Raw genomic sequence first — 42,222 nt, 5'->3', positions numbered from 1 at the left:
GGGATGCGCCAGGGTTCGGAGCCGTTGGCGAGGTAGCCGTCGGAGAGGAGGAAGACCGGTGTGCGGTAGACCAGCGCGATGCGTGCGGCTTCCAGCGCCGCGTCGAAGCAGTCGGCGGGGGTGCGGGGCGCCACGACAGGGACCGGGGCCTCGCCGTTGCGCCCGTACATCGCCTGCAGCAGGTCCGCCTGCTCCGTCTTGGTCGGCAGCCCCGTGGAGGGGCCGCCGCGCTGGATGGCCACGACCAGCAGCGGCAGCTCCAGCGACACCGCCAGCCCGATCGTCTCCGACTTCAGCGCCACACCCGGACCCGACGTGGTGGTCACCGCCAGCGACCCGCCGAAGGCCGCACCGAGCGCCGCGCCGATGGCCGCGATCTCGTCCTCGGCCTGGAAGGTGCGGACACCGAAGTTCTTGTGCTTCGACAGCTCGTGCAGGATGTCGGAGGCCGGGGTGATGGGGTACGAGCCGAGGTAGAGCGGCAGCTCCGCCTGGTGACCGGCCGCCACCAAACCGTACGACAGGGCGAGGTTGCCGGAGATGTTGCGGTAGGTGCCGGGGGGGAAGGCGGAGCCGGCGGGGGCGACTTCGTAGCTGACGGCGAAGTCCTCGGTGGTCTCGCCGAAGTTCCAGCCGGCCCGGAACGCGGCCACGTTGGCCTCGGCGATCTGGGGCTTTTTCGCGAACTTGGCGCGAAGGAACCGTTCGGTTCCCTCGGTCGGCCGGTGGTACATCCAGGACAGGAGGCCGAGCGCGAACATGTTCTTCGAACGCTCCGCCTCCTTGCGGGAGAGCCCGAACTCCTTGAGCGCCTCGATCGTGAGGGTGGTCAGCGGGACGGGGTGGACCTGGTAGCCGTCGAGGGAGCCGTCCTCCAGGGGGGAGGTCAGATAGCCGACCTTGGCCATGGGGCGTTTGGTGAATTCGTCGGTGTTGACGATGATTTCCGCGCCGCGTGGTACGTCGCCGATGTTGGCCTTCAGCGCTGCCGGGTTCATGGCGACGAGGACGTTGGGGGCGTCGCCGGGGGTGAGGATGTCGTGGTCGGCGAAGTGGAGCTGGAAGGAGGAGACGCCGGGGAGGGTTCCGGCGGGTGCTCTGATCTCGGCGGGGAAGTTCGGCAGGGTCGACAGGTCGTTGCCGAAGGACGCGGTCTCGGAGGTGAACCGGTCACCCGTGAGCTGCATCCCGTCACCGGAGTCACCCGCGAAACGAATGATCACCCGCTCCAGACGACGGATCGCCTTCTCCGGACCACGGATCACCCGCTCCGGACCACGGATCACATGAGCCCGAGCCGGACGGGCCGTTCCGTCCGGGTGGTCCCCGGAGGGGCTCGGGTCACTCGTCTGAGTCGTGTCAACGGCCACAGGCCGCTCCTTCCCGTCGACGCGGCGGACTGTCTGCCGGCGCACGGTAGTGAGCGACCCTTGTGACCGGCCAAAGCCGCGTGACCGCGACCGGCGGACGCCGTCACGGCAGCCAGTCCGCGTCCCGGGCGATGCGGATCGCGTCGATCCGGTTACGTGCGTTGAGCTTGCTGACGATGGTGGTCAGATAGTTGCGTACGGTCCCCACCGACAGCCGCAGCACGGAGGCGATCTCCCGTGCCTCCTCGCCCTCCGCCGTGAGCCGCAGTATCTGGGCCTCCCGGTCGGTGAGGGGATTCTCGAACTCCCCCCAGGCCGCCAGCGCCAGTTCCAGGTCGAAGGCCCGGTGCCCCGCGGCCACCCGTCGTACCGCGGTGGCGAGTTCGGAGGAAGGAGCATCCTTGAGGAGATAGCCGGAGACCCGGGCCTCAAGCGCCCGGCGCAGGGTGCCGGGCCGGCCGAGGCTGGTGAGGATGAGGGCGCCGCACTCCGGGAGTCGTTCGCGCAGCTGCGTCGCGGCCGCCAGACCGTCGACCCCGGGCAGATCGATGTCGATGACGGCGACCTCGGGCCGGTGCTTGAGCGCCATGTCGACGATCTCGTCGCCGCGTTCGACCTCGCAGACCACTTCGAGATCGTCCTGGAGATTCAGCAGGGCGACCAGGGCGCCGCGGACCATGTTCATGTCCTCGGCGATCAGTATGCGTATCACTGAACTCCCGTCTGTGGTCCGTGAGGGCCCGGATCGTGGCGAGGCGGCGCGGTCCGGGCCGTTGCCGCGGGGGCGCGTGGTCATGCGGCTGATCCGTTCGGCGGGAAGGTGATCTCCTTCAGTTCCGCGCAAGCGTCCGCTGTTCTCATGGCGGGTGCTTCGGCGAGGAGACGGAAGGTGCCGTCCTCCCCGGGGCCCGATTCGAGGCGGCCGCCCAGTGCGGTCATGCGTGTGTGGAGGTTGCCGAGTCCGTTGCCGCTGTGGGGTCCGGTGTTGTGGTGGGCGGGGTCGGCGCCGTCGTTCTCGACCACGAGGCGGACCAGGCCGTCCTGTTGGACGGCTTCGATGGCGCAGCGTCGGGCTTTGCTGTGCCGCAGGAGGTTGGTGACGGCCTCGCGCAGTGTGGTGGCGAGTTCGGTCTCGACGTGGGGGGAGAGTGCGGCGAGTTCGACCCGCACCCGTACGTCGATGCCGGCGGCGCCGAGCATCGTCTGTGCGGTTCTGATCTCCTGACGGAGTGACAGGGTGCGGTAGCCGACGGCGGCCCTGCGGACATCGGCGAGGGACTGGCCGGCGATGGTCAGGACCTCGCCGGCCTCCTCCATGGCGCGCTGCGGGTGGGTGGGGATGAGGTGGTGGATGAGTTCGCTCTTGAGGGCGATGGAGGAGAGGCTGAAGCCGAGAAGATCGTGAAGGTCGCGGGCGAAGCGGAGCCGTTCGCCGGTGACGGCTCGGCGGGCGAGTTCGGCGCGGGTGGTGTGGAGGTGTGTGGCCAGCTCCGTCAGCCGGGCGAGTCCGTAGAGGACGAGCCCCGGCAGGAGCGTGGTGTGGGAGAAGGCGGCGCTCTCGACGACGGTGCGGGCGTCGAGGAGCGGCGGGACGAGCATGCTGAGGCCCACGGCGGCGTAGAGCGGCCAGGCCGCCCGGGGTGGCAGCAGGAGCAGGAGTGAGCCGGCCAGGTAGCCCGCCATGGTTTCCCAGTAGGTCCCGAAGACGACGACGGGGAGGTACGTCAGGAGTGCCTGGAGGGCGAGGGTCAGACATCTCCGGGGCAGGGGGGCCCGGCTCCCGCCCGGTGCGGAGTGGAGGAGCTGCAGGGCGAGGACCGGCAGCAGGAGGAGCAGGCTGATCGCCTCGGCCGTCGGCGGCATTCCGGCGCTCAGGATGCCCGTGGTGGTGAGGAGCGCGTAGCCGAGCAGCGCGGCGACGAGGAGGGCGCGGGCCGGCCGGGAAACGGGAAGGCCGATGCTGGGACTGGGCGGGGCCACCGCCTCGGGTCTGCTCCCCCTCGACTCGTCGGCACCGCCGGAACGATCGTGACTGTCCATCATCTGCACTGTCCCCCGCAACATGTGCGTCATCCTGCGGGGAGGATAAGTCAACTCAGTAAAGACTGTGCGGCGATCAGGGTCTCGTGGGCACAAGTTTGTGGGACCAATCGATCGTCGTGCTTCCGCGGTGTTTCGCTGTTCCTGCTGGTCAGGCGCCCGGAATGGGGCGTGGCGGGTGGGTGTTCCGGCGGGTGCGTGACGGATGGATCATTAAAAGGGTGATGGGTGCGGGTATGTCCCCGGTGTGGGGCGGCTCCGGTCGTGGCCGGGGAGCCCGGAACCGGGCGGTGAGCGACCGGCCCCGGCGCCCGTCGTCCCGCGCCGCGGCATCCGAACGCCCGCGCGGGGCCTGAGGCCTGGCCACCGCCCCGGTCACCTCGCCGACCGCCGCCCCGGCGACCGCGCCCGCCGCCGCACCGGTCACCGCGCCGACCGCCGCCGGGGGCCGCGCCCACCGCCGCCCCGGCCACCGCCCCGGTCACCGCGCCCGCCGCCGCAGGGAGGCCGCTCCCTGTCCGCTCTGCACAAGCGGCTCTTTAGAGCGCCCTCGCAGGATTCGAGCGAACAGCACGCCGTCGGCGTCGGGCCGGCAGTCTCGGAGAGGTCAGCGATGCGCGTTCTTTTCACCATCTTTCCGACATCGGCACATCTCTACCCAGCCATCCCGCTGGCATGGGCGCTGCAGAGTGCCGGTCACGAGGTCGTGGTGGCGAGCCCCGAGGGGGTGGTCGACCCGAAGGTGATCGAGAACATCACCTCGGCCGGCCTCACCGCGGTGTCGCTGGGCGGCAAGGAGGAACTCACCGCCTCGCTGGCGCCCCTCATGGCCGGCGCGGGCCCCGACAGGCCCACCCTGGCGCTCGACCCCGCCGACGAGAACGCCTGGCGTCAGGCCAGGGCCGTACTGGCGGGCATGTTCCACGCGTACTACCCGCCGGAGCCGGCGGGCGGCGGGCGTCGGCCGGTCCTCGACACGCTGGTGGAGTTCGCCCGCGACTGGCGCCCCGACCTGGTCCTGTGGGATCCGCTGGCGCCGACCGGGGCCGTGGCCGCGCGGGCCTGCGGCGCCGCCCACGCGCGGCTCCTGTTCGGCATGGACAACATCGGTCTGATCCGTTCCAGGACGCGGCAGGAGCTGGCCGATCCGTCCTCGGGCCTGACCGAGGACCCGTGGATGACCTGGCTGGGCCCGGTGCTGGAGCGCTACGGCCTCGACTTCGCCGAGGAGACCCTGGTCGGCCAGTGGACCCTTGACCTGACCCAGTCCCGGATGCGCGATCCGCTGGACCTGACGTACGTCCCGGTCCGCCGGGTCCCGTACAACGGGGCCGCCACGCTTCCGCCGTGGCTGCACTCCCGGCCCGAGCGGCCCCGCGCGGTGCTCACGCTGGGGGTGAGCCGCCGGCTGCTCGCCGGCCGGCACAGCGGCTTCCCGATGCGGGAGTTCTTCGACTCCGTCTCCGGCCTGGACCTGGAGCTGGTGGCCACGCTCAACGGCGAGCAGCTCACCGCCGTGGGCACCCTCCCGGACAACGTCCGCGCGATCGAGTACGTACCGCTCAACCAGGTGCTGCCCACCAGCTCGGCGATCATCCACCACGGTGGCGGCGGGACGTTCGCCGCGGCCGTCGCGTTCACGGTGCCGCAGCTCGTCGTGCCGCTCCCGATGTGGGACGAGATGGTCACGGCGCGGTACGTCGCCCGCCGGGGCGCGGGACTGGCCGCCGACCCGGCGGCGATCGACGCCGACACCGTACGGAAGGACCTCGTCCGGCTGATCGAGGAGCCGTCCTTCCAGCTCGGGGCCCGTGGACTGTACGAGGACATGCTGGCCGCCCCGGCGCCGAAGGACGTGGTCCCGGTCCTGGAGCGGCTTACCGCGGAGCACCGCGGCTGAACGCCGCCGGGCCCGCGCCCGCACCACACGACACGAGTCGAGTCCAGGACGAAAGGGTGAGTGAACCGTGCGCATCGAGGAAACCACCATCCCCGGCACGTTTCTGATCGAGCCGGACCAACTCTCCGACGACCGGGGTGTGTTCTACGAGTCGATGCGGACCGACGAACTGGAGCGGTCCGCGGGGATCACCTTCCGGCCCCGTCAGATCAACTACTCGGTCTCCAGGCGCCACACCCTGCGCGGCATCCACAGCGTGAGCATCCCCCCGGGGCAGGCCAAGTTCGTCACCTGCGTCCGGGGCGTGCTGCGCGACATCGTCGTCGACCTCAGGGTCGGCTCGCCCACCTTCGGCAGGCACCAGGTCAACGAACTGGACGCCGCCTCGGGCCGCTCCGTGTACGTCCCGGAAGGCGTCGGCCACGGATTCCTGGCACTCACCGACGACAGCTGCATCTGTTACGTCGTCTCCAGCACCTACGTCCCCGGCACACAGATCGACATCAACCCGCTCGACCCCGACCTGGACCTGCCCTGGAACTGCGCCGGGACCCCACTGATCTCGGACAAGGACGCCCAGGCGCCCTCCCTGGCCGAGGCACTGGCAGCGGGCACACTGCCCGACTTCCACGCCGCCTGACGCGGCGGCACCACTGACCCGCCGCCCGCCGGCCCGCCGGAACGGCACGTCCGAGCGGCCGCGCACACCGCGCACCGGACCGAAGAGGCACCACCACATGATTCGAGAGGACCTGCCATGAAGGCTCTGGTGTTGGCCGGCGGATCGGGAACCCGTCTACGGCCCTTCAGCTACTCCATGCCCAAACAGCTCATCCCCATCGCGAACACACCGGTCCTGGAATACGTCCTGAAGAACATCCTGGACCTGGGCGTCACCGAGATCGGGGTCATCGTCGGCGACCGCGCCCCCGAGATCCGCCAGGCCCTCGGGGACGGATCGCGGTTCGGGGCGCGGCTGACCTACATCCGCCAGGAGGCCCCGCTCGGCCTCGCCCACACCGTCTCCATCGCCCGGGACTTCCTCGGTGACGACGACTTCGTGATGTACCTCGGCGACAACATGCTGCCCGAGGGGATCGCCGGTATCGCCGAGGAGTTCGCCGCACACCGCCCGGCCGCCCATGTCGTCGTCCACAAGGTCCCGGACCCGCGGGCCTTCGGCGTGGCCGAACTGGGCCCCGACGGCACCGTGCTGCGCCTGGTGGAGAAGCCGCGGCAGCCGCGCAGCGACCTGGCCCTGATCGGCGTGTACTTCTTCACCCCCGCCATCCACGAGGCGGTCCGGGCCATCGAGCCCAGCGCCCGCGGCGAACTGGAGATCACCGACGCGATCCAGTGGCTGGTGTCGGCGGGCGCGGAGGTACGGGCCGGCCAGTACGAGGGCTACTGGAAGGACACCGGGAACGTCGAGGACGTCCTGGAGTGCAACCAGCGCATCCTGGAGGGCCTGCGGCCCTCCGTGGCCGGCGTGGTCGACGGCGCCAGTGTGCTGGCGGGACCGGTCGTCGTGGAAGAGGGGGCGCGCGTCGTGCGCTCCCGCGTCGAGGGGCCGGCGATCATCGGCGCCGGCACGGTCGTGGAGGACAGCCACATCGGCCCGCACACGTCCATCGGACGCGGCTGCGCGGTCACCGGAAGCCGGCTGGAGTACTCCATCGCGCTGGACGGGGCGTCCGTCACCGGCGTCCAGGGCCTGCGCAGCTCCCTCATCGGCCGCTCCGCCTCCGTCGGCACCACGCTGGAGAGCACGGACCGTTACCGCCTGGTCGTCGGAGACCACACCCGAGTGGAAGTCGCGGCATGAGGATCCTCGTCACCGGAGCGGCCGGTTTCATCGGCTCCCACTTCGTCCGCAACCTCCTCGCGAACACCTACGCGGGGTGGGAGGACGCCGGGGTCACCGCCCTGGACAAGCTGACCTACGCGGGCAACCGCGACAACCTGCCGGCCTCGCACCCGCGCCTGGAGTTCGTCCGCGGCGACATCTGCGACCCGGCCCTGCTGCGCGAACTGCTGCCCGGCCACGACGCCGTGGTGCACTTCGCCGCGGAGTCCCACGTGGACCGCTCGCTCCAGGGCGCGGGGGAGTTCTTCCGTACCAACGTCCTGGGCACCCAGACACTGCTCGACGCCGTGCTGGACAGCGGTGTCGAGCGGGTCGTGCACGTCTCCACCGACGAGGTGTACGGCTCGATCGACGAGGGCTCCTGGACCGAGGACCTGCCGCTGCTGCCCAACACCCCCTACGCGGCCTCCAAGGCCTGTTCCGACCTGGTCGCCCGCACCTACTGGCGCACCCACGGGGTGGACCTCTCCGTCACGCGCTGCTCCAACAACTACGGGCCGTACCAGCACCCCGAGAAGCTCATCCCGCGCTTCGTCACCAACCTGCTGCAGGGCCGGCAGGTGCCGCTGTACGGCGACGGACGCAACGTCCGCGAGTGGCTGCACGTGGACGACCACTGCCGGGGCATCCACCTCGTGCTCCAGGGCGGCCGGGCCGGTGAGATCTACAACATCGGCGGCGGCAACGAGCGGACCAACCGCGCCATCACCGAGCGGCTCCTCGAACTGACCGGCTCGGGACCGGAGATGATCCGCCCCGTCGCCGACCGCAAGGCGCACGACCTGCGGTACTCCATCGACGAGTCAAAGATCCGGGACGAGCTGGGCTATGCGCCGCTGACCGGATTCGAGGAGGGCCTGGCCGCCACGGTGGCCTGGTACCGCGACCACACCGACTGGTGGAAGACCGTTCTGCACGAGGCCGGACATGACGGCGGCTGACACCGGCGGAGCCGCCGGGCTCCGCGTCGTGGTGCTCGGCGGCACCGGCTACCTGGGCCGCCGCCTCGGCGAGGCCTTCACCGCCGACGGCGCCCTGGTGCACCTGGTGTCCCGGAGCCCGGCGCAGGGCGGCCCGGCGGACCCGCGTACCGTCCGTATGGACCTGCTGGCGGCGGGCCCGCGGGAACTCACCGGGTTCTTCGGCTCGGTGCGGCCCGACGTCGTCGTCAACGCGGCCGGCCGGGTCTGGCGGTCCGGCGAGGCCGAGATGGCCGCGGGCAACGCGGACCTGGTCGCCCGGGTCACGGAGTCGCTCGCCGGCCTGGACCGCCCGCCGCGGTTCATCCAGCTCGGCACCGTCCACGAGTACGGCGCCGGCACACCGGGCGCCGGCACCGCCGAGGAACAGGAACCCGCCCCCGTCACCCCGTACGGGCGGACCAAGCTCCTCGGCACCCGGATCGTGCTGCGGGCCGCGGCGGAACACGGCCTGGACGGTGTGGTGCTCCGCCTCGCCAACGTGATCGGAGCCGGAGTGCCGGCCGGCAGCCTCTTCGGCATGGTCGCCGCGCACCTCGGCACCGCCGCCCGCGCCCGGTCCCTGGGCGGGACGCCGGACGAGCTGAGGCTGCCGCCGCTGCGCGCCCACCGCGACATCGTGGACGCGCGCGACGCCGTCGACGCGGTACGGGCCGCCGCCCTCGCACCGGCGGCGGACCTCGGCGGCCAAGTGATCAACATCGGCCGCGGCGAGGCCGTCCCGATGCGTGCGCTGATCCACCGCATGGTCGAACTCAGCGGTGTGGACCTCCCGGTCACCGAGGCCGACGCCGGCCGGCCCGCGCGCACGGACGCGGAGTGGCTGCAACTGGACGTGTCCCGGGCGCTGCGGCTCCTGCGCTGGCAGCCGCGGCACACCCTCGACGACTCGCTGCGCGACCTGCTCGCGGCCGCGGTACCGACGCCAGCCAACGAAAAGGAATGACGATGAGCGATACCGCCGTAACCGCCGACAACAAAGAGCGGGTACTCGACGAGGTCCGCAGGTACCACCAGGAGACCGCGCCCGACCGGGAGTTCGTGCCCGGTGTGACCGAGATCTGGCCGTCCGGGGCGGTCCTCGACGAAGCGGACCGGGTCGCGATCGTCGAGGCCGCGCTGACCCTGCGCATCGCCGCCGGGCCCAGCTCCAGGAAGTTCGAGTCCGCCTTCGCCAAGCGCCTCAAGCGGCGCAAGGCCCATCTGACCAACTCCGGATCGTCGGCGAACCTCCTCGCCGTCTCGGCCCTCACCTCCCACCAGCTCGGTGACCGGCGGCTGAAGCCGGGCGACGAGGTGATCACCGTCGCGGCGGGGTTCCCCACCACCGTCAACCCGATCCTCCAGAACGGGCTCCTGCCGGTCTTCGTCGACGTGGACCTGACCACGTACAACACCACGGCCGACCGGGTGGCGGCGGCCATCGGCCCCAAGACCCGGGCGATCATCATCGCCCACGCGCTCGGCAACCCCTTCGAGGTCGCCGAGATCGCCCAACTCGCCGAGAAGCACGGCCTCTTCCTCATCGAGGACAACTGCGACGCGGTCGGTGCCACCTACGACGGGCAGATCACCGGCACCTTCGGCGCCCTCACCACGGTCAGCTTCTACCCCGCGCACCACCTCACCATGGGCGAGGGCGGCTGCGTCCTCACCTCCGACCTCGGCCTGGCCCGCATCGTGGAGTCACTGCGCGACTGGGGTCGGGACTGCTGGTGCGAACCCGGCAAGAACAACACCTGCTTCAAGCGGTTCGAGTACCAGATGGGCAACCTGCCCGCCGGATACGACCACAAGTACATCTTCTCCCACGTCGGTTACAACCTGAAGGGAACCGACATCCAGGCCGCGCTGGGCCTCACCCAGCTCGACCGGCTCGACGGCTTCATCGAGGCGCGGCGGCGCAACTGGCGCCGGCTGCGCGAAGGGCTGGACGGGGTCCCCGGCCTGCTGCTCCCCGAGCCCACCCCGCGCTCGGAGCCCAGCTGGTTCGGCTTCGTCATCACCGTCGACCCCGAGGCCCGCTTCACCCGCGCCGAACTCGTCGCCCACCTGGAGGAGCGGAAGATCGGCACCCGGCGGCTGTTCGCCGGCAACCTCACCCGCCAGCCCGCCTACATCGGCCGGCCCCACCGCATCGTCGGCGACCTCACCAACAGCGACATCATCACCGAGCACACCTTCTGGGTCGGCGTCTACCCGGGCCTCACCGACGAAATGCTCGACTACGTGACCGCCACGATCAAGGAGTTCGTGGCCCAGCGCGGCTGAGCCCGGACCCACCGCCTCCTCCCACCCAGAGATCAGGAAGACGACGATGGAGATAGTGGGAACCGGATTCCTGGCGCGGTGTCTGCGTCCGCTGGCCGACCGGCATCCGGACACCGTGGCCCTCGCCGCGGGGGAATCCAGAACGAGCGGCGCCTCCGACGCGGACTTCGCGCGGGAGGCCGCACTGCTCCGCGATGTCACCAAGCGGTGCGCGGCCGACGGACAGCGGCTGCTGTTCTTCTCCACGGCCGCGACCGGACTGTACGGGCTCGCCGAAGGGCCGGGCAGCGAGGACGTCCCGGTGACCCCCTGCACCCCCTACGGCGCGCACAAACTCGCCCTGGAGGAGCAGCTGCGCGACTCCGGGGCCGACCACCTCATCCTCCGGCTCGCGCACCTGGTGGGACCGCACGGGCGGTACCACCAGCTCGTCCCCACGCTCGTACGGCAGATACGCGAGGGCGTGGTCACCCTGCACCGGGGCGCCACCCGCGACCTGATCCGGGTCAGCGACGCGCTCACCGTCATCGACCGGCTGCTCGCCACGGGCACCAGGGCCGACACGGTCAACGTGGCCTCCGGGTTCGCCGCCCCGGTGGAAGACATCGTCGGCCATCTCGCGGGCGCGCTGGGGCTGGAACCGCGCACGGAGTACGTGGCCACGGGCGTCCCGTACGCCATCTCCACCCGGAAGCTGCGCGCCCTGGTCCCCCACGTGGCCGACCTGGGCTTCGGCCCCGACTACTACCAGCTGGTCCTCAACCACTTCCTCGCGGCCGAACATGCCTGACCCGGCCGCGTACGCGTCACGAGAAAGGCGGGGAGTCCCTCCGATGCCGTCCCCACTCATCCAGATACCTGAGAACCAGACAGCCGGGCACCCGAGCCTGCCCGCCCGCATCGCCCTGTCGGCCGCCGCCCCGGGCGCGCACCTGCGTACCGAGGACTTCGGCGACTGGCTGGCCGAACGGGGCAGGGCCAACGCCTTCCGGGTGGAGCGGATACCATTCGCGGAGCTGGACGGCTGGTCGTTCCAGGAGTCCACCGGGAACCTGGTGCACCGCAGCGGCCGGTTCTTCACCGTCGAGGGCCTGCACATCACGGAGGACGCCGAGCCGCACGGCGACGGCCCCTACGCCGACTGGTACCAGCCCATCATCAAACAGCCCGAGGTGGGCATCCTCGGCATCCTCGTCAAGGAGTTCGACGGGGTACTGCACTTCCTGATGCAGGCGAAGATGGAGCCGGGCAACCCGAACCTCCTCCAGCTCTCGCCCACGGTCCAGGCGACCCGCAGCAACTACACCAAGGCCCATCAGGGCGCGGACGTCAAATACCTCGAATACTTCGTCGGGCCGCAGCGCGGCCGGATCATCGCGGACGTGCTCCAGTCCGAGCACGGCTCCTGGTTCTACCGCAAGTCCAACCGCAACATGGTCGTGGAGGCGGTGGGCGACGTCCCGCTGCTGGACGACTTCTGCTGGCTCACTCTCGGACAGATCCACGCACTGCTGCGCCGGGACAACGTGGTCAACATGGACTCCCGTACGGTGCTGTCCTGCCTGCCCTTCGACGACACCTCGCACGGCGCGCTCCACTCCGACATCGAACTGCTCTCCTGGATCACCGGCGAGCGCACCCGCCACGCCGTACGGACCGAGCGCGTCCCCCTGGACTCCATTCCCGGCTGGAAGCGCGGCGAGAGCGCGATCGAGCACGAGGAAGGCCGCTACTTCAACGTCGTGGCCGTGTCCGTACAGGCGGGAAACCGCGAGGTGACGGGGTGGACCCAGCCCCTCTTCGAGCCCGTCGGCCTGGGTGTCACCGCCTTCCTCACCCGCGAGTTCGGCGGCGTCCCGCATGTGCTGGTGCACGCCCGGGTCGAGGCGGGCTTCCTCGACACCGTCGAGCTGGGACCGACCGTGCAGTGCACCCCCGACAACTACGCCCACCTGCCCGAGAAGGAGCGGCCCCGGTTCCTGGACACCGTGCTGCGGGCCGGCGCGGACCGTATCCGGTACGAAGTCGTGCACTCCGAGGAGGGCGGGCGCTTCCTCAACGCCGAGAGCCGCTTCCTCATCGTCGACGCGGACGAGACCGACGCCCCGCTCGACCCGCCGCCCGGCTACGCCTGGGTCACCCGCGAGCAGCTCACCTTCCTGGTCCGGCACGGCCACTACCTCAACGTCCAGGCCCGCACCATGCTCGCCTGCCTCCACGCGACGGCGCTGAGCCCCCGGTGACCGGACCCCTGCGGGTGGGGGTGATGGGATGCGCGGGCATCGCGGTGCGCCGCATGCTCCCCGCCTTCGCGGCCTGCCCCGGCATCGAGATCGCGGCCGTGGCCAGCCGGGACCCGGCCAAGGCGCGGCAGGTCGCGGAGCGCTTCGGCTGCCGTCCCGTGCACGGATACGACGCGCTCCTCGAACGCGACGACATCCAGGCCGTCTACGTACCGCTGCCCGCGGCGCTGCACGCCCGGTGGACGGAGGCGGCACTGGACACGGGCCGGCACGTCCTCGCCGAGAAGCCCCTGACCACGGACCGCCACCGGACCGCGGAACTGCTCGAACTCGCCCGCGCCCGCGGTCTGGTGCTCATGGAGAACGTCATGTTCGTCCATCACCACCGGCACCGCGCCGTGCGGGACCTGATCGCCGACGGGGCGATCGGCGAACTCCGTGGATTCCAGGCGGTGTTCACCATCCCGCCGCTCCCGGACGGTGACATCCGGTACGACCCCGGACTCGGCGGCGGAGCACTGGCGGACGTCGGGGTCTACCCCCTGCGGGCCGCACTGCACTTCCTCGGCCCCGGGCTCGACGTCATCGGCGCCCGCCTCGACCGGGGCGCGGGACGGCGCGTCGAGACCTCCGGCGCCGCGCTGCTGAGCACTCCCGGCGGCGTCACCGCCCAGATCACCTTCGGCATGGAGCACGCCTACCGCTCCTCGTACGAAGTGTGGGGCAGCGAGGGCGGCATCACCGTCGACCGGGCGTTCACCCCGCCCGCCGACCACGCCCCCGTCATCGGCCTGCACCGCGGCGGGAGGACCGAGGAGATCCGGCTCGCACCGCACGACCAGGTGGCGGCCACCGTCACCGCCTTCGCGGCCGCGGTACGTACCGGAACCCTCCCGGACGCCCAGGCCACCCTGCGACAGGCGGAACTCCTCGACGAGACACACCGCTCCGCCTCGCGCGGAGCACCCGTCACCACTGGATGAGCGGCCGCCGGCCGGGCCCTCGGCGACGACCCGCCGAAGGACACCGCCGGCGCATGAAAGGAGACACCCGTGCAACGCCACATCGCTTTCTTCAACTTTCCGGCCGTAGGCCATGTCAACCCCACGATCGGCATGGTCGAGGAACTGGTGAAACGCGGCCACCGCGTCACCTGCACCGTGACCGACCACTTCGCCCCCATCGTGAAGGCCGCCGGCGCCGAACCCGTCCGGTACGACTCGGTCTTCGGCGATTTCTACCGCGTTCCGCTCACCCCCGAGGAGAACGCGGGCGAGGGGCTGCGGTGCCTGGACGAGGCGCTCTCCCTCGTGGAGCAGGTCGGGCCGTTCTACGAGGAGAACCGGCCCGATGTGATCGTCCACGACTTCATGGCGTGGGGCGCGCGGTTCTTCGCCGCCGGGAACGACATTCCGCTGATCCGGACCTATCCGGTGTTCGGGGCGAACGAACACTTCTCGATCCGCGAGAAGTTCCCGGTGGCGGAGCTGACCGACCCGCGGATGATGGAGGCGGTGCAGAAACTCGCGGGCGTGCTGCCGCAGTTCGGCCTGCCCGCCGACCCGATGGGCTTCATCACGGCGATCGAGAAGCTCGGCATCATCTTCCTCCCGCGCGACTTCCAGTACGCCGGTGAGACCTTCGACGAGCGGTTCGTCTTCACCGGCCCCTGCATCGCCGAACGCCCCTACCAGGGCACGTGGGAGCCCGCCTCGGCGGACCGGCCCGTGCTGCTGATCTCGCTCGGCACCTCGGCCAGGAACTGGCCGGAGTTCTTCACCATGGCCATCGAGGCCTTCGGCGACTCCGAGTGGGACGTCCTCATCACCGTCGGCGACCACACCGACCCGGCCGGCCTCGGACCGCTGCCCGCGAACGTCGACGTACGACGGTGGGCGCCGCAGCTCGACGTGCTCCGCCACGCCCGGCTGTTCATCCAGCACGGCGGCATGAACAGCATCATGGAATCCCTCGACAACGGCGTGCCCATGGTGGCCGTGCCGCAGACCAACGAGCAGCGGGCGAACGCCCTGCGCGTGGAGGAGCTGGGCCTCGGCCGTGTCCTCGCCAAGGAGGACGTCACGGTGGAAAGCCTGCGCGAGGTCGCGGCCCAGGTCACCGGCGACGCGTCCCTGACCGGACGGGTGCGGGCCATGGGGGAGCGCATGCGGTCCGTCAACGGCCCGTCCGTCGGGGCCGACGCCGTCGAGTCGTACCTGGCCCGGCTGAGCTGAGCCGAGCCGAGCACCGCCGCCGCGCCACGGATCCGTGGCGCGGGCCGGCCCCCACCGGTGTCGTACGGCCCCGGCGCCCTCCCGGCGCGGACCCACGGGCCGTGCGACACACCGGCCCTGGGCCGTGCGACACCGGCTGTACGGCACCGGCCGGGACTTCCGCGGCACGCCCTGGCGCCCCTCCCGGCGGCGCCACCCACCGAACGGGACAGTGACCCGAGAACCATGGACCATCTCGAAGAGCTCAAGGACTTCGCCCGCCTGCACGCCCGGGGCCAGGGCATGAAGGCCGAGCACGCCACCCGGGTCCTCGCCCGGATCACCAACGACACCACGGGGGACCCGGACTCCTGGGCCGCGGTGTGGACCGCCGAGGGCCGCGCCGCCGCCGACCGCGGCGACCTCCTCGACGCGTGCCGGCACTACGCGCTCGCCCGTTTCCCGTACCCCGGTGACGCCGACCGCCTCAGCGCCCAGCGGCTCTGCGTCGAGACCTTCGACCGGTGGAGCCGTGACCAGGACGGTGTCGAGCGCCTGGAGTTCACTCACATCGACGGCACTGACGGCACTGACGGCACCGTCGCCTGCTGGGCCGCCGGGCTCGACCGCTCCCGCCCGCTGCTGGTCGTCATGGGCGGCATCGTCAGCGTCAAGGAACAGTGGGCGCCGCTCCTGCCCCTGCTGAGCCGACTCGGCTTCGCCGCCGTCGTCACCGAACTGCCGGGCGTCGGCGAGAACACCGTCACCTACGGACCGGACTCCTGGCGCACCCTCGGCTTCCTGCTCGACCGGCTCGCCGACCGTGCCCGGGTCTCCGACACCTCGATGCTCGCCCTCAGCTTCAGCGGCCATCTCGCCCTGCGCGCCGCCGCCGAGGACCCGCGGATCCGCCGCGTCCTGACCGTGGGCGCACCCGTCTCCGACTTCTTCACCGACGAGACCTGGTGGCCCCGGGTGCCCGGCATCACGGCCGACACCCTGCGCCGCCTCACCGGCGCCGAGGACCTGGCCGCACTCCGGCTGCTGCTGCCGCGGTTCGCCCTCACGCCGGAGCAGCTCGGGCAGGTGCGGATACCCGTCCGGTACGTCGCCAGCGGCCGCGACGAGATCATCCCGGCCACGGAGCAGGCGCTGCTGCGCCGGACGCTCGACGACATCCGGTTCAGGACATTCGACGACGTGCACGGATCGCCCGCCCATCTCGGCGCGATGCGGCGCTGGCTCTTCTCCCAGCTGCTGTGGCTGCGCTTCGGGTGGCCGGTTCGGGCGCCCGGCGCGCGTGATTTTAAGTCAGGTGCTTGACTTAGATTACCGGGTGAGATTGCCTGACCGCACCGGAAGGAACAGTTCCGAGCGCAGTCGAGGGAGTTGAGCGAGCGATGGCCGGCACACTGAACGCCGCGGACCCGCACCACGCCGCCGTACCGGGGTTTCCGATGGAACGGGCGGCGCGCTGCCCGTTCGACCCGCCCCCCGGGCTGCGGGACAAGCAACAGGAAGGGCCGCTCGCGAAGGTGCGGCTGTGGGACGGCAGCACGCCGTGGCTGGTGACCCGTTACGCGGACCAGCGCACCCTGCTCGGTGACCCGCGGCTCAGCTCCGACATCACCCGGCCCGGCTATCCGAGCGATGTGCCGGTCTCCGGCGCGGGGTCCATCGGGTTCATCCTGATGGACGACCCCGAGCACTCACGGCTGCGGCGGATGGTGACGGCGCCGTTCGCCGTCCGGCGGGTGGAGGCGATGCGGCCCGCCGTACAGAAGATCACCGACCAGCTGATCGACGCCATGCTGGCCGGCCCCGTACCGGTCGACCTGGTCCAGGCGTTCGCGCTGCCGCTGCCCTCGCTGGTGATCTCGGAACTGCTCGGAGTGCCCTACGGCGACCACGAGTTCTTCCAGGAGAACAGCAAGATGCTCATCAACCGCGCGGCCGCCCCGGAGGAGCGGGCCGCCGCCTCGGCGGCGCTGGCCGGCTATCTCGACGGGCTGATGGGCGAGAAGATCGCCCGCCCCGCCGACGACCTGCTCTCCGGGCTGGTCGCCCGGATCGAGGCCGGTGAGCTGACCCGCTCCGAGGCGGCCCAGATGGGCGTCCTCCTGCTGCTGGCCGGGCACGAGACCACCGCGAACATGATCGCGCTCGGCACGCTCGCCCTGCTGGAGAACCCGGACCAGCTCGCCCTGCTCCGGGACACGGACGACCCGGCGCTGGTCGCCTCGGCGGTGGACGAGCTGCTGCGCTACCTCAACATCACGCACAACGGGCGCCGCCGGGTGGCCCTGGCGGACATCGAGATCGCCGGGGAGGTGATCCGCGCGGGCGAGGGGATCATCGTGCCCAACGACATCGGCAACCGGGACCCCGACATGTTCGAGGACCCCGACCGGCTCGACATCCGCCGCGACGCCCGCCGCCACCTGGCCTTCGGCTTCGGTGTCCACCAGTGCCTGGGCCAGACGCTGGCCCGGATGGAACTCCAGGTCGCGTACAGCACCCTCTACCGGCGCATTCCCGGGCTGCGGCAGGCCGCCCCGATGGAGGAGATCCCGTTCAAGCACGACGGATCCGTCTACGGCGTGTACGAGCTGCCGGTGGCCTGGTGACCGCTTCTCAGGACTCCGGCGCTCTCCGCTCCACCGCTCTTCCCCCCGACCGTTCTTCCCCCCGACCGTTCTTCCCTGACCGAGGAGACGCGATGAGCCGCAACGACGACGAGCAGGTCCTCACCTACCCCATCCCCAACGACGCGCCCCTGGAGCCGCCCGCCGAGTGGGCGCGGCTCCGGCAGCAGTGCCCGGTCGCCCGGGTGAAGCTGCCCAGCGGCGACGAGGCGTCGGTCGTGACGCGGTACGACGACGTCAAGCAGGTGCTGTCCGACCCCCGGTTCCCCCGTCGGCTCGACGCCGCCGACGCGGCCCGGATCTCCGCCACTAAATCGGGCGGGCTCTTCAACAGCTCGATGTCGGCCACGATCCCGGACACCGGTGAGGAGCATCAGCTGTGGCGGCGGCTGGTCGGGAAGTGGTTCACGGCCAAGCGCATGGCCTCGCTCCGCCCCGGCATCGAGGCGATGGCCGACCGGCTCATCGACGAGATGGTGGCGAGCGGCCAGCCGGCCGACCTGAAGGCCGCGCTCGGCTTCCCGCTGCCGGTGTGGGTGATCTGCGATCTGCTCGGGGTGCCCGAATCGGACCGGGAGGAGTTCTCCCACTGGTCCGACTCGCTGCTCAACCTCACCCGCTACACGGAGGAGGAGGTCGCGGCGGCGCACCACGCGTTCACCGACTACATGGCGGTACACATCGACGCCAAACGGGCCGCGCCGACCGACGACCTGCTCAGCGAGCTGATCGTGGCCACCGGCGCCGACGGCTACCGGATGTCCGACGCGGAACTGGTCGCCACCGGGCGCGGGCTGCTGCTCGCCGGCCACGAGACGACCGCCAACCAGATCGGCAAGATGGTCGCCATGCTGCTCGGCGACCGGCGGCTCTGGGAGCAGCTGCTCGCCGACCGGTCGCTGGTGCGCTCCGCGGTGGAGGAGGCGCTGCGGCTGGACGCCAGCGGGGGGCTCGGCCTGCCGCGGTACATTACCGAGGACACCGAGGTCGGCGGGGCGCTGGTGCCGCGCGGCACCACCATGATGTGCAACATGGGCGCCGCCAACCGGGACGAGCGGGTCTTCGAGAACCCGGCGGAGATGGAGCTCGGCCGCACCCCCAACGTCCATCTGGCGTTCGGCACCGGGGCGCACTCGTGCCTGGGACAGGCGCTGGCCCGCACCGAGCTGCAGGCCGTACTGGACGTGCTGCTGCGCCGGCTGCCCACGCTGCGCCTCGCTGTCACCGTGGAAGAACTCCCCAAGCTCGAAGGCCTGATGGTCGGAGGGCTGCGTGAAGTACCGGTGAGATGGTGAACATGGCAGGCAGGACCGTACGGGCCGAACAGGTCAGCGCGACACGGGAGTCGATACTGACCACCGCGGAGCGGCTGTTCGCCGAGCGCGGCGTGTACGCGGTCTCCAACCGGCAGGTCAGCGAGGCCGCGGGACAGGGGAACAACGCCGCGGTCGGCTACCACTTCGGGACCAAGGCGGACCTGGTGCGGGCGATCGCCCGCAAACACGCCGCGCAGATCGAACGGATCAGGGCGGAGCGGCTGGCGGGCGCCGGTGACTCCACCGATGTACGGGTCTGGGTGACCTGCCTGGTCTACCCGCTGACGGAGCATCTGGAGGAGTTGGGCAGGCCCACCTGGTACGCGCGGTTCTGCGCGCAGGCGATGACCGACCCGGCGCTGCGCGCCACCATGATCGAGGAGTCGATGACGTCCCCCGCGCTCCGGGGGATCGTGGAGGGCCTGAACCGTACCCTGCCCGAGCTGTCGGCCGAGGTGCACGCGGAGCGCGGACTGATGGCACGCCACCTGATGGTGCACATGTGCGCGGAGCGGGAGCGCGCGCTGGCCGAGGGCGCGGGCACGGTCCACTCCTGCTGGCACGACGCGGCCACCGGCATGGTGGACGCCCTCGTAGGAATGTGGCTGGCCCCCACGACCCATCGCCCGTGAACAGGACGAGAGAGGAACGACCGTGAAAGTGACCGTCGACCAGGACAAGTGCTGCGGCGCAGGCACCTGCGTACTGCTGGAGCCCGCGGTCTTCGACCAGCGGGACGAGGACGGGATCGTGGTGCTCCTCGACCCCGCCCCGGCCGAGAAGCTGTGGCCGACCGTCCGGGAAGCCGCCACCGTCTGCCCGGCCGCCGCGATCTCGGTGACCGAGGACGCGTGAGCCGGGGACATTGAGCCGGCGAGACTGAGCCGGGGAGACCGCGCGCCGAGAGGCCAGGGGCGGAGACGTTCGACACGGAACGTCTCCGCCCCGGCTGCTTCCGCCGGAAAGAGCCCGCCGGAAAGAGCCCGGCGGGAAGGGCCCGGCGGGAAGGGCCCGCCGGGAAGGACCGGGCGGGACGGGCTCAGACGGCCGACCAGCCGTTGTCCACCGGCAGTACGGCGCCGTTGATGTTGCTCGCCGCGTCCGAGGCGAGGAAGACGATCGCCGCGGCCTGCTCCTCGGCCCCCGACACCTTGCCCGCGAGACCGATGTAGGGGCGGAGCGTTGCGGGACCCTCGGCGTCGGGCCTGGCGTCGACCCGCATGTGGGTCGCGGTGCCGCCGGGCGCGATCGCGTTGGTACGGACCCCCCGCTCCCGGTACATCACGGCGAGCGACTTCGTCAGCCCGACCACGCCGTGCTTGGCCGCGGTGTACGCGGCGCCGGCCGCGCTGCCGCGCAGCGCGGACTCCGACGCGGTGAAGACGATCGCGCCGTTGCCCGTGGCCAGCAGGTGCGGCAGGGCGGCGCGGGTCAGGACGAACGGCGCCGTCAGATTGATCCCGATGACCCGCTCCCACTCGGCGTCGTCGGTCTCGCCGAGCGCCGACATGCGGTCCATGACACCGGCGTTGTTCACCAGGACGTCCAGCCCGCCGAAGCTCTCCACGGCCGCGGCGACGACCTGCTCCGCCACGGCCCGGTCGCTCAGGTCGCCGACGACCGCGCGGGCCGTGCCGCCCGCCTCCGCTATCGCGGCGACGGTGCCGTCTGCGCCCTCCTGGTTCAGGTCGGCGACCAGGACCCGGGCGCCCTCCCGGGCGAAGTGGAGGGCCGCGGCGCGGCCGATCCCCGATCCCGCGCCGGTGACGACGACACTGCGTCCTTCAAGGCCCGTGCTGCTCATGGTGTGCCTGCTTTCCTCTGGTCGCCCGCTCGCTCGGTCGGTCGCGTCAGGCAAACACGTTTGAGTTACTTGAGTCAAGCAAGCAGATGATAAAGTGGTGCACATGCCCACACCGCCGCACACCGCCGTCCCCGTCTCCCCCGACATCATCGAGATCGAGCGCGCCCTCACCCACATCTCGTACCTCACCAACCGGGTCCGGCAGCACGAGCGACTCATGGCGCTGGCCGGTGTCTCGCTGGACCGTGCCGCCGTCGCCATCCTGCGGGCGATGGCCGACTCCGACGCCCTGCGCCCCGGCGAGCTGGCGGTCCGCCTCGGCGTCGAGGCGTCGCACATCACCCGCCAGGTGCAGCAGTTGCAGAAGTCCGGTTACGTGACCCGCGTCCCGGACCCCGACGACCGCCGGGCCCAGCGCGTCCAGCTCACGCCGGTCGGCCGGGACGCCATCGACCGGATCCGCGACGCGAGCCGCCGGGGTATGGAGATGGCCCTGGGGGACTGGTCGCCGCAGGACCTCCACCAGCTCGCCACCCTCTTCCACCGGATGGTCGACAACTTCCTCAGCCATTCCGTCGAGGACGACGACGCCGGGTCCCCGGGCACCGCGTGAGCGCGCGGGGGAACGGGCGGCGGGTCCTGATCGTCGGGGACGACCCCGGCACCGTGGAACTGCTCACCACCACCATGGGGCTCGCGGGCTACCGGACCGGAACGGCGAGCACCGGACGGGAGGCGCTGTCGCGGCTCGTGGAGCAGCCGGCCGACCTGGTCGTCCTCGACATGACCATGCCCGGGATGAAGCGCTTCGCCAAATTTCCCCGGCTCCCCGTCGCCGACCGCCCGCCGCTGCTCTTCCTCGCCGCCCTGGACTCCCTCGAATCCCTGGCCGCCGGACTCGTCACGGGCAGCGCCGACTACGTGACCAAACCGTTCCGCATCGCCGAGGTCCTCGCCCGGGCCGAGACGCTGCTGCGCACCCGAGGCGCCGAGGGGCGGACCGGGACGCCGCGCTACGACGACCTCACCCTGGACGACGCCACCTGCCGGGCCCGGCGCGGCCGGCGCACCCTCGACCTCACCCCCGCCGAGTACCGGCTCCTGCGCCACCTGCTCGTCAACGCGGAACAGGTCCTTTCGAAGGAGCAGATCCGCCGGCACGTATGGGGCGAGGACCGCGCCGACAACGCGATCGAGAAGCTGGTCTCCCGGCTGCGGCGCAAGGTCGACCAGGAGGGCCCGCCCCTGATCCACACCCGTAAGGGCTTCGGCTACTGGCTGGGCCACTGACGGCCACGGCCCCGTCCCCGGTCGCGGCCCCGCGCCGTACACGCCCCGTCTGTGACCTGCCTCACGTCAGCTTCCCGTCAGGTAACCGACCGGAAGGCGTCAGCCCGTTCCGGTTCCATGGAGACCCACCCCTCCGCCCCGCGCGGAGCGACCCCCGCCCACCGAGGACAGAGACAGAGCCGGAGACATGACACAGAGCACGCGGATCGTGGTCGTCGGAGGCTCGGCGGCCGGACTCGCCGCCGTCGAGACGCTGCGCCGGGAGGGGTACGAGGGGATGCTCACCCTGGTCGGCGACGAGCGGCACGCCCCGTACGACCGGCCGCCGCTCTCCAAGCAGATCCTCGCCGGGGAGTGGGACAGGGCGAGACTGGCGCTGCGCTCCCCGGACGACCTGGAGGCGCTCGGCCTCGACCTGCGCCTCGGGGTCGCCGCGACCGGACTGGACACCGAGGACCGTACGGTGACACTGGCCGACGGCGAGTCGCTGCCGTACGACGGACTGATCGTGGCCACCGGCGTACGGCCGCGCACCCTGCCCGGCGCGGGCGCTCACCTGCTGCGCACCCTCGACGACGCTCTCGCCCTGCGGGACCGGCTCGGCCCCGGGCGCCATCTGGTCATCGTCGGCGCCGGGTTCCTCGGGGCGGAGGCCGCCGCCGTGGCCCGTGGGCTCGGCGCGCGGGTCACCCTGCTCGAACCCGCCCCGGTGCCGCTGGCCCACGCGGTCGGCGAGGAGGTCGGCCGCGTCCTGTCCGGGGCCCATCTCGACCACGGCGTGGACCTGCGCACCGGCGTGACCGTCACCGAGGTGACGGGCGACGGCGTACGGCTCGCCGACGGCGGCGTCGTCGAGGCCGACGAGGTGCTGGTGGCCGTCGGCTCCCTGCCCAACACCGAGTGGCTGACCGGCAGCGGGCTGACCCTCGACAACGGCCTGGTCTGCGACGAGTTCAGCGCCGCCGCGCCCGGTGTGTACGGCGCCGGGGACGTCGCCCGCTGGTTCAACCCGCTCTTCGGGGCGGCCATGCGGATCGAGCACCGTACCAACGCCGCCGAGCAGGGCATGGCCGCCGCACGGAACCTGCTCCGCCCGGACGCGCGCAAGCCGTTCGCGCCGGTCCCGTACTTCTGGTCGGACCAGTACGACATGAAGATCCAGGCGTTCGGACACCTGCGCGGCCACGAGGAGATCGCCGTCGTCGCGGGCGACCTCGGCGAACGCCGATGTGTGGTCGCCTACCGCACCGGCGACCGCCTCGCCGGGGCCCTCGCGGTCGGGATGCCGCCCAAGGCGATCCGCCCCTGGCGGCAGGCCGTCGCGACCCGCGCCACCTGGCGGGAGGCCATCGGCGGAGCCGCGTGACACGGCCCGGCACGGGGCGAGAGTTCGCGTCGCGCCGCCGTTGAACACACGCGCCGCCGCGTACGTATACGTGGGCGTGATACGCCTTCTCGCACACCGGCGGCACAGGCCGCGACGCCCGGGACCCCGTTCTGCGACGGCGGGGCTGATGGCCGTGGGGGTGCTGTTCCTCGCCGGGTGCGGGGGCGGCGGCACGGACCAGGACAAGGACTCGGCGCAGCCGGAGAAGCGCGCCGGCTCCGCCGCGCCCTCCGTCGAGCCGGTGAAGGCCGCGAAACCGGCGACGGTGGAGCAGCTCGCCGAGGCCGTCGGCTGTGAGGCCCAGATCAGGATGAAGGTGCAGGACTACCGGCAAGGGGTCTGCAAGAAGGGCGAGCTCCCGTACACGCTCATCACCTTCACCACGGAACAGAACCAGCGTGACTGGGTCGACTACGCGAAGATGTACGGCGGTTGGTACCTGGTCGGCAACCGGTGGGCGATCGGCACGAACAAGGGGCCGAACCTGGAGGCCGTCCAGGGCGAGCTCGGCGGCACGGTCGAGGAGGGCAAGGGGTACGCCTCCTCCGGCACCGGTAACGGTACGGGGACCGGAACCAGCACCGGAGAAGATGTCTACGGACCCTGACGGGACTACGGGACCACGGGACCACGGGGCCCTGAGGTGCCGCCTCGGGGCTACCGGTTACCGGTACGTGAGGTCCGACGCGGAGTACTTGCAGTAGGTGCTGTCCGGGCCCGTGCCGTTCTTCGTGGGCTCGGCGCCCGTGTTGTTGCCGATGTACTTCTGGCACGGCACGATCTTCTTGCTGCTGTCCCCGACGACGGTGATGCCGCGCAGGGTCAGCGAGTCACCGTAGTTGGTGTTGATCCCGCCGATGACCCCGCCGGGCGCGGTGATCTCCGTGTTGGTGACGTTGATCGTGCGCTTGTACTGGGAGGAGCAGTTCCCGCAGGAGCGGACGAACGTCTTGAAGTCCTGCCCGGCGAAGTTGGAGATGTTCAGCGTGCCGCCGCCGTTGAACTGGAAGATCTTGTCCGCGGCCTTGCGGGCGCCGCCGCCGACGACGTTGAACGTCTTGCCGGTGCCCCGGAAGGTCGCCGCGTCCTCGCCGACATCCTCCCACCAGACGTTCTGGAGCGTGCAGCTGCCGGAGCAGTGGATGCCGTCGGCGGCCGGGGCGCCGAGGATGACGTTCTTCAGCGTCGCGCCGTCGGCGAGCTTGAACAGCGGGTCCTGGTCCTCGTTCTGGCCGCCGGTGCCGAGGTCGCCGGTGCCGTAGTAGCGCTTCATGCCGCCGTCGACGGTGCCGCTGACCGGCTTGGTCGCGCCCACGCCTTCGCTGCCGTTGGCCGACGGCCAGGTGGCGGCCATCGCGGACGGCAGGGTCAGTCCGGAGGTGAGCGCGCCGACGGTGAGGGCGACGGCGCCGAGGCCGCCGGCGACGAACCGGCGCCTCCTGGTACCGGACCTGGTACTGAGCTGCTTGCCGTGCTGCTGGTCACTCATGGTGAGACGGCTCCTTCGGTGGGGGTGTGGGGGTGGGCGTCATGGCGTGGGTGCCATGGCGTGGGTTTCACGGGGTGGTGATGACCGGACGCGGTGGCGTCGGCATGTTGTTGCCGATGAAGAAACCGGGGTGCGGCGGCTGGTTGTACGCCGTGTTCTGCCAGGCCAGCGCCGTCCGGTAGGTCCGGTCGTGGAGCAGGGTGGTGATCTTCCGGTCGGTCAGGTGCGGTGTGGAGTAGATGCGCAGCGCCGTGTTGTCGGCGGTGGGCCAGATGACCTCCTCGCGCCAGTCGCCGAGGATGTCGCCGGAGAGCGAAGGGGTCGCCTTCGTACCGTTGTTGGAGTGCACGTTGGAGGCCGTCAGCAGCCGGGTGTCGCCCGATGTGCCGTACTTGTCGATGCGTGTTCCGTCGAGCAGTTCGCGCACCGGGTCGCCGTCCCACCAGGCCAGGAAGTTGGCCGAGGACGGCTTGCGGCCCAGGGCTGCGCCGCTCGTGGAGCGCAGCGAGCCGTCGGCCGACGACCAGGACTCGGCGCCGGGGCTGCCCGCCCAGATGTCGCCGGAGACGCCGCGGCCGTTGTCGCCGGAGGCCGGGGTCGACCACAGGACCTGTCCGGTCCTGGCGTCCGCGAAGTACGACGACGGCTTCGACCCGTCCTCGTCCACCTTGAAGTACTCCAGCCCCGGGCGGGACGGGTCGAGGTCGCCGAGGTGGGCCGCGTCGCCGTGGCCGTTCCTGTTGGTCCACAGTCCCGCGCCGTTGTCGTCGACGGCCATCGAGCCGTAGACGATCTCGTCGCGGCCGTCGCCGTCCACGTCACCGATGGTCAGGGCGTGGTTGCCCTGGCCGTCGTACCCCTTGCCGGTGTTGGTGGAGCTGTTGGTGTCGAACGTCCACCTGCGGGTGAGCTGCCCGCCGGTGAAGTTCCAGGCGCTGATGACCGTACGGGTGTAGTAGCCGCGGGCCATGATCAGGGAGGGCGTGGCCCCGTCCAGATAGGCGGTGCCGGCCAGGAAGCGGTCCACGCGGTTGCCGTACGAGTCGCCCCACGAGGAGACGGTGCCGCGCGGCGGCACGTAGTCGACGGTCGAACGCACCGCGCCGGTCTGCCCGTTGAACACGGTCAGGTACTCGGGTCCGGCCAGGACGTAGCCGGAGGAGTTGCGGTGGTCGGCGGAGGCGCTGCCGATGACCTGGCCCGTGCCGTCGACCGTGCCGTCGGCGGTCTTCATGGCGACCTCGGCCCTGCCGTCGCCGTCGTAGTCGAAGACCTGGAACTGGGTGTAGTGCGCGCCGGAGCGGATGTTGCGGCCGAGGTCGATCCGCCACAGCCGCTGCCCCTGGAGGGTGTAGCCGTCGACGACGGTGTTGCCGGTGACCCCGGACTGCGAGTTGTCCTTGGCGTTGGTGGGCTGCCACTTCAGGACGATGTCGAGGTCGCCGTCGCCGTCGAGGTCGCCGACGGAGGCGTCGTTCGCCTCGTACGTGTAGTCGGAGCCGCCCGGCGGCACCGAGATCGGTACGTCGAGATAGCCCGGCCGGAACTGGACGGCGCTGGGCGAGGCGGCCTGCTCCGTACCGTTCACGACGGCCCGCACGGTGTAGTCCGCCGAGTTGGGCGCGTCCTTGTGCAGGTAGTTCGTGGTGGTGATGGGCTCGGTGTTGACCTTGAGCGAGCCGCGGTAGAGGTTGAACGTGACGTTGTCGGCGTCGGTCGCCAGCCAGCGCCAGCTCACCAGGTTGTCGTTGCCGGTGTGCACGCTGACCAGGCCGCGGTCGAGCCGCTCCATGCGCGCGGCGGCGAGCTGGGCCTGGGGCGGCGCGTCGGCGGCCTGCGCGGGGCTCGCCACGGGGGAGATCAGGGCGGCGACGACCGCGCCGGCCGGAGCGAGCACGCCGAGCAGGCGCAGGCCGCGGGCGCGCGAGCGGGAGCTGCCCGGGGGTGGGGGTCTGAACCGCACGGAATCCTCCAGAGGGGGTGGGGAGTTGGGGCCCCTGTGCTCTCCGGTCGCCGCCCGTGCGGGAAAGGTTGCCGGCTCGGGTCGGGAAAGTTTCGGCGGGGGGACCGGCCCCCCGCCCGGGGCCCCCCGGCGGGGGGTGCCCCGGGGGTGCCGCAGGGGCCCCCCCCGGGGGGCGGCGGGGCCCCGGGGGCCGCCCGGGCCGCCCGGGGGGGGGAACTGGTGGGGGGCGGGTGGGGTCACTTTGGGGGGGGGGCCCCCGCCCCCCGCCGGCCCCCCCCGCTTCTGCTGTTCCCGCGGTGTTCCCGCTGCTCCCGCCGCCGTTCTTCCGCTGCTCCCCTCGTTGCCCCCGTTGCTCCCCCGTTGCTTCTCCCGCTACTTCTCGGGCTGTTGGGTTCCTCCGGGCTGCTGGGTGGTGGACGCGGTGATCTCTTCCAGCGCCGCGAGGATGTCGGCCTCCGAGGCGGCCTTGTCGACGCCCGCGTCGTGGAGCACGCCCGTACCGTCCTCGAACTCCAGCAGCGCCAGCAGGATGTGCTCGGTGCCGACGAAGTTGTGGCCCAGTCGCAGGGCCTCCCGGAACGTCAGTTCCAGCACCTTCTTGCCCGCCGCGTCGAACGGCACCAGATCGGGCACCGTCGCGGCCTTCGCCGGCAGCGCCGCCGTCGCGTGCTGCCGCACGGTGTCGAGCAGCACGCCCTGGGCGACAATCGCCCGCGCGCCGAGGGTCCCGGGCTGGCTGATCAGCCCGAGCACGAGGTGCGCGGTGCGGATCTCGTCGTTCCCGGCGGCCTGCGCCTCGTTCTGCGCCGCGACCACGGCGCCCCGCGCGCCCGGGGTGAACCGGCCGAACCCCTCGTTCGGGTCGATGGCCGACGGCTCGGCGGGGGACTTCGGTACGAAGCGCTTCTGGGCGGCCTGCTTGGTGACGCCCATGCTGCGGCCGATGTCGGTCCAGGAGGCGCCGGAGCGCCGGGCCTGGTCCACGAAGTGGCCGATGAGGTGGTCGGCCACCTCGCCGAGGTGGTCGGCGGCGACGACCGCGCTGGTGAGCTGGTCGAGGGTGTCGGAGTGGACCTTCTTGATGCCTGCGATCAGGTCGTCGAGACGGATGGGGTTGTTGATCTGCACGGGCTTCTGGGTGGGGTTCTCGGGATGCTCCATGCCGTCAACCTTAGGTTGACGATTGAGGGGCGTCAACCCGAAGTTGACGATTCGGTCGCGTTGTCGTCCTTGCCTTCGTGTGCGCTCCAACTCCTAATCTGCCGCGCATGGATGCCATGCAGGGCAGGACCCTGGGACACAGTGGAATCACCGTCGGCGCACTCGGCTTCGGGTGCTGGGCGATCGGCGGCGAATGGCAGCGGCCCGACGGGGACCCGCTCGGGTGGGGCGCCGTCGACGACGACGAGTCCGTCGCCGCGCTCCGCCGGGCGCTCGACCTCGGGATCACGTTCTTCGACACGGCCGACGTGTACGGGACCGGCCACAGCGAGAAGATCCTCGGCCGGGCGCTGCGGGGCCACCGCGACGAGGTCGTCATCGCCACGAAGTGGGGCAACCTCTTCGACGAGGCGACCCGCACCGCCGACGGTCACGACGCCACCCCCGGCCACGCCCGGCGGGCGCTGACCGCGTCACTGCGCCGCCTCGGCACGGAGTACGTGGACCTCTACCAGCTCCACATCTCCGACGCGCCCCTCGACGCCGCCGCCGAACTCCGCGAAACCTGCGAGGAGTTGGTACGGGAGGGGCTGATCCGCGCGTACGCCTGGAGCACCGACGACCCGGAGCGCGCGGCGGTGTTCGCGCCGGGGGAGCACTGCGCGGCCGTGCAGCACGGGTGCAATGTGCTCCAGGACGCGCCGGAGATGCTGGAGCTGTGCGCGGAGCACGGGATCGCGAGCGTGGTCCGCAGCCCGCTCGCGATGGGCCTGCTCGCACGGGACCCCGGCGCCGGGGGGAACGCGGACACGGGGTGGGCGCTCGGCTCCGGTGACATCCGGACCGTACCGCCCGCGTGGCTGCACTGGTTCGGCGAGGGCGGGCTGCCGGTACCGGAGCAGGCGGCGCGGGTCGCCGCCGTACGGGACATCCTCACGTCCGGCGGCCGCACCCTGGCCCAGGGGGCGCTCGCCTGGCTCTGGGCCCGCAGCCCGCACACGGTGCCGATCCCGGGCATCCGCTCGGTCGCCCAGGCCGAGGAGAACGCGGGGGCGCTGCGGTACGGGCCGCTCGGCGAGGGCGAGATGAAGGAGATCGCCACGCTTCTTGCCGGGTAGGCCCCGGGTGCATCGGGGCCTACCCGCCGGTGCCGGTCAGCCGGGCGTGCGGATGCGCCGCGCCTGCCGGTGCCCTTCGGTGCCGGTGTCGGTGCCGGTCAGCCGCCGTCCGGGATGCGCGCGCCCGCGCCGCTCACCCGGACGCGCGGGTCACCCTCCCGCAGCTCCACGGTCAGCACGCCGGGGCGGCCCATGTCCGCGCCCTGGTGCAGGGTGAGGACGGCACTCCCGGCCACGGCGCCCAGCGCGCGCAGATACGCCCCGAACGCCAGCGCGGCGGCGCCGGTCGCGGGGTCCTCGACCACACCGCCCACCGGGAACGGGTCGCGGACGTGGAAGACATCGGCGGACTCCCGCCACACGAGCTGGACCGTGGTCAGGTCCAGCCGGCGCATCAGCGCTTCGAGCCGGTCGAAGTCGTACGCGAGATCCGCGAGCCTGGCCCGGCTCGCGGCGGCCAGCACGAGATGGCGGGCGCCCGCGAAGGCGATCCGGGGCGGCAGGGCCGGGTCCAGATCGGCGGCCGGCCAGCCGAGGGCGCCCAGGGCCTCCCGTACGTCGTCCTCCGCCACGTCGGTGACGTCCGGCTCGACGCTGGTGAGCGTGGCCCGCAGCGTCCCGTTCTCCTCGATGACGGTCACCGGCACCGTACCGGCGCGGGTCTCGAAGACCAGGTCCCCCGGGCCGGTCCGCTCGGCCAGGGCCACGGCGGTCGCGACGGTCGCGTGTCCGCAGAAGGGGACCTCGGCCTTGGGGCTGAAGTAGCGGATGGTGAACACCCGGGCGTCACCGCCCGCCGCGCCCTCCTCCGGAAGGCCGGTGAGGAACGCGGTCTCGCTGTACCCCAGTTCCGCCGCCACGGCGAGCATCCCGGCGTCGTCGAGCCCCCGCGCGTCCAGGACGACACCGGCGGGGTTTCCGCCCAGGGGATCGGTCGAGAAGGCGGTGTACCGGAGCACGGCGGGGGACTCGGGGGCGGGTGCGTCGTGAGTGGTCATGCCACTGCCCAACCGGACGGCCCGGCGCCCTATTCCGGCTCGTCGTCTCACGGCAGCAGGCGCCGCTCGTTGGCCACCGCCACCGCGCCCGACCGGGTGTCCACCCCCAACTTCCCGTAGATCCGGCCGAGATGGGTCTTCACCGTGGCCTCGCTGATGAACAGGGCGCGGGCGATGTCCCGGTTGCCCAGGCCGCGCGCCAACTGCTGGAGGATGTCCCGCTCCCGCCCGGAGAGCACGGGGCGCGGGCTGCGCATCTGGGCCAGCACCCGGTCGGCGACCGGCGCCGACAGCGCCGTACGCCCGGACGCCGCGTCCCGGATCGCGGCGAACAACTCCTCCGGCTGCTCCGCCTTGAGCAGATAGCCGGTGGCGCCCGCCTCGATGGCGCGGGTGATGTCGGCGTCGGTGTCGAACATGGTGAGCACCAGCACGCGCGGCGCGGCCGCACCGGGCGCGGCGCCGGAGACCAGCCGGCGGGTGGCCGTGACCCCGTCCATGCCGTCGCCGAGCTGGAGATCCATCAGCACGACATCGGGCCGGACCCGCGCGGCCACGGCCAGGGCCTCCTCGCCGCTGCCCGCCTCGCCGACCACCTCGATGCCGTCGGTGCTGGACAGCAGCGCGCGCAGCCCGGCCCGTACGACGGCGTGGTCGTCGCACAGGAGCAGCCGTACTGCATCAGTCGGTACGGCATCGGTCGGTACGGCGTCGGTCGGGCTCATGGGGCGGCCTTTTCGAGGAGGTCGGGGGCGGTGAGAGGCAGGGCGGCGGTCACCACGGTGCCGCCGCCCGGCTCGGACTCGACGGTGAGTGTGCCACCCGAGCCGAGGGCCCGGACCCGCATGGCCGGCAGCCCGTGCCCGCGCCCCGAGCCCGCGCCGGGGGCGGGCCCGGCGTCCGGGTCGAAGCCGCGCCCGTCGTCGGCGACGTCGAGGGAGATCTGGTCGCCCAGCCAGGTCAGGGTCAGCGCGGCCCGGGTCGCCCCGGCGTGCTCGCGCACATTGGCCAGCGCGCCCTGCGCGATGCGCAGCAGCGCCGCCTCGGTCCGCTCCGGCAGCGGCCCCGGGGCGCCGTCCACGCGCAGCTCCACCCGCAGCCCCGGGCCGCTCTCCCGGTCGGCGAGCGCGCCCAGCGCCTGGACGAGGGTGCGTTCCGCGAGGTCGGCGGGGGCCAGGTCCTGGACGAACCGGCGGGCCTCGGTGAGCCCCCGGGCACCGATCTCGGCCGCCTCCCGCAGATGTCCCCGGGCCGCGCCGGGGTCGGCCCGCCAGAGCCGGTCGGCCGCCTGGAGCATCATCTGCTGGCTGGACAGGCCCTGGGCGAGGGTGTCGTGGATCTCCGTGGACAGCCGCTGCCGCTCGGCGAGGATCCCCGCGCGCCGCTCGGTGGCGGCCAGGTCGCGGCGGGTGCGGACCAGGTCCTCGATCAGGTCGCGCTGCCGGGCCGCCTGGCGCTGGAGGGCGATCAGGACGGCGGTGCCGACGGCGGCGACGGCGGGCGGGACGATCACCGCGTTGGGGTCGAACACCCCCTCCGCGAAGCGCAGTTTGGAGGCCACCACCAGCAGGGTCAGTACGGACGCCAGCGCCACCGCCGTCCGGGTGGGCAGGGTGTGCAGCCCGGTGAAGAAGAGCGGCATGGCGCACCACGCGGCGCTCGGCGCGACGACGAGGAGGACGACCCAGACCGCCAGCACCGCCCCCAGCCAGAGCGCGTACCGGACGGCGGGGCGCGCGCCGGGACGCGGCGCCGGCGCGAGGACCCGGCCGAGCGCGTACAGCACCCCGAAGGCGACGAAGAGGGCGACGATCCAGCCGGCCCCCGGCTCGCCGCCGTGCAGGAGCAGATGGCGGACGAGCGAGGAGCCCAGCAGCAGGAAGAACGCGGCATGCATGACGACGGGCAGCCACCGCCCGTCGGCGTCGCTGCGCAGCCCGGGATCGGCCCGCCCGTCGGCGTCGCCGCGCTGCCCAGGATCGGCCCACCCGTCGCGATCGGCACGCAGACCGGATTCGACCCGCCCGTCGGCGCCGGCGCGTACACCGGCTCCGGTCCGCGCGTCCCGTTCGGCGCGTACACCGGGACCGGTCCCCGCGCGGCCCTCCGGCTCGCCGTGCCGTACCACCGCAGACCTCCGCATCGTCGCGCCCGACTCCTCCCTCAGCAGTCCTAGCGTCTTCCCCGCCGCCCCGCATCAACCGATCGGCCGATACGGGCGTCCCCCGCGCCGCCCGCGAACGGGGACCGCTCCGCCGACCCCCGCCCCCCGTTCCCGTGGGGAAGCTGGTACCAGCACCCGCCAGAACACCGGCCGCGGCGCCGGCCCGGCACACACAGAGGAATCCACATGCCCGCCAAGAATCTCACCGTCAACCGCGCCGCCCTCGGGCACCGGGTCGGCTATGCCCTGCGCCACCCCGGACGGGCGCCGCGCTTCCTGGCCCGCGCGGCCAGGGACACCTGGCTGCGCTACCGCTGGCCCGACCACATCGCGTACTACCGCGCCGTGATGCGCTCCGACACCCGCGCCGACCCGGACCTGGCCGTCGGCAGCGCCAGCCATGAGCGGTGGCTGGCCCTGGGGACGATGCAGTTCGACTACCTCGTCGGCCACGGGCTCCGCCCCGAGCACCGGATGCTGGAGATCGGCTGCGGCAATCTGCGGGCGGGCTGGCGCTTCATCAGCCACCTGGAACCCGCGCACTACTACGGCATCGACATCTCGCCCGACATCCTCGCCGCGGCTCAGAACACCCTGGTGGACAGGGGACTTCAGGACCGGCTCCCCACCCTGACCCCGGTCCGCGACCTGAAACTGGCGTTCCTGCCCGACGCCCGCTTCGACGTCGTGCACGCGCACAGCGTCTTCTCGCACTCCCCGCTCCCGGTCATCGAGGAGTGCCTGGCCCACGTCGGCCGGGTGCTTGCCCCGGGCGGCTGGTTCGACTTCACCTTCGACCGTACGGAGGGCAAGGAGCACCAGGTGCTGCGGGAGGACTTCTACTACCGTACGGAGACGCTCATCGCCCTGGCCGAGAAGCACGGCCTGTCGGCCCGCTTCATGGCCGACTGGGAGGAACTCCCGCACGGCCAGTCCAAGATCCGCGTCACCCACGGCCCGGGCACCCGGCGCGCCTCCTGACCCGGCCGACGCCTGACCCGACCGCCTCCTGACCCGGCTCCGCCGAAACCGTCAGCCCCGGCCCACGAACGGCATCGACGTCGCCAGCACCGTCGCGAACTGGATGTTCGCCTCCAGCGGCAGCTCCGCCATGTGCAGCACCGTCCGCGCCACATCCGTCACGTCCATGACCGGCTCCACCGCCAGCTCACCGTTGGCCTGCGGCACGCCCCGCCGCATCCGCTCCGTCATGTCGGTCGCCGCGTTGCCGATGTCGATCTGCCCGCAGGCGATCCGGTACGGGCGGCCGTCCAGCGACAGCGACTTGGTGAGGCCGGTCATACCGTGCTTCGTCGCGGTGTACGCGACCGAGTCGGGGCGCGGCGCGTGCGCCGAGACCGAGCCGTTGTTGATGATCCGGCCGCCCCGCGGGTCCTGCGCCTTCATCAGCCGGAACGCCGCCTGGGCGCAGAGGAACGTACCGGTCAGATTGGTGTCGACGACCTTCTGCCAGGCCGACAGCGGCAGATCCTCCACCTTGACGCCGCCCGGGCCGAACGTGCCCGCGTTGTTGAAGAGCAGGTCGAGCCGGCCGTACCGCTCGCGCACCGCCGCGAACAGCGCGTCCACGTCCGCCGGTTGGGACACATCGGTCCGTACGGCCAGCACCTTGCCCCGGGGACCCGCCGCCCCGCCGCCCGGACCCGCGCCCAGCGCCGCGGCGGTCTCCTCCAGCGCCGCCGTCCGCCGGCCCGCGAGCACCACCGACCAGCCCGCGCCGCTCAGCGCCACCGCGACGGCACGGCCGATGCCCGAGCCCGCCCCGGTGACGACGGCGACGCCCCGCCGGCCCCCGCTCCCGCCGTTCCCACCGTCGCCGTTCCCGGTATCGCTGCCGCTGTCGGTCCTCCGCATGGCGTCCATGGCCACGCAGCGTACGTGAGATACAACGTTCAGCGTCACGCGGATCTCATCCGCCCGACATACGTCTGTTGTGCACCCGACAACGGGCCGTCTCCGCCACCCACTGCACTGTCAGGGACACCCACCGTCAGGGGAGGGCCACATGACATCCGCCGCACACACCCCCGAACTGAGGGCCGCCGCCGCGCACATCGGCCGGCGCCGCCTCCTCACCGGCACCGCTGCCGCCGCCGCGCTCGCCTTCGCCGTCCAGCTTCCCGCCGAGGGCGTCGCGGGCGCCGCCGAACTGGACGCGCGGCGGCTCACCGAGGACCCGTTCACCCTCGGCGTCGCCTCCGGCGATCCCCGCCCGGACAGCGCGCTGCTCTGGACCCGGCTCGCGCCCCGCCCGTACGAGCCCGGCAGCGGACTGCCCCGTACCCGTGTGACCGTACGGTGGGAGCTGGCCCACGACGCCGCCTTCCGCAGGACCGTCCGGCGCGGAGAGGCCACCGCCCACCCCGAGTTCGACCACAGCGTGCGCGTCGACGTCCCCGGACTCGCCCCCGACCGGGTGTACTACTACCGCTTCCGCGCCGGTACGTGGCTCAGCCCCGTCGGCCGCACCCGCACCGCGCCCGCCCGGCACGCCCGTACCGGCGAACTGAAGCTCGCGGCGGTCTCCTGCCAGGCGTACCACGACGGCTACTTCACCGCCTACCGCCACCTCGCCGACGAGGACCTTGACGTCGTCTTCCACCTCGGCGACTACCTCTACGAGTACGCGGTCAACTCCACGGGCGGCGCCCGCAACTACACCGACCGCGTGCTGCCCGCGCACTACAACCACGAGACGGTCACGCTGGAGGACTACCGGCTGCGCTACGGCCTCTACAAGTCGGACCCCGACCTGCGGGCCGCGCACGCCGCGCACCCCTTCGTCGTCACCTGGGACGACCACGAGACCGAGAACAACTACGCGGACGACATCCCCGAGAACGACGTGCCGCCCGAGGAGTTCCTGCTGCGCCGCGCCTCCGCGTACCGCGCCTACTGGGAGAACCAGCCGCTGCGCGCCCCGCAGCGCCCCACCGGCCCCGACATGCGGCTCCACCGGCGGCTGCACTTCGGCCGGCTCGCGCAGTTCGACATCCTCGACACCCGCCAGTACCGCTCCGACCAGGCCTATGGCGACGGCTGGCGGGTGCCGGGACCGGAGTCCGAGGACCCCGCGCGCACCATGACCGGCGCCGCCCAGGAGCGGTGGCTGCTCGACGGCTGGCGCGCCTCGGACGCCACCTGGAACGTCGTGCCGCAGCAGGTGACCTTCGCGCGGCGCCGCGACCGTACGACCGCCGACTTCAAGCTCTCCATGGACGCGTGGGACGGCTACCCGGCCTCCCGGCAGCGGCTGCTGGACGGCGTCGAGGCGGCCGGGCTCGCCAACTTCATGGTGCTGACCGGCGATGTGCACACCGCCTACGCCTACGACCTGAAGAAGGACTGGGACGACCCCGCGTCACGCACCCTGGGCACCGAGATCGTGGCGACGTCCATCTCCAGCGGCAAGGACGGCGCGGACCGGCCCGCCGACTGGGAGCGGCTGACGACGGCCAACCCGCACATGAGGTTCTACAACGGGCGGCGCGGGTACGTCACCGTCGCGCTCGGCGCCCGCCAGGCGCGCGCGGACTTCCGGTCCGTCGCGGCGGTCACGGTGCCCGGCGCCCCGGTCACGACGTCGGCGTCCTTCGTGACCGAGGCGGGCAGCCCGGGCCTCCACCCCGTGTAGGGCCGACCGGGCCTCCACCCCGTGTAGGCCCGGTCGTCACCGCTCCTGGTCGACGGGGTAGCGGACGCCGACGCGCTCCCGTACCGCGTCGAGCGTCCGCATCACCGCGAGCGTGCCGTCCAGCGGCACGAGCGGCGACTCCGTCTCGCCCGCGCGCAGGCAGCGCATCACCTCGGCCGCCTCGTACTGGAGGCCGTGCAGCGTCGCCGCCGGCCCCGCCGTGATCTCCTCGGGCTCCGCGCCGTCCCGGTGCAGGACGAACCGGTCCGCGTGGAAGAAGCCGGAGGGCACGTCGATCCGGCCCGTGGTGCCCGTCACCGTGGCGGTCGCCGGGGTCCGCCCCTCGATCGAGCACGACAGCAGCGCCGTCGCCCCCGACTCCCAGCCCAGCAGCATCCCGGTGTTCAGGTCGACGCCCTCGGGCGAGAGCAGCGCATCGGCCTGTACGCGGTCGGGCTCGCCCAGCAGGAGGTGCGCGAAGGAGACCGGATAGACGCCGAGGTCGAGCACGGCGCCCCCGCCGAGCGCCGGGTCCCGCAGCCGGTGGCCGGCCGGGAAGGGGCCCTGGATGCCGAAGTCCGCCTGGACGGTACGGATCTCACCGATCGCCCCGTCCCGCACCAGCTCCGCCAGCCGCAGGACGACCGGGTTGCAGTACGTCCACATCGCCTCCATCAGGAAGACGCCGCGCTCGCGGGCGAGGGAGACCAGCTCCCCGGCCTCCCGGGCGTTGAGCGTGAACGCCTTCTCGCACAGCACCGGCTTGCCCGCCGCCAGTGCTAGCCCGGCCGCGGCCCGGTGCGCCGAGTGCGGTGTTGCGACGTACACGACGTCCACGTCCTCGTCGGCGACGAGCGCCGCCCAGTCGCCGTACGCGCGCGGGATGCCGAACCGGTCCGCGAACTCCTTCGCCGACGCCTCGCGCCGCGAGGCCACCGCGACGATCTCGGCGTCCGCCAGCTCCTGTACGTCGGAGGTGAACCGTGCCGCGATACCGCCCGTCGCCAGCACGCCCCAGCGCACGGCGCGGCCGTCCGGAATCTTTCCTGCTGTCATAGCCGCCTCACTCGCTGTCCACTTCACGGGTCCCGACCACTCCGGCTGAGCTGAGAGCATAGACAGGTAATTCAACGACATGGAGATATGGATGCCGGACGGCGGCCGCACCACCGAAGGACGTACCGAGCACATACGACCCGAGCAGCGCCGCTCGGCACCCACCGAGACCCACACCAAGACCCACACCAAGACCCACACCCACACCGAGAACCGCACCGAAGCACTCGCGCCGGGGGCGGTGGTCGCCGCGCGCCGGGCCGGGCTGCTGGTCACCCTCGTCCTCGGCGCGCTCACCGCGCTGCCGCCGCTCTCCATGGACATGTACCTCCCGGCCCTGCCGGAGGTCACCCGCTCCCTGGGCACGACCGCCGCGACCGCCCAGCTCACCCTGACCGCCTGCCTCGCCGGCATGGCGCTCGGCCAGATCGTCGTCGGCCCGATGAGCGACAAGTGGGGGCGGCGCGGACCGCTGCTGACCGGCATGGTCGTCTACGTCGTCGCCACCGCGATCTGCGCCTTCGCGCCCACCGTGGAACTCCTCGTCGGCTTCCGGCTGCTCCAGGGCCTGGCGGGCGCGGCGGGCATCGTGATCGCCCGCGCCGTCGTGCGCGACCTGTACGACGGCATGGAGATGGCCCGCTTCTTCTCCACGCTCATGCTGATCTCCGGCGTCGCCCCGGTCATCGCCCCCGTGATCGGCGGCCAGGTGATGCGCCTCACCGACTGGCGCGGCATCTTCGTCGTCCTCACCGTGGTCGGCGTCCTCCTCACCCTCGTCGTCTGGAAGTGGCTGCACGAGACGCTCCCGCCGGAGCAGCGGCACAGCGGCGGCGTCGGCCACGCGCTGCGCACCATGCGGGGCCTGCTCGCCGACCGGATCTTCACCGGCTACATGCTCGCGGGCGGGCTCGCCTTCGCCGCGCTCTTCGCGTACGTCGCCGCCTCGCCGTTCGTCGTGCAGGAGATCTACGGCGCTTCGCCGCAGACCTTCAGCCTGCTCTTCGGCGTCAACTCCATCGGCCTGATCGCCGTCGGCCAGCTCAACGGCAGGGTGCTGGTCGGCCGGGTCTCGCTGGACCGGGTGCTCGGCTTCGGCCTGCTCGTCATCGCGGGCGCCGCGCTGGCGCTGCTGCTGATGACCGCCGGGGTCTTCGGGGACGTGGGCCTCTTCCCGGTCGCGGCGGGGCTGTTCGTCCTGATGTCCGCGATGGGGCTCGCGATGCCCAACACCAACGCCTCCGCGCTGATGCGCACCCCGCACGCGGCGGGCTCCGCGTCCGCCCTCATCGGTACGGCGTCCTTCCTGATCGGGGCCGTCGCCTCGCCGCTGGTGGGGATCGCGGGGGAGGAGACGGCCGTTCCGATGGCCGTCGTCCAACTGGTCTGCGCGGTGGGCGCGCTGGCCGCGTTCGTGGGGCTCGTACGGCCGTGGCGCCACCAGCGTCCGGCGGACCTGCCCGTCGCCTGAGAAGTCACCCGCGCCGGGTGGGCCGGTCGGCGCGGCCGCCGACCGGCCCCGGCCCCTCAGGCGGTGCGGCCGGACAACTCGCCGTGCAGATGGGCGGCGAGCGCGTCCGCCGTCGGCTTCTCGAACAGCAGACTCGCCGGGAGGTCCAGCCCCGTGAGCCGGCCCAGCCGGGTACGGACCTCGATCACCGCCAGTGAGTCGAAGCCCAGCTCGACGAACGGCCGGTCACCGGGGAAACCGGCCGGGTCCGGCCGGCCCAGCACGGCCGAGAGCTCCCCGCGCAGCAGCTCACGCAGCTCCGGCTCGGACATCCGGGCCGGCCACCGCCGCCCCGCCGATGGCAGGCGCTCGCGCGCGACGCCGCCGACGATCGGCGGCGGGGCCGCCGCGTCGGGGTCGAAGCGGACCGGCACCAGGACCGGTTCGGCCGAGCCGATCGCCGCGTCGAACAGCGCGAGCCCCTGTTCCGCGTCGAGCGCGGCGATCCCGGACGCGTTGATACGGCGCCGGGCGAGGCCGGAGATCTGGTCGCCGAGACCGTTGCCCAGCTCCCACAGCCCCCACGCCAGCGACACCGCCGGCAGACCCCGGGCACGGCGATGACCCGCCAGGGCGTCCAGGAAGCGGTTGGCCGCGCCGTAGTTGGCCTGCCCGGCCTTGCCGAAGAGACCGGCGACGGAGGAGTAGAGCACGAACGCCGACAGCGGAAGGTGCGCGGTGGCCTCGTGCAGCACCCAGGCCGCGTCGGCCTTCGGCCGCAGCACGGTGTCCACGCGGGCCGGGGTCTGGGCGCCGAGCACCCCGTCGTCGAGGACGGCCGCCGTATGGACGACCGCCGTCAACGGCGGGTCGCACGCGGCGATCAGCCCGTCCACCACCGTACGGTCCGCCACATCGCCGGCAACGATCCGTACGGCGGCGCCCAGACCGGACAGTTCCCGCCGCAGACCATCCGCGTCCGGTGCCTGCGGGCCGCGCCGGCTCACCAGCAGGAGATGCCGGACGCCGTGCTCCCGGACCAGATGCCGGGCCGTCAGCGCGCCGAGGGCGCCCGTTCCGCCGGTGATCAGCACGGTCCCGGCCGGGTCGACCGGCCGGGTGTCGCTCGGTGCCGCCGGTGTGATCCGCAGCGCGTGCGCCACGCCGTCGCGGACGGCGAGCTGCGGCTCCAGGCTGCCGCCCACGAGTTCCCGTACCCGGGCCATCGGCAGACCGGTGTCCACGTCGACCACGGTGATCCGTTCCGGGTGTTCGGCGGCGGCCGTGCTGACCAGACCGTAGGCAGCCGCCGCCGCGAGGTCCGGATCGGGGGTGGTGGCGTTCCGGGTGACGACGACGAGGCGGCCGGAGCGGCCCTGCCAGTCGTGCAGGACGTCCAGCGCCCGGCTCGTCAGCGCCCGGACGCGAGCGCCCATGTCGCCGGTGCCGGTGCCGGTGTTGGTGTCGCCCGCGTCGTCCGTGCCGCCACGGCCGATCTCGACGAAAACCGTTCCGTCGGTGGCCGGTACGGCCGGTGGTTCCGGTACGGCCGGCACCGGAATCCACCGTGGCCGGAACAACATGGTGTCCCGCGGCGCCATCGGCCGGGTGAACATCGACGCCACCGTGGCGACCGGCTCGCCCGTCTCGTCGAAGACCTCGACGCCGATGGTGTCGGGGGCGGTGCGCACACACCGGATCCGCGCCGTTCGCCGGCCCGGGGCGTGCAACTCGACCCCGTTCCACACGAACGGCACCCGCGCCGCGGCGCCCGGGCCGTCCGCCAGCGCCGCCGCGTGCACGGCCGCGTCCAGCAGCACGGGATGCAGCCCGAACCCGCCGCCCACGCCCTCGGGGAGACCGATCTCGGCGAACACCTCCTCGCCCCGGCGCCACAGGGCGGTCACCGCGCGGAACGCCGGCCCGTACCCGAAGGAGTCGTAACGGTCCGCCACCTCGATCCGCTCGGCCCCGGCGGGCGGCCACTCGGCCCCGTACCGCTCGGGGACCGGACCGCGCGCCGCCCGCAGCCGGCCCGAGGCGTGGCGTGTCCACGGGTCGGCCGGTCGCGGCCTGGCGTAGATGTCGATCCGCTCCCCGTCGACGACCACCTGGAGCGGGACGTCGTCGTCCGTCAGCCGCAGCGGTGCCTCGATCGTCAGCTCTCCAACGGCGCCGATGCCGCCCGCCGCCGCCCCGGCCCGCAGCGCGATCTCCACGAACAGGGTCGCCGGCACGGCGACCGAGTCGCCGACGGCATGGTCGGCCAGCCACCCGTGGGCCCGGACGCCGAGCGAGCCACCGTGCACGATCCGCGGCGAGTCGGGTGCGACGAGGGCCGGTCCGAGCAGCGCGCCGCCGGAGCCGCCGACGGCCGGCCGCGGTGGTTCGAGCCAGTAGCGCCTGCGCTGGAAGGGATAGGTGGGCAGCGGGAACAGCCGGGCGCCGCTGCCCGCGTACACGGAGCGCCAGTCGACGGGGATCCCGGCCGTGTGCACCGCGCCGACCGCGCTGAGCAGGGTCCCGGCCTCGTCGTGACCGGCGCGCGCCGCCGGGACGGCGGGGAGCACGGCCGCCGCCGCGCGGCTGAGCACCGCGTCGGGACCGACTTCGAGGCAGGTCGTCACCCCGGACCCGGCGAGGGCGGAGAGCGCGTCGGCGAACCGTACGGTGTGCCGTGCGTGCCGCACCCAGTACGCGGCCGAGGCCATCTCCTCGGAACGCGCGCCGGTCAGTCCGGAGATCACCGGTATCCGGGGACGGTGGTAGGCCAGGCGCTCGGCGACCGCGCGGAACCGGTCGAGCACCGGTTCCATCAGGGGCGAGTGGAACGCGTGGCTGACGCGCAGCCGGGTGGCGCCCCGGAACCGGCGGCCGATGGCGGTCGTCGCGGCCTCCTCCCCGGACACCACGACGGAGTGCGTGCCGTTGACCGCCGCGATCGACACCCGGTCGGCCACCTCGGCCACCAGCGGAGCCACCTCGGCCTCGGTGGCCGTCACCGCGATCATGACGCCACCGGCGGGCAGCTCCGCCATCAGCCGGCCACGGGCGCCGACGAGCGTCGCGGCGTCCTCCAGGGAGAGCACACCGGCGAGGTGCGCGGCGGCGATCTCGCCCGCCGAGTGGCCGACGACCACGTCCGGCCGTACGCCCCAGGACTCCAGCAGCCGGCTGAGCGCGACCTCGAAGGCGAAGAGGGCCGCCTGCGCGTGGTCCGTACGGTCCAGTGACGCGCCGGAGAGCACGGCCGCGCGTATCCGCTCACCGAGACCCTGGCCGTCGAGCGCGTGGCACGCCCGGTCGAAGGCCTCGGCGAAGACGGGGAAGCGTCGGGCCAACTCCCGGCCCATGCCAGCCCGTTGGGCGCCCTGGCCGCTGAACAGGAAGCCGAGGCGGGCGTCGGCGGGCACGGTCGCCCCCTCGCGTTCGCCGGTGGCCAGCGCGCGCAGGGCCACCCGGTCGCCCGCGGCGACCACGGCCCGGTGGTCGAGCGCGGCCCGGCCCACCGCCAGGGTGTAGCCGACATCGATGTCATCCGGCGCGTCGAGCAGCGCGGCCGCGACGGCCCGCAGCGCGGTGGCGTCGGCGGCACTCAGCAACCAGGGCGCGACGGACGCCCCGCCCCACGGCACGGGGTCCGCGCCGCCCTGCGCGCCCGGGGCCACGGTGTCCCGCGTGGCCGGGCCCGCACCGTCCCACGCGCCCGGGGCCGGGTCCGCGCCGCCCTGCGCGGCTGGGGCCGCGACTGCCCGCGCGGCCGGGTCCGCGCCCCCGTGCCCGGCCGGGGCCGCACCGTCCCACGCGCCCGGGGCCAGGTCCGCACCCGCGCCCGGGGCCCG

The 42,222-nt window shown here is 72.6% G+C and carries 36 protein-coding genes (1 of these 36 running past the window's edge); 23 read left to right on the top strand and 13 right to left on the bottom strand.

From position 1 onward, the window contains the following. The 3 genes from ACFTZC_RS11575 to ACFTZC_RS11565 form a co-directional block, all read right to left on the bottom strand. Positions 1-1,265 (bottom strand): 2-oxoacid:acceptor oxidoreductase family protein (locus tag ACFTZC_RS11575; RefSeq protein WP_382888599.1); only part of this gene is annotated, 1,265 nt, incomplete at its 3' end. A gap of 208 nt (positions 1,266-1,473) precedes the next feature. Then, positions 1,474-2,082 carry a DNA-binding response regulator gene (locus ACFTZC_RS11570; protein WP_382888597.1) on the bottom strand — a complete coding sequence of 203 codons (609 nt, stop codon included), beginning with the start codon at positions 2,080-2,082 and terminating at the stop codon, positions 1,474-1,476. 80 nt (positions 2,083-2,162) lie between these two features. Further along, positions 2,163-3,410, bottom strand: a complete 1,248-nt coding sequence (locus ACFTZC_RS11565) for a sensor histidine kinase (RefSeq protein WP_382888596.1) — start codon at positions 3,408-3,410, stop codon at positions 2,163-2,165. Between the two features lie 613 nt (positions 3,411-4,023). On the opposite strand from ACFTZC_RS11565, the gene ACFTZC_RS11560 reads away from it, so the two are divergent. The 15 genes from ACFTZC_RS11560 to ACFTZC_RS11490 all read left to right on the top strand — a co-directional run bounded on the left by ACFTZC_RS11560 (position 4,024) and on the right by ACFTZC_RS11490 (position 19,700). Continuing rightward, the gene (locus ACFTZC_RS11560; protein ID WP_382888595.1) at positions 4,024-5,310 is read left to right on the top strand and encodes an activator-dependent family glycosyltransferase; all 1,287 of its coding nucleotides are present in this window, start codon (positions 4,024-4,026) and stop codon (positions 5,308-5,310) included. Positions 5,311-5,377: 67 nt separating this feature from the next. Then, positions 5,378-5,950, top strand: coding sequence for a dTDP-4-dehydrorhamnose 3,5-epimerase family protein (locus ACFTZC_RS11555; protein ID WP_382888594.1), 573 nt, complete (start codon positions 5,378-5,380; stop codon positions 5,948-5,950). Positions 5,951-6,067: 117 nt separating this feature from the next. Further along, entirely contained in the window at positions 6,068-7,135 is a 1,068-nt protein-coding gene (locus ACFTZC_RS11550) for a glucose-1-phosphate thymidylyltransferase (RefSeq protein ID WP_382888593.1), read from the top strand. Beyond that, positions 7,132-8,118, top strand: a complete 987-nt coding sequence (gene rfbB, locus ACFTZC_RS11545; RefSeq protein ID WP_382888592.1) for a dTDP-glucose 4,6-dehydratase — start codon at positions 7,132-7,134, stop codon at positions 8,116-8,118. The genes ACFTZC_RS11550 and rfbB overlap by 4 nt, the downstream gene beginning before the upstream one ends. Next, positions 8,105-9,103 (top strand): NAD-dependent epimerase/dehydratase family protein, encoded by a 999-nt coding sequence (locus tag ACFTZC_RS11540; RefSeq protein WP_382888591.1) that lies wholly within the window; start codon positions 8,105-8,107, stop codon positions 9,101-9,103. Before rfbB ends, ACFTZC_RS11540 begins: the two co-directional genes overlap by 14 nt. Positions 9,104-9,105: 2 nt before the next feature. Further along, positions 9,106-10,428, top strand: coding sequence for a lipopolysaccharide biosynthesis protein RfbH (gene rfbH, locus ACFTZC_RS11535; protein ID WP_382888590.1), 1,323 nt, complete (start codon positions 9,106-9,108; stop codon positions 10,426-10,428). A 46-nt stretch (positions 10,429-10,474) separates the two neighbouring features. Then, complete coding sequence (locus ACFTZC_RS11530) at positions 10,475-11,218, top strand: NAD-dependent epimerase/dehydratase family protein (RefSeq protein WP_382888589.1); 744 nt, start codon at positions 10,475-10,477, stop codon at positions 11,216-11,218. Positions 11,219-11,261: 43 nt separating this feature from the next. After that, a complete protein-coding gene (locus tag ACFTZC_RS11525; RefSeq protein WP_382888588.1) occupies positions 11,262-12,671 on the top strand; it encodes an NDP-hexose 2,3-dehydratase family protein in 1,410 nt (469 codons plus the stop codon). A 23-nt stretch (positions 12,672-12,694) separates the two neighbouring features. After that, positions 12,695-13,654, top strand: coding sequence for a Gfo/Idh/MocA family protein (locus ACFTZC_RS11520; RefSeq protein WP_382888620.1), 960 nt, complete (start codon positions 12,695-12,697; stop codon positions 13,652-13,654). A gap of 69 nt (positions 13,655-13,723) precedes the next feature. Further along, a complete protein-coding gene (locus ACFTZC_RS11515; protein WP_382888587.1) occupies positions 13,724-14,905 on the top strand; it encodes a macrolide family glycosyltransferase in 1,182 nt (393 codons plus the stop codon). A gap of 225 nt (positions 14,906-15,130) precedes the next feature. Beyond that, entirely contained in the window at positions 15,131-16,207 is a 1,077-nt protein-coding gene (locus ACFTZC_RS11510) for an alpha/beta fold hydrolase (protein ID WP_382888586.1), read from the top strand. Between the two features lie 77 nt (positions 16,208-16,284). Next, positions 16,285-17,511, top strand: a complete 1,227-nt coding sequence (locus tag ACFTZC_RS11505) for a cytochrome P450 (RefSeq protein WP_382888585.1) — start codon at positions 16,285-16,287, stop codon at positions 17,509-17,511. A 92-nt stretch (positions 17,512-17,603) separates the two neighbouring features. Continuing rightward, complete coding sequence (locus ACFTZC_RS11500; RefSeq protein WP_382888584.1) at positions 17,604-18,824, top strand: cytochrome P450; 1,221 nt, start codon at positions 17,604-17,606, stop codon at positions 18,822-18,824. A 2-nt stretch (positions 18,825-18,826) separates the two neighbouring features. Continuing rightward, on the top strand, positions 18,827-19,477 hold the full coding sequence (locus tag ACFTZC_RS11495) for a TetR family transcriptional regulator (RefSeq protein ID WP_382888583.1): 651 nt from the start codon (positions 18,827-18,829) through the stop codon (positions 19,475-19,477). A 22-nt stretch (positions 19,478-19,499) separates the two neighbouring features. Continuing rightward, positions 19,500-19,700 carry a ferredoxin gene (locus ACFTZC_RS11490; protein WP_382888582.1) on the top strand — a complete coding sequence of 67 codons (201 nt, stop codon included), beginning with the start codon at positions 19,500-19,502 and terminating at the stop codon, positions 19,698-19,700. Positions 19,701-19,884: 184 nt separating this feature from the next. Here ACFTZC_RS11490 and ACFTZC_RS11485 read toward each other — a convergent pair whose 3' ends face one another. After that, complete coding sequence (locus ACFTZC_RS11485; protein ID WP_382888581.1) at positions 19,885-20,649, bottom strand: SDR family NAD(P)-dependent oxidoreductase; 765 nt, start codon at positions 20,647-20,649, stop codon at positions 19,885-19,887. A 103-nt stretch (positions 20,650-20,752) separates the two neighbouring features. On the opposite strand from ACFTZC_RS11485, the gene ACFTZC_RS11480 reads away from it, so the two are divergent. The 4 genes from ACFTZC_RS11480 (at position 20,753) to ACFTZC_RS11465 (ending at position 23,933) form a co-directional block, all read left to right on the top strand. Then, complete coding sequence (locus ACFTZC_RS11480; protein ID WP_365818670.1) at positions 20,753-21,262, top strand: MarR family transcriptional regulator; 510 nt, start codon at positions 20,753-20,755, stop codon at positions 21,260-21,262. Beyond that, positions 21,259-21,939, top strand: a complete 681-nt coding sequence (locus ACFTZC_RS11475) for a response regulator transcription factor (protein ID WP_382888580.1) — start codon at positions 21,259-21,261, stop codon at positions 21,937-21,939. The genes ACFTZC_RS11480 and ACFTZC_RS11475 overlap by 4 nt, the downstream gene beginning before the upstream one ends. Before the next feature lie 187 nt (positions 21,940-22,126). Continuing rightward, positions 22,127-23,305, top strand: coding sequence for an NAD(P)/FAD-dependent oxidoreductase (locus ACFTZC_RS11470; RefSeq protein WP_382888579.1), 1,179 nt, complete (start codon positions 22,127-22,129; stop codon positions 23,303-23,305). 148 nt (positions 23,306-23,453) lie between these two features. Further along, the gene (locus tag ACFTZC_RS11465) at positions 23,454-23,933 is read left to right on the top strand and encodes a hypothetical protein (protein WP_382888578.1); all 480 of its coding nucleotides are present in this window, start codon (positions 23,454-23,456) and stop codon (positions 23,931-23,933) included. 57 nt (positions 23,934-23,990) lie between these two features. Here ACFTZC_RS11465 and ACFTZC_RS11460 read toward each other — a convergent pair whose 3' ends face one another. The 3 genes from ACFTZC_RS11460 to ACFTZC_RS11450 form a co-directional block, all read right to left on the bottom strand. Next, complete coding sequence (locus tag ACFTZC_RS11460) at positions 23,991-24,815, bottom strand: pectate lyase (protein ID WP_382888577.1); 825 nt, start codon at positions 24,813-24,815, stop codon at positions 23,991-23,993. A 67-nt stretch (positions 24,816-24,882) separates the two neighbouring features. After that, positions 24,883-26,778, bottom strand: coding sequence for a rhamnogalacturonan lyase (locus tag ACFTZC_RS11455; protein ID WP_382888576.1), 1,896 nt, complete (start codon positions 26,776-26,778; stop codon positions 24,883-24,885). 372 nt (positions 26,779-27,150) lie between these two features. After that, positions 27,151-27,939: a Clp protease N-terminal domain-containing protein gene (locus ACFTZC_RS11450; RefSeq protein ID WP_382888575.1), complete on the bottom strand. Its 789-nt coding sequence runs from the start codon at positions 27,937-27,939 to the stop codon at positions 27,151-27,153. A 107-nt stretch (positions 27,940-28,046) separates the two neighbouring features. Between ACFTZC_RS11450 and ACFTZC_RS11445 the strand changes: the two genes are divergently transcribed. Beyond that, positions 28,047-29,057 (top strand): aldo/keto reductase, encoded by a 1,011-nt coding sequence (locus ACFTZC_RS11445; protein ID WP_382888574.1) that lies wholly within the window; start codon positions 28,047-28,049, stop codon positions 29,055-29,057. Between the two features lie 98 nt (positions 29,058-29,155). Here the strand turns inward: ACFTZC_RS11445 and ACFTZC_RS11440 are convergent, their stop codons facing one another. The 3 genes from ACFTZC_RS11440 to ACFTZC_RS11430 are packed head-to-tail and all read right to left on the bottom strand — an operon-like array spanning position 29,156 to position 31,952. Then, positions 29,156-30,055 (bottom strand): PhzF family phenazine biosynthesis protein, encoded by a 900-nt coding sequence (locus tag ACFTZC_RS11440; protein WP_382888573.1) that lies wholly within the window; start codon positions 30,053-30,055, stop codon positions 29,156-29,158. Positions 30,056-30,102: 47 nt separating this feature from the next. Then, on the bottom strand, positions 30,103-30,780 hold the full coding sequence (locus tag ACFTZC_RS11435) for a response regulator (RefSeq protein ID WP_382888572.1): 678 nt from the start codon (positions 30,778-30,780) through the stop codon (positions 30,103-30,105). Further along, positions 30,777-31,952: a sensor histidine kinase gene (locus tag ACFTZC_RS11430; protein WP_382888619.1), complete on the bottom strand. Its 1,176-nt coding sequence runs from the start codon at positions 31,950-31,952 to the stop codon at positions 30,777-30,779. Before ACFTZC_RS11430 ends, ACFTZC_RS11435 begins: the two co-directional genes overlap by 4 nt. A gap of 453 nt (positions 31,953-32,405) precedes the next feature. On the opposite strand from ACFTZC_RS11430, the gene ACFTZC_RS11425 reads away from it, so the two are divergent. Further along, positions 32,406-33,200, top strand: coding sequence for a class I SAM-dependent methyltransferase (locus ACFTZC_RS11425; RefSeq protein ID WP_382888571.1), 795 nt, complete (start codon positions 32,406-32,408; stop codon positions 33,198-33,200). A gap of 51 nt (positions 33,201-33,251) precedes the next feature. Here the strand turns inward: ACFTZC_RS11425 and ACFTZC_RS11420 are convergent, their stop codons facing one another. Continuing rightward, positions 33,252-34,094 carry an SDR family oxidoreductase gene (locus tag ACFTZC_RS11420; protein ID WP_382888618.1) on the bottom strand — a complete coding sequence of 281 codons (843 nt, stop codon included), beginning with the start codon at positions 34,092-34,094 and terminating at the stop codon, positions 33,252-33,254. Positions 34,095-34,245: 151 nt separating this feature from the next. Here ACFTZC_RS11420 and ACFTZC_RS11415 point away from each other — a divergent pair, with 151 nt between their 5' ends. Further along, positions 34,246-35,874, top strand: a complete 1,629-nt coding sequence (locus ACFTZC_RS11415; RefSeq protein ID WP_382888570.1) for an alkaline phosphatase D family protein — start codon at positions 34,246-34,248, stop codon at positions 35,872-35,874. Between the two features lie 36 nt (positions 35,875-35,910). Here the strand turns inward: ACFTZC_RS11415 and ACFTZC_RS11410 are convergent, their stop codons facing one another. Beyond that, on the bottom strand, positions 35,911-36,930 hold the full coding sequence (locus tag ACFTZC_RS11410; RefSeq protein WP_382888569.1) for a Gfo/Idh/MocA family protein: 1,020 nt from the start codon (positions 36,928-36,930) through the stop codon (positions 35,911-35,913). Positions 36,931-37,009: 79 nt separating this feature from the next. Between ACFTZC_RS11410 and ACFTZC_RS11405 the strand changes: the two genes are divergently transcribed. Then, positions 37,010-38,401 (top strand): Bcr/CflA family multidrug efflux MFS transporter, encoded by a 1,392-nt coding sequence (locus tag ACFTZC_RS11405; protein ID WP_382888568.1) that lies wholly within the window; start codon positions 37,010-37,012, stop codon positions 38,399-38,401. Between the two features lie 56 nt (positions 38,402-38,457). Here the strand turns inward: ACFTZC_RS11405 and ACFTZC_RS11400 are convergent, their stop codons facing one another. After that, positions 38,458-42,222 carry the 3' portion of a beta-ketoacyl synthase N-terminal-like domain-containing protein gene (locus tag ACFTZC_RS11400; RefSeq protein ID WP_382888567.1) on the bottom strand. It continues 3,111 nt past the right edge of the window, so 3,765 of the gene's 6,876 nt are visible here — the last part of the coding sequence; the start codon falls outside the window, past its right edge; it ends in the stop codon at positions 38,458-38,460.

Source organism: Streptomyces sp. NPDC056987 (genome assembly GCF_042673865.1).
Taxonomy (GTDB): Bacteria; Actinomycetota; Actinomycetes; order Streptomycetales; family Streptomycetaceae; genus Streptomyces.
The sequence above is the reverse complement of the archived record's forward strand: the minus strand, read 5'-3'. Positions and strand labels throughout refer to the sequence as shown.

Bases quoted from the DNA above. Each gene is read 5' to 3' on its own strand.
- ACFTZC_RS11525 (WP_382888588.1), top strand. From the start codon at position 11,262: ATGCCGTCCCCACTCATCCAGATACCTGAGAACCAGACAGCCGGGCAC.
- ACFTZC_RS11530 (WP_382888589.1), top strand. From the start codon at position 10,475: ATGGAGATAGTGGGAACCGGATTCCTGGCGCGGTGTCTGCGTCCGCTG.
- ACFTZC_RS11440 (WP_382888573.1), bottom strand. From the start codon at position 30,055: ATGACCACTCACGACGCACCCGCCCCCGAGTCCCCCGCCGTGCTCCGG.
- rfbH (WP_382888590.1), top strand. From the start codon at position 9,106: ATGAGCGATACCGCCGTAACCGCCGACAACAAAGAGCGGGTACTCGAC.
- ACFTZC_RS11565 (WP_382888596.1), bottom strand. From the start codon at position 3,410: ATGGACAGTCACGATCGTTCCGGCGGTGCCGACGAGTCGAGGGGGAGC.
- ACFTZC_RS11550 (WP_382888593.1), top strand. From the start codon at position 6,068: ATGAAGGCTCTGGTGTTGGCCGGCGGATCGGGAACCCGTCTACGGCCC.
- ACFTZC_RS11435 (WP_382888572.1), bottom strand. From the start codon at position 30,780: ATGAGCCCGACCGACGCCGTACCGACCGATGCCGTACCGACTGATGCA.
- ACFTZC_RS11405 (WP_382888568.1), top strand. From the start codon at position 37,010: ATGGAGATATGGATGCCGGACGGCGGCCGCACCACCGAAGGACGTACC.
- ACFTZC_RS11420 (WP_382888618.1), bottom strand. From the start codon at position 34,094: ATGCGGAGGACCGACAGCGGCAGCGATACCGGGAACGGCGACGGTGGG.
- ACFTZC_RS11540 (WP_382888591.1), top strand. From the start codon at position 8,105: ATGACGGCGGCTGACACCGGCGGAGCCGCCGGGCTCCGCGTCGTGGTG.
- ACFTZC_RS11430 (WP_382888619.1), bottom strand. From the start codon at position 31,952: ATGCATGCCGCGTTCTTCCTGCTGCTGGGCTCCTCGCTCGTCCGCCAT.
- ACFTZC_RS11425 (WP_382888571.1), top strand. From the start codon at position 32,406: ATGCCCGCCAAGAATCTCACCGTCAACCGCGCCGCCCTCGGGCACCGG.
- ACFTZC_RS11495 (WP_382888583.1), top strand. From the start codon at position 18,827: ATGGCAGGCAGGACCGTACGGGCCGAACAGGTCAGCGCGACACGGGAG.
- ACFTZC_RS11505 (WP_382888585.1), top strand. From the start codon at position 16,285: ATGGCCGGCACACTGAACGCCGCGGACCCGCACCACGCCGCCGTACCG.
- ACFTZC_RS11450 (WP_382888575.1), bottom strand. From the start codon at position 27,939: ATGGAGCATCCCGAGAACCCCACCCAGAAGCCCGTGCAGATCAACAAC.
- ACFTZC_RS11460 (WP_382888577.1), bottom strand. From the start codon at position 24,815: ATGAGTGACCAGCAGCACGGCAAGCAGCTCAGTACCAGGTCCGGTACC.
- ACFTZC_RS11470 (WP_382888579.1), top strand. From the start codon at position 22,127: ATGACACAGAGCACGCGGATCGTGGTCGTCGGAGGCTCGGCGGCCGGA.
- ACFTZC_RS11485 (WP_382888581.1), bottom strand. From the start codon at position 20,649: ATGAGCAGCACGGGCCTTGAAGGACGCAGTGTCGTCGTCACCGGCGCG.
- ACFTZC_RS11480 (WP_365818670.1), top strand. From the start codon at position 20,753: ATGCCCACACCGCCGCACACCGCCGTCCCCGTCTCCCCCGACATCATC.
- ACFTZC_RS11465 (WP_382888578.1), top strand. From the start codon at position 23,454: ATGGCCGTGGGGGTGCTGTTCCTCGCCGGGTGCGGGGGCGGCGGCACG.
- ACFTZC_RS11520 (WP_382888620.1), top strand. From the start codon at position 12,695: ATGGGATGCGCGGGCATCGCGGTGCGCCGCATGCTCCCCGCCTTCGCG.
- ACFTZC_RS11410 (WP_382888569.1), bottom strand. From the start codon at position 36,930: ATGACAGCAGGAAAGATTCCGGACGGCCGCGCCGTGCGCTGGGGCGTG.
- ACFTZC_RS11445 (WP_382888574.1), top strand. From the start codon at position 28,047: ATGGATGCCATGCAGGGCAGGACCCTGGGACACAGTGGAATCACCGTC.
- ACFTZC_RS11500 (WP_382888584.1), top strand. From the start codon at position 17,604: ATGAGCCGCAACGACGACGAGCAGGTCCTCACCTACCCCATCCCCAAC.
- ACFTZC_RS11510 (WP_382888586.1), top strand. From the start codon at position 15,131: ATGGACCATCTCGAAGAGCTCAAGGACTTCGCCCGCCTGCACGCCCGG.
- ACFTZC_RS11415 (WP_382888570.1), top strand. From the start codon at position 34,246: ATGACATCCGCCGCACACACCCCCGAACTGAGGGCCGCCGCCGCGCAC.
- ACFTZC_RS11560 (WP_382888595.1), top strand. From the start codon at position 4,024: ATGCGCGTTCTTTTCACCATCTTTCCGACATCGGCACATCTCTACCCA.
- rfbB (WP_382888592.1), top strand. From the start codon at position 7,132: ATGAGGATCCTCGTCACCGGAGCGGCCGGTTTCATCGGCTCCCACTTC.